Genomic DNA, 57,671 nt, shown 5'->3' with positions numbered 1-57,671 from the left:
GCGTGCTGCGCAAATCGGATGCGGGTGGACGCAGTACCAGCTACGAGCTGAACGATCTGCCGGAGTAGCTGCGTTCCCAGGAATAGGTTTGGCTCACGCGCATAACAGCGCCTTCATTGGACTCCTGCCAAGAAAAAGCCCCAACTGATAACAGTTGGGGCTTTAGTATTGGTGGAGCCGGCGGGAATTGAACCCGCGTCCGCAAGCCCTCCGCAGCTAGTTCTACATGTTTAGTCGGCCAATTTTAGGATTTAACCGCGGAGCGTGCCAGCCGACAGGCCCTTCCTTGGCGATTCACTTGGATTTAAGACCAGACTGAGTGACCCAGCCGGATCCGATTCTTTGTAAATGACGCTGCTGTAGGTTTCCCTACCTGACCCAAAGACAAATCAGTGCAGCGGCTCACCGCTTAAGCGGCCAGAGCGAAACGCTCGTCGTTGGCGTTTATAGTGTTCCAGTGGATTTACGAGCTTACTGGTGCTCGACATGCCCTATGCTGTTTTGTGACCCACGTCGAAGCCGGATCGGCCCCAGAGCATTGATTATAACTGAATATCCTACATACTGAAACAGTAGAACATCAGGTTCAAGCATGTGCCAGCAAGGGCAGCATGGCGTCTGCAACGCCCTTGGCTGACGCTGGATTTTGGCCTGTTATCAGCCGTTCGCTGACGACGATCCGGGGCTGGAAGTTCGCCGTGGGCAAATGACGGGCTCCGCGTGCTTGCAGGGCGTCAGCCAGCAGGAACGGTACGGTGTCATACAGCCCGACGGCGCGCTCTTCGTCGTTGGTGAAGGCCGATATATCCTTGCCCTCGACCAGATAATGTCCATCAGACAGCGTGATGTTTATCAAGCCTGCTGGGCCGTGGCACACTGCTGCCACCAGTCCGCCGTGCTCATAGATGCGCGCCGCAATAGCGGCCAACTCCTTGCTATCCGCCAAGTCCCACATTGTTGCGTGGCCTCCGGCATAGAAAATAGCTGCGTAATCGCTGGGGTTGATTTGCGCCGGCGCCAAAGTATTTTCCGTGGCGCTGCGTAGTGTTGGATTATTCCAGAATGAAGCATTGACGGGATCCTCCAGATCGAAGCCGTCCACATGCGTCTTCCCGCCTTTGGGACTGACAAAGTCGATGACATGGTTGGCCTCGGTCAGCACTTGGTGGGGGTGGCTGACTTCGGAAAGATAAAAGCCGCTGGGCGCTGCGTTGCTGCCCGGTGGACCCTTTCGGTCGTGGTTGGTCAGAACGAAAAGAATGCGTGACATGTTGTTGAGCTCCTTGATGGCCTGACGCGACAGGCTTCGTTGAATATAGGCATGCCATTTTCTCGTGCTTGATTTATCATTAAAAGCAGGTAAATAAACAAAGACTTTCCATAAAATAAACCAAATGTCGATACGCAATCTCGATGATCTGGCAGTTTTCGTGCACGTGGCCGAGCAGCGCAGCTTCTCCGCTGCCGCACGCGATCTGCATTTGGCACCCAAGCTGGTTAGCGCGCGCATCGCTCGGCTGGAGCGGGCGTTGGGCACGAGCCTGTTCGAGCGCAACACGCGACATCTGCGTATAACCGACGAAGGCCGGGCCATTGCGGATCGGGCGCGTATGGCGTTGTCGGCACTGGAGGAGATGCAGGCTTTGGCAAGCGGTGGCGGTGCGGAATTGCGCGGTACGCTTCGCATAACGGCGCCGGCGCCGTTCGGCCGCAAATACGTCACGCCCGCCATTGGCGACTTCTGCTGCCTACATCCGGGTGTGGCCTTTGATTTACGGCTTTCCGACCAGGTGCAGGATATTTACGCCGGAGATTTCGACCTTGCAATCCGCATAGGCGAACTGGCCGACTCCCGGCTGGTTGCACAGCGCATTGCCGAGAACCGCCGAATTCTTGTCGCGGCGCCGGCCTATCTGCGCGAACACGGCTCGCCACAGACGCCGGAGGATCTTGCCAGTCATCGTTGTCTGGTATTCGCCTATCCGGGCTTTCGGCACGATACATGGCCGCTGCGCAACGGACGGCGCGATCGGCCCACCGCTGTCACTGGGACGCTTTGCAGTGACAACGGCGACGTGTTGCGCACATGGTGCCTGGCAGGCCTTGGAATTTCACTGCGCGAGACCTGGGATATCCACGAGGAGCTGCGCGACGGCCGGCTGCTGCGTCTGCTGCCTCAATGGGAGGCTGTTCCTTCCAAGATCAGCCTGGTTCGCGCGCGCCGCGAGCCTGTGCCTCGCCGCCTGAGCGTCTTCATGGATTTTCTATTGGCGCGTTGGCGCGCAACACCTTGGGACGACGGCCTTTTGCCCTGAACGGGATTACTGGCGTTCCCCCTTACCGCATCGGTTCGGCGAGCCAGCCATGACCGCCGGCTCGCGTCGCGCGCTGGAAATCTACGTGTTGCCGCTGGCTCTGCGAGGACGGGCCCGTCGGCCCGTCCACCGGTAGTCAGCATGTCAGCCGTCAGAATCGCTTCGACACGCGTAGAACACCCCTGTGGCTGGAGTAGTCATCGCCAAAGGCACCGTCATATTCGAGTTTGACTTCCAGATCGTTGCTCTGATCGACGAAGGAGATGCCAGTCTGCAGCTTGGCAACTACATCGGCGATGGGCAGCGTCGTTCTGAAAGTACCGGTGCCGCTAGGGGCTTCGGTGAGCGTGGCCTTGGTCTCCCATGCATCCTTGCTTGAGAAGCTGACGCCGGCCGAAGCGAAGCCACCCATGTACCAGCCGTTTTCGAGTTGCCTGCTGCCGCCGATTTCGATCGCCGGGGTAGCCATAAAGGCCGTCTGATCCTGGGAGGAGACATGGAGGTTGTAGATCCCTGCGCCACTTTCCGTGTAGCCGGAGGCTCGGGTATGGACAACATCAAGATCCACCAATGGGCGCACATAGGCCCGCTCATTACCCACCGTATAGGCGGCGCGCAGACGCGCGCTCAGTGTAGTGACATCGGTATTTCCTTTCGCCGTACCTGAGAAATCCGGCAGGGCCAGGCTGCGCGTGGTGTCGAAAGAGCCATAGCTGGCTGCCACCGCCGACGACAGGGTGAGGTCGCCGAAACGCCGACCGAGAGCGACGGCAAGATAGCCGGTGCCTCCATCAGCGCTGGTGCGGCCGTCGGTGCCGTCGTACTGGCTGTCCTCGTAGCCGATGGCGCCGCCGGCGAACCAGTTGTCACTGAGCTTGACTTGCCCGCCGGTACCAAAGCCCCAGATAGTGCCGTCATAGCCGGGCAGGCCTTTCTGCTCGATGGAGGTGCCGCCGACATTGGCCCAAAGACAGCCTTCCTCGTTACTGCGTGTCGCGTCGCCGGAGAAAGTGGGGCAGCGCAGCGCACCATCAAGCCGGCCGGCCGCAAGCATCGCCTGGGCGGCGGCCGCGGCCTGCGAGCTGCCGGGCGACAGTGAGGAGAGCGCCGCCGCGTAGGAGGCGCCGCCATCGTTCTCTGAAGACAGCATGTTGATGCTACCCAGAAGCCTGGCATAGCGGCTTGAGTTCCTGTCGAAGAGCGCGTCGAGATGGCGGCCCGCCTCTCGCTGGTTATCCGACAACCTGTCGAAGGCGTTGGCAAAGCGCGAATCGATGGCCTTGACGCGGATCTCATTGTTGAGAGCCCGGGTAGAGAAATTCACCGCGGGACTGTCGATTGCGTCTATGCTGCCGGTGAGTGTTCCTTGCACATCCAGCACGCCCACCTCGATGTTTCTGACAAGTGTCTTTGTGTCGAGATGAATGCCGCCCGCGAGATCGGCGTTGCCTTCGACGATCAGCTTGCCGCTGCGGCCCGCATCGAAATCGGCGCCCACCTGGACGAAGCCTGCATCGGTCTGCGTGAAGTCGCGGGCAATACGGGTTTCATCGTCGGGTTCGCCGTCGCCCACAACCAGGCGCCCATTATTGTTCACATATGCCTGGTAGACTGAGGCGCCGCGAAGCGAATTGGTCGAGTTGTTGTATATGTGGACTTGGCTTGAATCGTTGCTCTCTACGTTGCCACTGATGGTGGCGCTGTCGTTGACGTAGATATCCAGGGTTCCGGGGGTCCAATAACGAATGGGAACGCCTTCGTTCTGGTAGGTGCCGACGGTGGCGTTGTTATTGATATTCAGGACGTTGCCAGTTCCCCCCATGATCATGATACCGGTGCCGTCATCTGCCCCTCCGGTGACGTCGGCGTTGACATTGATTTCGATTTTTCCACGGGTGCCGGGCGCATCGCTCTGCGCGAGGATACCGATAGCGTGGTGGCCGGTGGCGGAGATGAGGGCGTTCTGCGTAATAGTGACGTCGCCGCTGGAACCCGTACCACTGGTGCCCGCTCCCATCTGCGACAAGCCACTTAAGCCCAACAGACCACCGCCACCGCCGATGGATTGAGCGATAATGCCTACGGCGTTGCTGCCGTTGGCAATGATTTGTGCACCGGATTTGATCGACACATTGCCACCGTTGCCTGATCCGTTCGATGTGACAGACCGGCCAATTTGATAGAAGTCTTCCAAAGCGCCGGCAATACCGCCGCCACCGCCGATCGACTGCGCGATGATGCCGTGTCCGGCTCCGCCACTCGTTTGAATGGAGCCGCGGCCGAGCGTCACATCGACAGCGCTTCCATTTCCAGACGATCCATCCGTGCCACCGACACTCACGCTGGTCAGGTTGTCTGTTGATCCGGCGCCACCGATGCCACCCCCGCCGCCGATCGACTGGGCAACGATGCCAAAAGCGCGGGAGCCAGTGGTGTAGATACTGGGACTCAGGTTGAGCGTTACATTGCCGCCATCACCCGAACTGCCGCCAGTGCCTCCAACTGCAACCTGAATCGAATGCGTGTCCTCGCTGTCTGCGGATGTTGCGTTGCCCACGCCGCCGATACCGCCGCCACCGCCGATCGACTGGGCCAGCAATCCATAGGCATCGTCTCCGGTGGTCTGGATGCCGAGCGTGCTGCCCTCGGCGACAGTCACCGCGCCGCCGTTGCCGCTGGCTCCTCCGCCACCGCCCAAACCCCCGCCGACGAAACTATGGCCCGATGCACTGTCAGAACCGTCACCGCCTTGGCCGCCGCCCCCTCCGATGGATTGCAGAAGCACACCGTGTGCTGCAAATCCAGACGTGCTGATGGCAGAGAGTTCATAGGGATTGGTGAATGTGGCATTGACGGCGCCGCCATCGCCACTCGCTCCACCATGGCCGCCAATCGCAAGGGCGATGTTTGCCGTTGCGTCGCTTCCGGACGCAGTGGAGGTGCCCCCCGCGCCACCGCCGCCGCCGATCGACTGTGCGACGATACCGTCCGCCCAGTCTCCTGTCGTCGTCACAAATCCCTGATCGATCGTGATATCCACTTCGCCGCCATGGCCGCCAGTGCCTCCACTTCCGCCTATCGACGCGGTGAGGGTGTACTTCGTGTTCTCGTCGCCACCTGCGAAGCCGTCGCTATCGGAGCCGGCATCGTTGCCGACCGAGCCTGCGAGCCCTCCCGAGCCGCCAATGGACTGGGCGAGAATGCCATCCGCATCGCCGCCGGTCGTGGTGATCGAGCCGTCCGCGATAACGCTGACGGTGCCGCCTGTCATGCCGTCGCCGGTGTTGGAGCCGATGTTCACGGTCACGCTGCCGGAGATCGGATCACCATCTTCTCCCTCGGCCGTCTCACCGTCGCCGCCAATAGAGGCGCTGCCGGACAGGCCGATCGTGCCGCCTTGCGCCGTGCCGCCGCCGCCGCCGATGGACTGAGCCAGAACGCCGCGAGAGCCCGAGCCCGATGTGGTGATGTTCGTTCCCTTTTGAAGAACTACCGTGGCCGAGCCCGGCGTGCCGCCACTGCCGCCGGAACCGCCAAGACCGATGTTGGCACTCAGATTGAAGCCTCCGCCGATCTGGTCGTTGCTCGCACTGCCGACACCACCGTTGCCACCGCCGCCGCCGATGGACTGCACTACCAGCGCGTTGGAATGATCCCCCGCCGTGTAAATCGAAGCGGTGTTGTTGAGCGCCACGCTGGCGCCTCCCGTATTGCCGCCGGCGCCGCCGCTGTTGCCTACTGCAGTGGATATATCCGACGAGACGGTGTCGAGGTCGCCTATTGTGCCGGCAAATGACGAGGCGCTGCCGCCGTTGCCGCCACCCTGGGCGATGGATTGGGCGAGCACGCCGATCGATCCATCGCCACCCGTTTGGACATGCGCTGTGTCCGACAGCGTGACGCTCACCGTGCCGCCTGCGCCCGCTGCGCCGCCCTTACCGCCGACCGAGGTCGTGATGCTCGCGGCGAAGGGGGGCAGGTCGACCTCTGCGCCCGGAAACGCGACGGTCATCGCATCGGCGACGGAAGTGCCGCCGTTGCCCCCGCCGCCGCCGATGGACTGCGCCACCACGCCGTGGGAGTCGGTTATTCCGTCGATGACGTTTCCGTTCGCATCAATCCCCGTGGAAATGGTCGTGGACTCGATATCCACGCTGACCGTGTCGCCATCCCCGCCGGAGCCTCCCGAGGCGCCGACCGAGGTGTTGATGCCAAGGCCGATCGAGGTGCTGAAGCCGGAAGCCGAGCCGCCATTGCCGCCGCCGCCGCCGATGGACTGCGCCACGACAGCGGATGAATGCGTTCCGGTTGTTATGAGTGTGCCGCCAGTGAGATCGACGGTCGCAAGGTCGCCCCCTCCGCCGCCACCGCCAGTGCCCCCCACCTGTACCGGTAGAAGGTCTTCCACGTCGGCCGAGTTGGCGCTGCCGCCGTTGCCGCCACCGCCGCCGATCGACTGCGTGAGGAGGCCTGGGGCGTTGTTGCCTTTCGTTGTGAGCGTGAGACTGTGGAATGTCATCAGCGCCGGACGGCCGTCGAGGCCTGCACCCGCTGAGCCGCCGATCTGCAATGACGCGACATCAAGGGCGCCGGCACCGTTCGCGGTGCCGCCGTTGCCACCACCGCCGCCGATGGACTGGGCCATCGCGCCGACCGAGAAGTTGCCCGAGGTGATGATGGTCGATCCGGGCTGCGACGGCGGAGGCGCCTTGGAACCATCGTCGCTCGGGCTGCCGTTCACTTCACCCGTGGAGTCGGTATAGTCGCAGCCATCGTAGGTGTTGCTGACGCATGCCCAGCCGCCATAACCGCCGTCGGAGCCCGAGCCGCCGATACCGAGACCCGCGCCGACCGATACGTCGATAACATTGCCGCCTGAGCCGCCGCCGCCGCCGATCGCCTGCGCGACGAGGCCGTGCGAAAACTCGCCCGACGTCGACACGGTGCCACCGACGTGGAAGATTCGTGCGGTGCCGGCATCGCCGCCGGTACCGCCAGAGCCACCGACGGATGCGATGCCGGCAGCGCCCGCCCCGGTACCACCACCGCCACCAATCGATTGGGCGATGATACCGACAGCTGCATCGCCTGTCGTCGTGACGTCGTTGTTGTTCGTGACATAGGCGGTTGACGAATTATTGGCGCCTGCCCCGGCATTGCCGCCAACGCTGATCGCGCCGCCAGCGGCACCGGCAGCACCTCCTCCGCCCGATATCGTCTGCACCACGATGCCGTTCGCACCATAGCCGGTTGTCGTCACCGCGCCGGTGTTGTTGACGATCGCATTTTTGCCACCGCCGCCTTCGCCGCCCTGACCGCCGAGGGCGATAACGAGTCCTTCGCCTACACCACCCGCACCGCCGGACCCGCCAATCGACTGCACGAGCAGACCATGCGCGTACTGCCCATGCGTTGTCACATTCGAGCCGGAGGTGATCTCGACCTGGCCGGCATCGCCGCCATTGCCACCGTCGCCGCCTGAACCGGCGAGCACGTTGGTGAAGTCTCCCCCGACACCGCCTCCACCGCCGATTGAGTGCAGCGTTACGCCAGCGGCGTAGTCGCCCTGAGTCGTGATCGTCGTGCCCGATGATGTGTACGCGCCGACATCGCCGCCGTTGCCCCCCGCACCGGCCGTACTGGCATTGCCACCGCCGATCCCGCCGACAGACTGGCCGAGCACAGCGTAGGCCTCGTCGCCGTCCGTCGTGACGGTGGCGCCATCCTGGAGCGTGATTTGGATGAGGCCGCCATAGCCGCCGGCGCCGCCGCGGGTGCCGTCGCTTCCATCGCCACCGTCGCCGCCGAGGCTGCGGGCTGCGACGCCCATGATGCCTGCGCCTGCTGTTGAGATCGTGGCACCGTTTTGAACGGTTATCGTGCTGTAGGTCGCGCTCCCACTGCTGGCGTCGATGCTTGCACCGCCGCCGGCCCCGCCATCACTATTATTATCAGGGCCCGCCCCGCCATCGCCACCCTGCGAGATGGCGTACATGGCAGCGGACGGGCCGGAGGGCGTAGCACCGCTCGACTCAACCGTGATGTCGTCGTTGGTCGTCAGGGTGATTGGACGCCCGGACTCGCCTTTGCCACCCGGGTCGGAGTTGTCGCCCGAGATAATGCCGTAGCCTCCCTGGCTGCGGGCATAGATGCCATGCACGCCTTGGGGTGCGTTGTCCGAGCCGTTCCAGTAAAGCGAGATCGCAGCGTTGTTGGTGACGGAGATGGTGCCCCCGGCGCCGCCTTCGCCATTCTCCGAGCCGCCGTTGCTGCCGTCGCCATACGCGTAAATGGCGTGGCCTCCGCCGTCGCCAGTAAATGCGCTGCCTTCGGCGCCAATGTGGATCTCGCCGTTGTTGATCACCGTGACCGTCTTCGCGTCGCCACTGTTGCCGCCCTTCTGGTCGCCCGCGCCCGAATTCATGTCGCCGCCGGCGCCCGCACTTGCGCCAGCGAAGATGCCCGTTACCGTGGGCCTGGAGCTCCCCGCAGACGAATCGATGGTAATAGCGCCATTATTGGTGAGCATGATCGTGCCGCTGTCACCGCCGCGCCCACCATCGTCTCCATTGTGGTCGGGCCGCGCACCATTTCCGCCGTTGGCTTCTGTGTAGATCCCAGTGATGTGGCCCCAGTCGCCGCCACTTCCTTGCAGTGTGATATTGCCGTTGTTGGTGAGCGTCAGCGCGCCGCCATTGTAGGCGGTTGCGTCATCCGTGCCGCCGTCGTCACTCCCTGGGGCACCGTCGAGTTCCAGCTGCAGGATAATAGACTGATCGGCGGCGGACGCGGTGATGTCGGCATTGTTGGTCAGGGTGTACAGGTAGTCGCTTATGTAGATGTCCGTGTCTACGACGCTTGCTCCAGTCGTGGCCGCGCCCGACGGCACGGTGCACGAGCTGCCGCCGTCTTGAGGACCGGTGCAGCCATAAAAACTTTGCCCCACTGCGGGTACGAATGGCCACAGGCCAACGAAGAAGGCCACAGGCGCTAGAAGGCGCACCCGGCAAGCGGCGCGTTTGAAGTATGGCTGCTGGGTGGGCATGTGGCTTCCTTGCGGTAGGCAAACAGCGCGCTCGGCACATAGCCAAACAGGCAAGCGAACTGCCGATGCATGCCACACCTTTTAATTGCGGCAAAAACGGCGGGAGGGCGCATAACGGTCTTGCTGGTATTGCTTCGTCGTCGTTGATAGCTCAACGCTGTGCGCTAATCCCGATCCTGCTATTGATCCGCCAACCTTGCGCAGTAATGGAACGGTTATGTTGAATTTTTACGGTACGCCAATACGCGGTTATATTGCAGCCAGTTGTTGGCTGTCAACATTAGTTTCTTCCCGCCAGTGTCCGGCAGATCGTTTGGCTCGGGTACAAAAAAAAGCCCGCTATGAGCGGGGCGGTGTCTTGATTTCCTGCTCTGTTACCTGCAGGTTGTTGTCCCGCGCAAAGTCGCACACAAATTTCCAGGCCAGGGGCTCCAACTCGCGCAGCCGCGCATCGACGACCACGCAGCGTACGCCATCCACGACCACAGGCACGACATAGGGAGAGTAGGTGAGGGGACCACCGGTGGATCCGGCCGGCCGGAACTGCGACATGACGCCGGCTAGGCGCTCAGCCCAGTCGCTGGGGCGAAACCGTTGGCCTGTTTTGGTCAGGCCGTGGATAACCAACTGCTGTACACGCTGTGTCATAAATATCTGCGGGCAAAATATCGCCGTGGGGTGCTATGGCGAACCCGTCCCTGCGGCCCGAATTGTATCCGATACCCTGCGCGCCTGCTTGCCCAGACGTTTTGCCGTCTTTAGAGCGACGGGGTAAGATAGCTCTTTTACCCAAGGCTTATTATGTCCGACGCTTCGACGCAAACAGGTCCCTTGCGCCATTACCTGCAATTTCGGGACCTGTCGAAATCTGAAACCCAGTACGTGCTGGATCGGGCACGACTCATCAAGAACAAATTCAAGCGATACGAGCCTCATCATACGCTGCACGACCGCAATCTAGCTATGGTTTTTGAGAAGGCCAGCACCCGCACGCGCGTGTCCTTCGAAGCAGGCATGTACCAATTGGGCGGGTCGGTCATCCATCTGACAACGGGCGACTCGCAACTGGGCCGGGCCGAGCCAATTGAAGACACCGCCCGCGTTATTTCGCGCATGGTCGATCTGGTGATGATACGCACCTTCGAGCAGACCCGCATTGAGCGCTTTGCGGCGCACTCGCGCGTCCCTGTCATCAACGGCTTGACCAACGAGTTTCACCCCTGCCAGATACTGGCTGACATCTTCACCTTCATTGAACATCATGGTCCGATAGAGGGCAAGACGGTGGCCTGGGTGGGTGATGCCAACAATATGGCCTATACCTGGCTGCAGGCGGCGGAGCTGCTGGGGTTTCACCTGCATGTTTCCACGCCCAATGGCTACAGGCTTGAGGCAGATCGCGTCGGCAAGCCAGCGCCAGGCACGCTGCGCGAGTTCGCCGATCCCATGGAAGCCTGCCGCGGCGCCGATCTGGTGACGACGGATGTCTGGACCAGCATGGGCTACGAGGCCGAGAACGAAGAGCGGCGCAAGGCCTTTGCGGATTGGCGTGTCGATGCCGAAATGATGTCGGTGGCCAACCCGGATGCCATCTTCATGCATTGCCTTCCCGCCCACCGTGGTGAGGAAGTCACCGGCGATGTCATCGATGGGCCGCAAAGTGTTGTTTGGGATGAAGCCGAAAACCGCCTGCACGTGCAGAAGGCGCTCATGGAATTTCTTTTGCTCGGACAACTGGACTGACAGCGGCCAGCGCAAAGCGCGTCAAAAGATAAAATAAAGGGCACCAATGAACTGCCTTGGCCGGCTAATCCGTGACCGTCCAACCTCTGGAGTCAGTTCACAACCAGCGCCCTTTGCATGCTGCGATCTGAAAAAACGTCTCAGTCTTCGTGCTTATCCTTGATTTGCGGTAATGCCGAACCTGCCGGCTTGGACAGCAGCCCGGTCTGGCTGTAGGTGAATAGCTTCTCGCGGGTGTCGACGATGTCCAGATTGCGCATGGTGAGCTGGCCGATGCGGTCGCGCGGCGAGAAGGTGGACTCTCCTTTCTCCATGGTCAGGCGCTCGGGCTTGTATGTCAGGTTGGCCGACTCGGTATTGAGGATGGAATAGTCGTTGCCGCGGCGCAGCTCGAGGGTGACTTCGCCCGTGATTGCGCTGGCCACCCAGCGCTGGGCCGTTTCGCGCAGCATGAGCGATTGGGGGTCGAACCAGCGGCCTTGATACAGCAGCCGGCCCAACCGCAATCCGTTGACGCGATATTGCTCTATCGTGTCCTCGTTGTGGATGCCGGTAACGAGCCGCTCGTAGGCAATATGCAGCAGCGCCATGCCCGGCGCTTCATAGATGCCGCGGCTTTTTGCCTCGATGATGCGGTTTTCGATCTGGTCGCTCATGCCGAGCCCATGGCGCCCGCCTATGCGATTTGCCTCCAGCATCAGCTCGACCGGGTCGCTGTACTCCACACCGTTTAAGGCCACCGGTCGGCCTTCGTCGAAGCGGACACGCACCTCTTCGGATTTGACAGCCACATCATCGCGCCAGAATGCCACGCCCATGATGGGTTGAACGATCTTGATGCCCGAGTTGAGGTGCTCGAGATCCTTGGCCTCGTGGGTGGCGCCAAGCATATTGGAGTCGGTGGAATAGGCCTTTTCCGCCGACATCTTGTAGTCGAAGCCGTTTTCACGCATATAGGCCGACATTTCGGCCCTGCCGCCCAGTTCGTCGATGAAGGCCTGGTCCAGCCAGGGCTTGTAGATCTTGAGCGCTGGATTGGTGAGCAGACCATAGCGATAGAAACGCTCGATGTCATTGCCCTTGAACGTACTGCCGTCACCCCAGATATTGACGTCGTCTTCCTTCATGGCAGCCACAAGCATGGTGCCGGTGACCGCTCGGCCAATGGGTGTGGTGTTGAAGTACGTTATGCCCGCCGTGGATACATGGAAGGCGCCGCATTGCAGGGCCGCGATGCCTTCGGCCACCAGTTGGGCGCGGCAGTCGACCAGGCGCGCATCCTTGGCGCCGTATTCGCGCGCCTTGCGGGGAATACTATCGTAATCGGTTTCGTCGGGCTGGCCCAGGTTGGCGGTGTAGGCGTAGGGAATGGCACCCTTGTTGCGCATCCACAGCAGCGCCGCACTGGTGTCCAGGCCGCCGGAGAAGGCAATGCCGACCTTCTGGCCGACGGGTACGTCTTCAAGAATGGTGCTCATGAGGTAAAGGCCCTGACTAAGAATAATTAAATACACGTAACCCGGCATTATATCGCCCGCTGCAATACCTACTGAATTTTGCTAAAATTATCTTCCTCTTGGGGGAGTAGCTCAGCTGGGAGAGCGCTGCGTTCGCAATGCAGAGGTCGGGAGTTCGATCCTCCTCTTCTCCACCAGAATCTACGCCGGGCGGTTGATACCGCCCGGTGTTTTTCGTAGTGCGCCACCTACATCAGGAAGGGTCGCGAGGCGCAAATGGGCTCTCCGACACCCTGCAGTCATTTCTCTTTTATTCCCACGCTCCTGTTTTTCCGATGCATTGCCGTTCCGATTGCGGCGCCTGCTGTACCGCGCCTTCCATCAATAGCCCCATTCCCGGTATGCCTCACGGCAAGCCGGCGGGGGTACGGTGTGTCCAGCTTGATGACAGCAATCGTTGCAAAATATTTGGCCAGCCTGAGCGGCCCGCGTTCTGTGCCGGCTTGCAGCCTTCCGAGGAAATGTGCGGACACACCCGGGAGCAGGCCATGCTGTGGCTGGCCGATCTGGAGACGGCCACCGCACCGTGATAGCTGCCCGACGCGGCGCGGTGTTTGACTGGGTGGGCTATCGCAGGCCAAGGCCTGGATCGCCGCATTGCCAGGGCGTCCACAGATTTATTTGCCATGGCTGAATAGTCATAACGTATTTTCTGTATTTATTCGCATACGGCAGACGGCTAAAGTACTCGGTATCTTTCCTGGGCTTTGAGCGCACAGCAGCAAGCCACGCTGCTTGATGGCGGAATACCGCCTGTGTCCCGTGCTTCTTCGTCCCCATTTTTCTGCTTTCCAATTATTTGATGACGCGGCTTTGCCGCCTCCATCCGGAGTCTTTCGTGCTTCCAATTCTGCTGCTCTCTGCTGCCGGTTTTACTGTCCTGACGACAGAGTTTCTCATTGTGGGACTGTTGCCTGCGGTTGCGCGCGACCTGGGTGTCACGGTTTCCCAGGCGGGTCTGCTGGTCACGCTGTTTGCCTTCACCGTGGCCGTGGTTGGGCCCTGGCTGACGGCATTGATGGCCAATATGGACCGCAAGCGTTTGTTTGTGGGCGTATTGGTTCTTTTCGGTGCCGCCAATATATTGGCCGCCCTGGCACCCAATATCGGCGTCATGGCGCTTGCCCGTTTCCTGCCTGCCGTGGCGTTGCCGGTGTTTTGGTCTCTGGCCAGCGCCACGGCAATGGATCTCGTTGGCCCCGAGCGGGCGGGGCGCGCCATTTCCATGGTTGCGTTCGGCATAGTGGCGGCTACCGTCTTCGGCATCCCCATTGGCGTGCTGATCTCCGATGCATTCGGCTGGCGCAGCGCATTTGCTGTCCTGGCGGTGGTTGCCTTCGGCAAAGCCATCCTGCTCTGGCTTTGCTTTCCGCGCAGAGCCGTCCAGACCAAGGCGGTTCCGCTTCGCCAGCAACTGGGCATTCTGCGTAGCCCTGTGCTCATTGCTCACGTCATATTGTCACTACTGGTTTTCAGCGGCATGTTCACCGCATACACATACCTTGCCGATATGCTCGAGCGCTTGGCCGGTTTTGACGGGCAGTGGGTTGGATGGGCCATGATGGCATTTGGCGGTGTGGGCCTGATTGGCAACTGGGCCGGCGGACGGATCGTGGACCGTAGCCCGATCGGCAGTACGCTGCTGTTCTCCGTCCTGCTCGCCTCGGGTCTGCTTGCGCTCACGCCGGTGATGTCGTCGCCATCTCTGCTTGCCTTGGTGCTCGGCATATGGGGCATGGCGCAGGCCGGTCTGCTGCTGGTATGCCATGTGCGTGTGATGAAATCGGCGCCCCAAGCGCCCGCCTTTGCCGCATCGCTGAACATTTCCGGTGCGAACCTGGGCATAGGCATAGGAGCCTTTGTGGGCGGACACGCCATTCAGGCCTATGGGTTGGGCTCCCTGGGATGGGCCGGCACCGCTATCATGAGCGTGGCTGTGGCCCTTGCCTGCGTGTTGATACTGGTGGCGCGCCGGGCCAGGACCGCGCCGTCGGCTGCCTGAGGCGATCCGTCGCGGCGGCGAGCCACATCAGCCATCGGATCGAAAGCGCGGCACGTCCTGCGCCATATCCTCCAGCCAATCCAGTATCAGCCCCCGGTGTGCGTCGAGTTCGGGTGCATTCATGTCTTGGGCGGGTAGCCCCTGCGAAAAGCGTACAGGAAAGCCCAGTGCGGCGGCATCGTGTAAGGGTAGTGCGCAGACATCCGGGTGGCGCGCCTGAAAGTGCACATCCTGGGCAACCTCGTCGCAGTCGAGCAAAGGAGCCCAGGGAATATCGCTGCCTTCGAATCTCTGCGCCCACTGCCTGCGTGTTTTCTCCGCGAAGATGGCCTTCAGGAGCGCGTGCAGAGAATGCTTGTTGCGCATGCGGCCGTCTCTGTTGTGGAATCGCGGCGCGCAGAGGGCGGGATATTCCCCGCCCAGGCAACTGCGCAAGGCGTCCCAGAATTTCGGTTCGAGGATACCCAGCGCAATAAAAGCGCCATCTGCTGTTTCGAACAGATCATTGTCGGGCATGATATGCGGCATGTCGCAGGCTTCTCGCGATGGTGAACGCCGCATCATATCGATACCCGGCCATGTCCATGCAAGCATTGCGTCCTGCAGCGAGACATCCAGATGCTGACCCTTGCCTGTCTTTTCGGCTGTCATGATTGCCACCACCATGGACAGGGCCGCGTACATCGACCCGCAGTAATCGGAAAGACGCAGGCGCGGCCGGGCAACCTTTTCTTCGATCTGTGAAGGAACGGCCCAATAGCCCGCCAGGGCCAGATAATTGAGATCATGGCCGGGGCGGTGCGCATAGGGGCCGGTCTGTCCGAACCCGGAGATGGCGCATACAACCAGGGCAGGGTTGGCGCGCAGTAGCGTGTCGGGCCCGACGCCTAGCCTCTCGAGCGTGTCTGGCCGAAAGCCCTCGATGAGTCCATGCGCCCGCCGTGCCAGGCGCAGCAATATCGCCCGATCATGCCCGTCCTTCAGATCAAGCGCAATGGACAGCTTGCCCCTGTTGTACTTGGCAAAGGTGCCTGCACCCAGCGCACGCGCGGTGTCGCCTGTGTGCGGCCGCTCAACCTTGATGACTGTTGCGCCAAGCTGGCCCAGCAGCATGGCCGTGTGAGGGCCGGGATGTAATTGGCCCAGGTCCAGAATGATTTTATTTGTAAGGCAGGTCGCCGCCATGCTTGCTGTCCTTCTTATGAGAGAATGGCCTTGGCAATCGTATTGCGCTGGATTTCACTGGTGCCTGTGACAATGCGGTAAAGGCGCAGGCGGCGGAATATGAACTCCACAGGATGATTCTTGGTCACGCCCGCATTGCCGTGTATCTGCATGGCCTTGTCCGCAATGTCGAAGCACTTCTCCGATACAAACACCTTGCACATGGATGCCTGCATGCGGATGTCTTTGCCTTCATCGGCCAGCCTGGCTGTGGCCATGATCATGGCGGTGCAGGCATATAGCTGCGTCGCCATGTCGGCAAGCATGTGCTGAATTGCCTGGAAGCGGCTTATCGGGCCGCCGAATTGCTGCCGCGTGTGTGCATAGTCCAGGGCCATCCGGTAGGCCTGTCGGGCCAGCCCCGTCATGGTGGGGCAATGCAGCAGTCGGTTGACGCTGATGCGGCCCATGGCGCTCCTGAAGCCCTGATTTTCCTCTCCCAACAGGTTGTTGCGCGGCACCCGCACGTTGCGCAGCGTGATGTCGGCGTCCACGTGCTGTCCCGTCATGGGCAGGCAGTCGTAGGTCAGGCTTACGCCAGGCCTGTCCAGCTCCACGAAGATGGCCGAAATGCCATCCATACCCTTGCCGGGGTCCGTGACGCACATGACGATGGCGTAGTCCGCAAACGCGGAGGCGCTGATATAGTGCTTGACGCCGTTGATCACATAGTCGTCGCCGTCGCGCACCGCACGTGTCCGTATACTGGCCGCATCCGAGCCTGATTGCGGCTCGGTCATCGCGAAACAGCTGCCTTGCTCTCCGCGCACAACGGGAAGTATGAATCGCGCCACTTGATCGGGGGTGGCATGTTTTGCCAGGCTTCCTATGCGCGCCGGCCCGCCCCAATCCCCCAGCACATGGGGGAACAGGATGGCGCCGGAGGCGGCAACATCATCCTTGAGGATGCATAGATCCTGTGCACCCATGGCCTGTCCACCCAGCTCGACCGGAACCTGAAGCCCATACAGGCCCAATTCCCGCGAACGCTGCCAGACGCGCCGTACAGTCTCTTTGGAAAAACGGTCCTCGTAGGAAAACCCCTGGGCGCGTTCGTGCGGAATAAGCTCCTCATGCAGGTAGCGATGCAGTTTATGGCGTAGCGCATCAAGCGCAGGGCTGGTCGAGGCAATATCCATGTTGTGACTCCGTCGTAGAGAACGGTCATGTTGACAGAGGGCAGGGCGGTGATGGATTATTGTTTCGGCGTTTTCAATAACAGAAAGGAATATCGTGCGCCTGGAGGACCTTAACTATTTTCTCGCCGTGGCGGAAACCGGCCATATGGGTCGGGCATCCCGGCATCTGGGCCAGACGCAACCCGCGCTGACCAAAGGCATACAGCGGCTGGAAAAGGAGCTGGGGCTGCAATTATTCGAGCGGACCGCCAAGGGCATGGTACTGACTACGGTCGGACATGCTTTCTTTCAAAGAACGCGCGCGGTACAGATTGGCCTGGATGAGGCTGTGCGCGAAGCGCGCGACATGCATCTGGGTGCTGTCGGCTTGCTCAGGGTGGGCGTGCCGCCCAACTATGCCGACTATTTTTCGGCGATCTGTGAACTATTGCTGCGCCATCGCCCCGCCGCCCGTGTACAGGTCACGCTGGGGCTGAACGATCAGCTTTTTTCCGCCTTGCAGGCTGGAGACCTGGATTTGTGCATCAGCGGTCAGCACAACCCGGTGGGCGCGCTTTTTGACCAGCAGCCGCTGTTTGAAGACGATTTGCATATTGTCGCGCGCGAAGGCCATCCGCTCTTTTACAAGGCCTCGATCAAGTTCGGCGATCTGGCCCAGTGTTCCTGGATATTGCCCCGCACGCAGGTTGTGGCGCGGCGCTGGGTGGATGCGCGTTTCATTGAGCACGGGCTGCCGGCGCCGAATGTGGTGGTGGAGTCCAACGCGTCCAGTTCCGCATTGCTGCGCATGGTGCGCAGCACCGATCTCCTCACCATCGCCACGGCATCGTCGCTTCGTCATGCCGGTGGGGGCGGCCTTCGTCCGTTCCCAATGCGGGAGGCCAAATGGCCCCGGGTCGTGGGCGTTACGCTGCGTCGTGGCGCCTATGTGTCTCCATTGGTGCAGCGCTTCATTGAATTGTTGCAGCAGCACCGGCCTGGGGACCTCCCGGCGCCCGCTGAGCCGGACCAATCGTTCAAATAACCAGACGCTCCCGTCCTTCCCAGTAAGGGTCTTTCAACGCCTTGCGCGATATCTTGCCATTCGCGTTCTTGGGCATTTCGCCCAGCAGATCGATGGAGCGCGGCTTCTTGAAATCAGCCAGCAAGGCCTTGCAGTGCGCAACCAGTACCTCTTCGCTGATCTGAGCTCCGGGGCGCAGCACGACTGCGGCCTTGACCGATTCACCCCACACATCGTCGGGCACGCCGAACACGCAGGCCTCATAAACCTCGGGATGCTGGTACAACGCCTGCTCGACTTCGGTCGGATACACATTGAAGCCGCCGGAGATGATCATGTCTTTTTTTCTGTCCACAATATAGAGAAATCCTTCTTCGTCCATGCGCGCCAGATCTCCCGTATGGCACCAGCCGTCGCGCAGGGCATTGGCTGTCAGCGTGGGCTCCCGCCAATAGCCAGCGAAGATATCCGGCCCGCGTACCGTGATTTCGCCGATTTCCCCGGTAGCCACCGGCTCTCCCGCGTCATCGCGCAGACACAATTCGGTTTCACCGAATGCCCGCCCGCAGGACATCAGCAACTGCTGATCGCCGCGCATCGCGCGCGCATGATCCAGCTTGTCCAGCATGACCATCCCGCCGGTCGTCTCGCCGGCGCCATAGCCCTGGCTCAGAATGGGGCCCAATGCTTCCCACGCTTGTTGTATGCGCGCCGGCGCCATGGGCGCCCCGCCGTATGAAACCTGGCGCAGGGCGCTCAAATCGTAGTGGTGCAGGGCGGGGTGCGTGATCAGCATGTTGATCATGGTCGGAACCATGAATGTGAACGCGGCACGATGACGCTGGGCGGACTCGAGAAACGCCTCAGGGTCGAATTTCTCATGCAGCAGTATGGTGCCGCCCTGGAACAGGAACGGCTGCATGAACATGCCGCTGGCGTGCGTCACGGGGCCCGCCAGCGCCAGCACTTCACCAGGCTGAGCCCGCATGCGTCCCATGACGACCTTTCTCAGCGACGCCAACCGGTTTCCAACTGTCTGCATCGCCGCTTTCAGCTTGCCCGTGGAACCGGAGGTGAAGTGCAGCACGGCCAGATCGTCCGCCTGCATGTCGATGTCTGGATTATGGGATGCGGCAGCCGCAAGCAGTGTTTCATAATCGCTCGGTGCGCCATAGTCCGCAGCCAGATTCACCAGACGTTCAAGGCAATCCACATGCCTGCAGGCTTCATGGGCGGCATCGTGATGCGCCGCGTCGGCGATCAGGATGCGGGCTTGCGCATTGCCGACGGTTTCGGCCAGCTCACTTGGGGCAAGCCGTGCATTGAGCGCCACCTTGACCAGGCCCGCCTTATAGAGCGCGCATTCCAGCTCAATGATTTCAGGCCGGTTCCAGGCCTGAATGGCCACCCGGTCGCCCTTGCTCAATCCCAGGCCAAGCAGGGCATTGGCCAGGCGGTTGGACCGTGTATCCAGCTCATGATAGGTAATCGAGTGATGCTTGAAGCGTATGGCGGGCTGGTCGCGCCAGTAAACCGCATTGCGGCTGATGAAACGTCCCTGGTTCATGGTGTGGCCTCGAAAACGATTGAGGCCACATGGTGCATGGAGAAAGCGCGCGGCTGTATAACCACGCGCTTGATGTTGATGACGCGCCGTTATCGGTGCCGCATTATGCTTCTGGGTTATGGCGCTGCTGCATCATGGAATCGGGCGGCATGAGTCTGCGAAGTATAACTGGCAGACTTTGAACAGATATCCATTCGCAGCGGAATGAATAAGGAGGAGGCTTAGATGAAAAAATTGCTGATGTGTGCGGCGCTTGCTGTCTTGGCCACTGGCGCCTCGCTGCCGACCCTGGCGGCCAGCGCGGTGCAGGACGACTATCCTTCGCGGCCGATACAGCTGATTGTGCCTTTCAGCGCCGGTGGCCAGTTTGATTTTCTGGCGCGATTGGTCGCTGCATCCATGACTAAGAACCTTGGCAAGGAAATTATTGTCGAGAATGTAAGCGGCGCGGGCGGAAACGTGGGCGGCGCCAAGGCCGCCAACGCCAAGCCGGATGGCTACACCCTGCTGGAGTACGGTGGTAATTTCGCCATTGCCAAATACCTTACCAAGAACCTGAGCTACGACCCCGTGGGTGACTTCGAGCCCGTTGCGGCCATCAGCCTTGCCCCGCATGCGGTACTGGTCAACAATGCGTTGCCCGTGAAAGATTTCGCCGAGCTGGTGCAATATGCCAAGGCCAATCCCGACAAGATCAATTATGCAAGCCCCGGCGTGGGAACCTCCATGCAGCTGACATTCGAGGAAATTAAAGCGCATTTTGGCTTTCCCGCCACACACATTCCTTATCGAGGCGGGAGCAACGCCCTGAACGACCTGGCCAGCGGCCAGGTGGGCATAGGCATCGTGGCTGTGGCGCCCGCCATGCCTTTCATCGAATCAGGCCAGATTCGGGCCTTGGCGGTTACCGGCCCGCAGCGCGCGCAATCGCTGCCCGATGTGCCGACGATAGCTGAACTGGGCTATACCGGCTTCAGCAGTGGAAGCTGGGCGGGCATCGTGGTGCCCAAAGGAACGCCAGCCCCCATCGTGGACCGCCTGCATGAAGCAGTGGAGGCGGCCCTGGCCGACCCCGAGGTCAAGGAGCGGCTGGCCTCGCTGTCCTTCACGACCCTGCCTGGGTCGCAGGCCGACTTCAAGGCCCGGATACAGCAGGAAGCCGAGCGCTACGGGCCCATCATCGAGGCACTGAACCTGCACCGCTGAGGCAGCGGCGGGCTGGCGGGCTGGCGGGCTCCGCACAGGGGCCCCGGCAGTCTGCTTCGGAGCCTGATGCTTCTAAAATATCGTCCTTATGGACGACCTCTGTATTGAATCGCTCGATGACAGGGCGCGCGGCGTGGCGCACCGGGAAGGAAAGCGTATTTACGTTGAAGGTGCGCTGCCTGGCGAGCACGTGCAGACCTGCGCCGCGCGCAGCAAACCCGCCTATGAAATTGCAGTCCTCGATCGGATTGTGCGAGCATCCTCCCAGCGCGTTGCGCCGCGCTGCCCGCATTTCGGAATCTGTGGCGGCTGCCGCATGCAACATCTTGATCCTGGCGCGCAGGTTGCCGTCAAGCAGCGTTTGCTCGAGGACGCCTTCAAGAGAGCAGGCGGCATCGAGCCCGAGTGCATGCTACCGCCTGTCCACGGCCCCGCCTGGGGCTATCGCTACCGCGCCCGGTTGGCCGTGCGCGATCTCAGGGCCTCTGGGGGCGACATCCTGATCGGGTTCCGTGAAAGGGACAGCAGTTACATCGCAGACATACATCAATGCCCTGTGCTGCCTGCGTCCGTCTCCAGCTTGTTTGCGCCATTGCGGGCGTTGGTGGCAGCGCTCTCCACACCTAACCGCCTGCCCCAGATCGAAGTCGCTGTGGGCGCTGGCACGCTTGCCCTGGTTCTGCGCCACCTTGTGCCGCTGACTGACAGCGACGTGGCCATGCTGCGCGCGTTTGCCAGCCGCCACGCGGTCAGCTGGTGGCTTCAACCTGGCGGCCCCCATACGGCGGCGCCGCTGGATCCGGAGGACTTCGACACACTTGCCTATGCGCTGCCTGAATTTGGCCTGCATATGCGTTTTCGCCCCACGGACTTCATCCAGATCAATCCGTTCATCAACCGCATTCTGGTTTCCCGTGTGCTCAACCTGTTGCAGGCCGAACCTGGAGAGCGCGTGGCGGACCTGTTCTGCGGCCTGGGCAACTTCACTCTGCCGCTTGCCGCACAGGGCTGCAACGTGCTGGGTGTGGAAGCCAGTGACGCATTGGTGGCGCGTGCCCGAGAATCCTCGGTCCAACATGGCCTCTCTGCCAGGTTTCTGGTTGGCGACCTTTTTGCCGCACATACGGAATCGTGGCTGGACTTGGGGCAGTTCGACCGCATACTGATAGATCCTCCCCGGGAAGGCGCGCAGGCTGTTTCCCTGGCGCTCGCAAGGCTGCCGGCCGGGCGGCGGCCCCGATGTATCGCATATATATCCTGCAACCCGGCGACGCTGGCGCGCGACGCGGCCATCCTCTACCACAAGGGGGGCTATCGTCTCCGCAGTGCCGGCGTGGTCAACATGTTTCCTCACACGGCACACGTTGAATCCATTGCTCTCTTTGCGTAGCGCCGACTTGCAATGACGACGAGATGCGCTTCGGCAGACTATGAAAAATTTCATTTTCTTGCCGCTGCGCGAATGAAAATTACTTCCATCACGAACGTGTTTTTTATATTCTCCGCAATACCGTAATCGATGCCTGCGCCACGGCCGCGCGCGGCGCTTTTCAAGAGATGGTATTGAATGTGGAACCCTCAGCTGCTATTTCAGACCCACGCCAGGGAAATCAACCGCTATCTGCGCAAGTGCGGCCACAACCATGAAGAGGCAGCCGACCTCACCCAAGACGTCTTTACCCGCGTGCTGAGCGCCGATCGCCCAGGATGCGACAGCAATCTCAGAGCATATCTTTATACCGTTGCCCGCAACCTGTCCACCGACGTCTATCGCCGGCAACGCATCGTGCGCATCGACTACGTCCCGGCAGAGGACTACCTCGATATACCCGATCCCACGCCATCTCCCGAGCGGGTCATTTCCGGGCGTCAACAACTGGAAGCCATGGCAAGGGCATTAGCCGAACTTCCGCCCAAAACGCGCCAGGCTTTCGAGCTGCACCGTTTACGCGACCTCACCATAAGCCAGGTCGCCAAGGAACTCGATCTGTCCATATCGCGTGCCTGGACGCTTGTTCAGCGCGCTGGCGCACATATCAGGGCCAGGCTGCACGACAGTGCATCCGAGTCCGTTCATGCGCAGGCTGATCCGGCATCAGGAAAATCCTGAGGAACGCCGTGGCCCAGGTTGGCTGTCCAGGCATGGAGAAAATAGTCATACCTCGCACGTTTTATTTCTAGCTCCTGGCAGGCAATGGTTTGTCATCCCGCCTTGCCGGGCATGTGAAACACGACGGGGGTTACATGAAATCCAGGTATCGGCTCAGCGCATTGCCGCGCACGTCTGGCCAAATCAGTATTACGGCGTTTTTGGGCACCACTTTTGTGGCTTCGGCCATGCTGTCGCCCGCACACGGCCAGCCATCGCAAGCCGGGTCCCTCAGCGAAGGCACGCCCAGCCAATCGTCCGCAACCACAGCACCGCTTGTGCTCGACACCATTACGGTTAAAGGCAAGGCCGAGCCGGATCCCGCCGATGCGCCATACCAAACGCCCGGCTCCAGCGCGTATATTTCCGGCGAGCAGGTCGAACGCTTTCGCGGCACCTCCGTCGGCGACTTTCTTTCCGGTATCCCCGGCGTCCTGAATGCAGACAGCCGCAACTCGGGCGCCGTCGACGTCAACATCCGAGGCATGCAGGGACAGGGCAGGGTGCCTGTCAGTGTTGATGGCGCTACTCAGGAAACTACGATTTGGCAAGGATACAACGGCGCAACACCGCGCACGTACATAGATCCCGACTTTATCAGTGATATTTCAATCGAAAAGGGTTTGAGTTCAGCGGCTGACGCGACCGGTGCGACGGGAGGAGTCGTCCGGGTTTCGACCATCGGGGTTAAAGACATTCTGCTGCCCGGTAAGCGTTATGGCATCCGGCTGAAAGGCGGTTTCAATACCAATAGTTCGCCAGTGCCCTCCGCAGGCACATATGGAGGATGGGATCATATAGCGTCCACTTTGCCGTACACAAAAGAGCTGCCTCCCGCCCATACCCGCTTCTCTGCTGACGGCATGAGCCGTCCTCCGCTGCTGACCCCGACCGGTGGCTCAGGAAGCATAGCCATTGCGAATACAACCGAGATGGTCGACATCGTAGTGGCTTATGCTCAACGCAAGAACGGCAATTATCATGCAGGCGTACGCGGTGGTGATGGCGCACACCTGATTGTCGATTATGACGATTATGAAAGGCCTGTGGTCGGAAATGGAGGGCTAAGCAGTTATCGAGCCGGAGAGGAGATACTTAACACATCCATAGACAATAAATCGTGGATGCTTAAGACGACCTTGAATTTTGATCCTACCCATCATCTTGAGCTTGGCTATAGAAAATATCTCAGTGACTATGGCCATGTTCTGAGCTCGCGACTTTGGGGAATGGCATATCAAAGCTGGCTAAGTACGATTGCTTTGGACACATACACTGCTCGCTATCGCTGGAACCCGGAGGATAGTAACTTCCTGAATTTGAAAGTGGATGCATTTCTCTCCGCTGTGGAGAATCGGGTGAACGTAATGGAGATATCTCCTGAGACGGACTATAGCGATCCCACGCATCCACAGATTGACCGGTACTACCCTTATTTCCAATGGGTTAGCTCAAAGCGCATGGGTATTACCGCGTCGAATACGTCTGGCTTCATCTCGCCCGTCGGCGGCGTTAGTGTTCGTTACGGCGGAGCATTTGTCTATGAGGAGACTGGTCAGCCTAGAGGGCTGGACTTGCAATACTACATGTGGGAATTGGGGGGCGAGCCAACAAGCAATGGTTCGCGCCAGGAAGGAAGCGGTTTCGTGGGCGTTGACTGGCAACCATTGCAGTGGTTAAAAGCCGGTGCGACGACACGTTTTTCGCATTTTGTGACCAAGGACAATTTTCATACAAGAACGTCGACATATAAACGCCACGATAGCGGGTGGTCGTCATTGTTCAGCTTGACGATTGAGCCCGAAGAAGGTCTGCAACTGTATACAAAGTACGGCAGAATGGTGAGGGCTCCTAGTATCTTTGAATCCCTGACCAGCCCTTCTTTTTACTACCCCATTGAGAAGAATCCACTCAAGCTTGAACGTGCTCACAACTTTGAACTTGGCGTTAATCTCAGCCGAGATAATGTCTGGTTGAGTGACGACCGGGTGCGTATTCATGCGGCATATTTTGACAACCATATTGACGATTACCTCACGCGTGCTGGCGTGCGCAGAGAGTCACAGAATAGTGCAAGTGGATATGTGGAAGTCTTGGGCAGAATCAATCTAGACTATGCGAAGATGCGAGGATTTGAGGCTTCTGTTGCATACGACACAGGTCGGTATTTCGGTTCCTTGGCCTGGAATCACTACACTCACATCATGTTCTGCGCCAGAAAGGGCGTGCTGCTGGACGAAGAGCCAATATGCAGAGCTGGCGGCTTGCCTCACAGCTATTCCTTGCAGCAGGTTCCTCCCCGGAATACGTTCACTTTGAATATGGGGGCACGTCTCCTGCAGAAAAAGCTCGAGCTTGGCTCGCGGGTCAACTACGTTGGAAGCCGAATGGCGTCTGGTATTTCCAAGAATATTGGTGTGGGCGGCATGCAGGCATCAAACTGGAGGCCTTACACGCTGGTGGATATTTATTCAAAATATAAGCTCAACAAGCATGTTTCCTTTGCTCTCTCCATCGACAATCTTACTGACCGCTATTACATGGACGCGCTCAACGCGGCGTTAATGCCTGCGCCCGGACGCACTGTTCGCGGAAATGTCACGGTGCAGTTCTAGTCCGTACCTGGCGACAGCGGGGTGTACTCAATGCGTGCTTGAGGCTTTCATCCTAGCCGATCTCCAAGCCGTTCCTCGACTTTCCGTACGGCGTTGTCGCCTGTGTGTGCTGAATTCTCAGTGGGATAAAAAGATCAAATTGAAAATGACGATCTCTGTCCATAGAATTTTCCATATCACTGAAGACTGGTGGTCATCGGCGTAACAATGGCACCGCTGATGACCATTGGACAGTCTTTCCTACTTACTGTGCTGGAAGCTGAGGGACTTATGACACGTTCGAGCTGTTCAACAACCTTATTGATTGCAGAGGTATCGTCATGCATCAAGTAGCAAGGAAGATAGTTTTGGGTTTGGCCATCGCTGGCACGGCAGGCATTGCTCACGCTGAAGTACTGAGCGGACAGAGCTTCACTGATCCAGGCGGCATACGTGTTGGTTCTTCGACATTTCCAGTTAGAAGTAAGCCGGGAGCGGGCGTAGATGGTCAATTGAGAAATGCGATCGCAGCGACTTCGCATTTCGCAAATGCCCGATACAAGGCTGACACGGGTGTGTACCATTTCAGCGGACGCAAGCTCGTTGAAGACGGGGCGCCAGGTAGCGGTGTGCGAGATCACAGCAAGCTGGGCGTATGGTCCTTCGCTCAAGCGGGTAACCTGGACGTGTGGTTCGGCGAATGGAGCGCGGAGGTGCCTACCGGCGCAACGGGCAGCAAGACGCCTGGCACGCATACCGTTTGGTATGTTGGTGAAAACAACGACGTTGCCGCCACATTGCCGTTGGCGGAGCCAGTCCGCTATACCATACGATCCATCAATAACTACACCGGCGGCGCGCTGCCGGTCAGCACGCTAACGGCCAACTTCTCCACGGGCGTTGCGAGCGCCAGCGGCGATATCGGTTTCCGGGAGGGCGCCATCCGCACCGTTGGCAAAGATGTACGCCTGGCTGCCTCGGGCGTGAGCGTGGCCAGCAGCGGTGGAAGCGGCGGCAACCTGGACGGTAGATTCTTCGGCACAGGAGCGGCCGGCGTTGCCGGTATCGTCAAATTCGCTGATCGCAACCGCGATACGGCCTTCGGCGGCATCAAAGCTCATTAACCTTTGACATAGGGAGGTACTGCATACTCAGGCAGCATGCGCCCAAGCCCGGGTAGCGCTGCCTGAGATGCATTTTTTGAACATAATCTTGTACCAGTGCTTCTTTACCTATACCAAATTTGGCACTGAAGAGGCTCACAGTTGGTGTGGCCAGCTTACATGCCTGTCCTAGGGTTGCGATGTATGAAACGAATCAGCGTGTCTTTTTTTTGGGCCTTCAGTATGGTCGCTGCATTGCACGCCGGGGCTCAAGGACGCGACGACAATCTCGATCTCTCAGCTGGACGGGCTGGTGGCCATGCATATCATGGCGAACGCAGCGCATCCGCGCTTGGCCAGGCGCTTTATATGGCGGTTCAGGCCCGCTATTGGTCTGCCGTTCGCGCTCTCCTTGTCGAATACCGCTTGCTGCCCGACCGGGATCCGCTGCTGCTTCACTATGCACAGGGATTGCTGGCGCGTGGCCAAGGGCAACTGGGTACGGCAGAGGCCGAGTTGCGAACGCTGTTATCTATACAGCAGGGTTTCCTGCCCGCTCGGCTTGAGTTGGCCCGCGTGTTGTTCGAAAGCGGCCAGGACCTCGAAGCTGTCCGGATGTTTTCCGACATATACGCTCGCCTGGATTTGTCCGAGACCACTGCAGGCGTAAGGAAAACAGTTGCCCAGTACCTGGAGACGCTGGCGCGCCGCCAGGCATGGTCAGCAAGCGTGACGTTTGGTGTTCGGTGGGCTGACAACATCAATCGCAGCTCAGCAAGCCGTGCTTGCCTTTTACAAGGAGAGGCGGGCATATGCCTTGTTGAGCGCACTTTGCCCAGTCGCATCGGTGCTGGAGGCGCCGATCTGGAAGCAAGCGTGCGGCGCCGCTTTCCTTTGGGCGGGCAGCACGGAATCAACCTGCGCATGCATGCTTATGGTATTGGCTATTTCGGCCATGGCCAGTACGACGAAACCACATTGGTGGCGCAGTTGGGGTATGGCCACCATGCAGGCAGTCGTCAGCTCAGTGTCGCGCCGCGCTACACGCACAACACCGTTGGTGGAAAGGCATTTTATGAAACATGGGGGCTGCATGCCGCTTGGCGCTATCTGCATGGTGTGAATTCGTTGATCAGGCTGGAGGGTGAAACCAAGCATTCATCCTACCGCCCGCGCATCTATGCACGCTATCTTGATGGCTTCACGCATGCCATATACGCTTCCTACATCAGGGATATCGGGGCAGGCAGAACGCTTTTTGGCGGCGTCGATGTCGAGCGCAGTCTGGCCAAAGAGGACACGCAAGGCTATTTCCAGCACGGTGCGCGCCTGGGTGCTTCGGTGCACTGGCATGGCTTTACGGGCACATTGCAAGCATCGTATCGACACCGCCGTTACGGTGCGTACAATGCCTTGCTTGAAGCGAGGCGCCGCGACATAGAGCAAGCCTATGCGTTTGAGCTTACTGCGGATCGCTGGAGGATCATGGGCTTTACGCCCAGCCTGACGTTGCGGCACAGTAAGATCGGAAGCAATGTAAGCTGGCTGTATGCCCACGACAGGCGCGAGGTGGGTGTATCGATGGCATACAAGATATAACACGGGCCCAGATGTCTTGACAGGGCAGCCTGGATACAAAACAGTTAGCCGCGCGCATTGCGCAAGCGGTTCGGCAGCAACTCGTCATGGCGTGCCAGAACGGGGTAGGCTGCCGCACTGACCAGATGCCCATTGATAGCCTTGATACAGCGCACAATCTCCAGGTATAAATGATTCGATCGCGGCTGGCCCTGTGAGGCCGCGCAGTCGCTGGACAGGTATTCGCCGCGTATGCAGTCTATCTGTCGCAACTCGATTTCGCTCTCCATTGCACGGAAACGCTCTTTCTCGCGCGCCAGCCGACGGGCGGATTCCAGATCGCCATTCATGAGCAAGAGCGCCGCCTGCCGCTGATTGTCCATCAAGCGGTCCATGAATGCCGACAAGTCGTGCTGCGTATCCGCCTCACAAGCTGGCTGCTGCTCGGATAACGCGGTTGCCCATCGGAACAAATGATCTGCGGTAATACGAGCGGCGCTGGCCATGTGGCTTACGTACGTGAGGATGCCGTCTCTGCGCAGGCGCTGGTCCTCGTCAAGAATGCTTGTATCCATGCGCGCGAGAAAGGCCGTGAGCTCCACAGCCAAGTGGTCGATGGCTGCGCCCATCTCGCGTATCTGGCTAAGATTCCGGCGCTGTCCGGCACGGGCCGTCGAAAGCATGTTTTGGAGCATATCGGAGAGGCGCAATGCTTCGCGCGCGGCCGAGCCCATTACATTTGCCAGTGGCGTAGTCGTGGACGAGCCAATATATACGGGCGCACCGGCTGTTGGCGCCACCGGTGCGCCTGGGAATAGGCGGTGCAACAGGCGAGCATAAAGAGGCAGCAAGGGCAGGAATACAAGCGCCGAAACCACATTGAACAAGGTATGGAAGTTGGCGACTGCCTGATCAGGCTGGGTGCTCAGATGCGCAGCAAGGTCGGGGATCCAGTACAGCAACGCCAAGCCTGCGGCGCAGGCCGGGATGCGCAGCATCAGATTGCCTATCGGCAAGCGGCGCGCTGCAGGGCCATGCCGTAGGGCCTCGACCGCAGGGGTTACGGATGCGCCCAGGTTGGCGCCCAACACCAGAACACATGCGGACTGGACATCCAGCAGGCCATGCCCCGTTAAAGACATGACAACGATAACGACGGCGGCGCTGGAGCGACATGCCCACGTCATGGTCGCTGCTGCCGTCAGGGCGGAGATCGGGTAGCTCACCGTCAGAGCGAGCAGGGTACTAGCCAGCGTCGAGTTTTGAAGCGGTGCCAATACGAACACCAGTTGATGCAGCGCGAGCAGAATCAAGCCCAGGCCGATGAGTACCCGGCCCATGTCGCGTTGGCGGCTGGGTGGGTAATGGCGAAACAGCCATACACCCGCCAGAATCAGTCCCGGCGCCAGCGCAGTCAGACCGGAGGATAGCCATTGAACGACCAGCGACGTGCCGACGTTGGCGCCCAGCATGCCCGCCAGCGCCACGGACAGGGCCATGGTTCCGCGCTCCACCAGGCTGCCGACCATACGTGCCGTGGCGGTACTGCTTTGCACGGCCGTGGTTATTCCGAGCCCGGTTGCGAAGGTGCGCATTGGCGCATGCGCCGCTCGGCTTAGGCAGATGGCCAGCGTGGTGCCGAAAGTACGCTGCACACCGCTCTGTACCATGTGCAGGCCCCAAAGCAGCAGAGCAATGTAGCCGCTAAGTGCCAGTAATACCGCTAGCGTGGCCATGGTGGGAAATCAAATCGGAGTGCGGGCAAGCTTAGGCCATGGCCCTTGCCACGCGCTTGCGTACCCAGGCAGACAGCACTTCCGATATGATGACAACGATGATAATGGAAAGCAGAATTGCCGCTACATCGTGCAAGGCTGTCAACTGCATGCTTTCGCGCAAATACCAGCCCATGCCGCCCGCGCCAAAGAAGCCAACCACCGTGGCGGCGCGGAAGACGACGTCCCACGTATAGACGGAAATGCCCGCCCAGGCAACGCGCACTTGGGGCAGCACGGCATAGACGAATACAGACAGCTCACCGGCGCCAGTCGCGCGGACAGCCTCCACTGGGCCTCGCTTGATCTTTTCTATGGCCTCTGAAAACAGTTTGCCGGTAAAGCCTATGCAGAACAGTGTCAATGCGAGCACGCCGGGCAGAAAACCATACCCCAGTATGGCCACTAGCAGTATTGTCCAGATCATTTCATGAACGGACCGGCACCCCATGATGAACAGGCGCGCCAACGGATAGCCCACGCGCTTCCAGGGCGACATATTGTAGGATGCCAGCCACGAAACAGGCACGGATATCACGATGCCCAGGACGGCGGCCAGGTAGGACATCTGCAGCGTTTCGATGACGGAATGCAGATACTTGGGCCGCATGATGTAATCCAGATCAGGCGGATAGTATCGCTGGCTGAACAATTCACCAAGACGGCCGAAGAAACCAGACAGCCGCGCAAGATCAATATTCAGCGCCTGGATGGCATAGGCAAGGAAAGCCAGGACGAGCAGCAGCGCACAGTATCTGTAGAGGCTTTGCGGGTACTTGAAGCGGCGCCATGTTGCATCTGGCTGCGTCGGCGCTGCTGTACGTTTGTTGTACGCATTCTCTTGCACGTCCATTCCTTTTGGCCCGCGTTCGGGGGCGTATTCAAATAATGGCTTTACGGGCATAGCGCGAGACGATTTCGCCGAAGAGGATGAGAACCAGGACGGCAAGCACAACAGTTGTAATGCCGCCATAATTGAATTGCGCCATCTGGCGAAACAAGGAGAAGCCAAGCCCGCCGGCGCCGACCAGGCCCATGATGGTGGATCGGCGGATGTTGATATCCCATTCGAAAATGGCATTGCCCAGGAACACAGGTATCACCTGGGGAACAACCGCATACAGCAGAATCTGGAACCGGTTGGCGCCCGCCGCCATTAATGCCTCGACGGGGCCGTAGTCGATATCCTCTATGGCCTCGGATACGGTCTTGGATACGAAACCTATCGATCTGATGGCCATGGCCAGTATCCCTGCCATGGCGCCCAGCCCCACGGCGGAAACGAATATCAGCGCCCAGACGATTTCGTGCACGGAACGCGACAACGTCATCAAGACTCTGCCTATGCTGTATGAAAAGCGACCAAGAGGCGTGATGTTGTAGGCGCCCAGCCATGCCACCGGTATGGCCAGGACAAGTCCGAGCAGTGTTGCGAGGGTGGCCATCAGTAGCGTTTCCCAAGCGGGCCAGAGCAGATCCGGCACAATGCTGAAGTCCACATTCAGGAACTGCATGACGGTGCGGCCGACGGTGCCGTTGCCCAGCCGCGCCCAGTCCGTATCCTTGATGATCAATACGTCCACGCTCCAGGCCACGACCAGGAAGATGGCAAGATAGATGCCGTATCGGGTGGCACGATTGCGCCGGCTGCAGGAGGCGATATGGGCGGTTTTTGCATCCAGTATGGTTGCGCTTGTCATAGCACCTCCATGGCGTAGATTTCGTCCAGCGCGCTTTTATCCAAGGAGGCCGGCGTGCCTTCGAATTTTTTGACACCATCCTGCAGGCCGATGATGCGGCTGCAGAACTCCGTGGCCAGCTGGACGTCGTGGATATTGCACAGCACGGGAATACCCAGCTCATGGGAGATCTCGGTAATCAGCCGCATGACTTCACGCGCAATTTTCGGATCCAGACTGGAAGTGGGCTCGTCCACAAGCATCAGCTTGGGGTTCTGAATCAGCGCGCGGGCAATGCCGACGCGCTGCCGCTGGCCTCCGCTGAGCTGATCGGCCCGTTTGTCCACATGCTCGGTCAAGCCAACGCGCTCCAGCAACGTGAGGGCATGCCGCACGTTCTCATGCTTGAACGCCCTGAACAGGCTGCGTAGGGTGCCGGTATAGCCCAGCCTGCCGGTGAGGACGTTGTCGATCACTGACATGCGCTCGATCAGGTTGAACTCCTGGAAAATCATGCCGATATGACGCCGGGTTTCGCGCAGTTCGGACTGGCTCAGGCCCACCACATCCCGGCCCATGAAGCGGATTGTTCCCGCGGAGGGCTCCACCAGGCGATTGATGCAGCGGATCAGCGTAGACTTGCCAGCACCACTGGGCCCGATAATCGCAACAAAGTCTTCGGGCCCGACTTTGAAGTCGACATTCTTGAGAATAGAGCGGCCTGCGTATCCCGCGCACAGGCCTTGGACTTCCAGTACAGATTCCACCTTGTTTCTCCTGCGGGTGTTGGGCGTGCCGGGCGCGGAAAGTGGCCCGGCGCGCGGAGCGCCTACTTCACGCCGGCTTCGCGGATAATGTCGTAATCCGAGTCGGACATGGAAACGAATTTCTCCGAGTCGACGTTATCCAGATACTTGCGGCCCTCGGGTGTCTTGTCCAGGTCCAGAAAGGCTTTCTTGATCTTTGCCTTGAGGTCGGGGCAGAGTTGAGAGCGGTATACGAACGGGTCCTGCGGAATGCGCGGCGAAGTCCATAGATAATTGAAATCATCGACTTTCGCCTTGCCCGCGTCCACCGTGTTCATGAAGCGGTGGGTTGCGACGAATGCGGCATCGGCCTTGCCGTTTTCGATGGCAATCGTAGACAGATCATGGCCACCCGAGAATGCGACGCGCGAAAAATACTGGTCCAACGGCTCCTTGATTTCCTTGGTGAACAGCGATTTCGGAATCAGGGCTCCCGACGTGCTTGCCGGATCCACAAGCAGCAGCACCGAACCCTTCAGCGATTCTATGGAGTCGAACTTTGAGCCTTTCTTGGTGATGAGCGTGGATTTATACCCCGGACCGGCGGGCTGTACGCCGTGGGCTTTTTTGTAGTACGTCGCGAAGACCTCGATGGAAGGATCCTTGCCATGGGCAATGACGTAGGATTCAGGCCCGAGCGTAGCAATGTCCACCCATTTTCCCAGAAGCGCCTCCACCACGGAGGAGTAGGACGTGGGCATATAGAACTCGATCTTCTTGCCGGTCTCCTCTTCCAGCAGCTTGAGGACAGGCTTGTACAGAGCGAGCTCGCGCACGGTGTCCTGCGTTGGAATGATGGAGTACTTCAAGGCCTTTGGATTTTCACAATCTTCGGCGTGAGCAACGCTGGCCAGGCCCGTAAGGCCTGCCAGCATGGCAACGGACAACAGACGCCGCAGGCCAGGCCGTCGACTACAGGCGTGTTGCGTTGGAAATTGAACAGACATGGGGTCTCCTTGCCGCTCCGATTATTTTGTGGATCGCCAGGCAGGCCGGAGCGATGGCACACCTGCAGCGTGGTGGATACGGCGCCTTCATGTCGCCAACGCGCCGATAAAATTTTTTCCCCGCACGCCATCGAGCGCGTGGGCGATCATGGCCTGGGCCTCGGCGTCGTCGACGCCGTAGCTGTCAAACCGGGTACTGACCTGCAGCTGTTCCAGAAAGCGTCTCAAGTGATCGGGCGCCTCGGCGAGCCGGCAGGGAAAGATGGCCTGCAGTACTTCGTCCCTGTCGCTGCGTTGGCCCGTTGCGCGTTCCAGCACCATGGGCAGCGTAAAGGAACAGGCGATACCGTGAGGCAGGCCATGACGCAGCGTCATGTCGTAGGAGATGGAATGCGCAAGGGCGGTCTTGGTATTGGAGAAGGCCAGGCCGGCCTTCAATGCTGCCTGCGATGCTGCCGAGCGTAGGGTCAGATCGTCCTGGGCCTGCATCAGCCGAGGCAGGGTATCGAGCATTTGTCGGGCAGCCGAGACGGCCAGCGTGTCGGAGATCGGGTTGGCGTTGATATTCCAGATGGATTCAAGCGCATGTGACAGCGCATCCAGCCCGCTTTGCAAGGTAACCGAGGCCGGCAGGCTGAGCATGAGTTCCGGATCGATCACCGCCGACTCAGCCCAGGTCTCACGCAAGTGCAGCGAGTACTTCTTCATGTCGGCGCCGCGGTCCCAGATCGTGGCCCACGGTGTGACCTCGCTGCCTGTGCCCGCCGTGGTGGGTACGGCGATCAGCTTCTTTACGCGAGGCGGCGTGAACGAGGCGCCTGATTTCAGCTGATCCAGCAACGTGTCGAAGGTGTCGTTTTCCGTGCCTACCATCAGTGCCTTGGCGGTATCCAGGGTGCTTCCGCCGCCAGCCGCGACGATAACCTCGCAGGCGGTGTGATCGGACCAGAAGCGTCGATACATAGCGCCGAGGCCAACCACGTCAGGGTTGGGCTCGGTGCCATCTTCCACTGCCAGGAGACGTTTTCCCAGCAGCCCGCGAATGCGCGCAACCAGGCCCAGCGATTCGGCTTCCGGAAATGTGACCAGAACGGTTCTGCGCGAACCGACGAGCGCGTCCAGCATGCCCAATGCGCCAGCGCCAAATCGTATGTCCACCGGATTATGGAATGCGTGGGCTGTCATGGTGACGTGACCTGTTTTTCGCCAACGGGGAAATGCATATCGATCTCCTTGCGCCGGCTTGGCCGGCAATGGGCGTGTCTCGTTTATTGTTTATTGCATATTGGATTTTGTTGACAATTTACATAGCTTACGGTCTAATGTCAATCATCAAAATCGCTGGCATATAAAAATGACACGAAATACTTCCGACGCCATCACGCTTCTGCGCAGTCAGTCACTGGCTACTGTGGTCCAGCAGGAAATCGAACGCCTTATCCTTGCGGGAGAGTTCGCGCCCAATGAAAAGCTCGGCGAGGAAGAAATGGCCGAGCGCCTCAATGTCAGCCGCGGCCCGGTGCGGGAAGCATTTCGTGCGCTCAGTCAGGCAGGCCTGGTGCGCATAGAGAAAAACCGTGGCGTGTCGGTGCGCCAGATTTCTGTGCAGGAGGCGGATGAAATTTATGAACTGCGCGCGGGCCTGGATGAAATGATAGGCCGCCTTGCCGCAAAGCGTATAACAGAGGAACAGCTCGAGCAGCTGCGCGGCCTGATTGTCTCCATGGAAGAGTCGGCCAGGGCGCGCAATGTCGATGCCTATTATCCGCTCAATTTCGAGTTTCACGATCTGCTCGCCTCGTTCACCAATAATCGCACGCTACTCAGCACCTACCGGCGCATCGTAAAAGAGCTGCATCTTTTCCGGCGCGAGACGCTGGCGCTTGCGGAAGACAGCTTTCCCATTTCGGTTCGAGAGCATACCGAGATTGTCGATGCCTTGAGCCAGCGTGACGGGCGCACGGCGGGCCGCCTGTTGTACGAACATGCCATAGAAAGCCAGGAACGCCTGCATCGCATTGTCGACACGCGCATGGCGTCCGCGGGCCAGCAATTCCCCAAGGAGAATGTATGACTACAAGCGACAGCGCGAGTGCGCGGGGCGCACAGGACGGCGCCGCAGGCCGGGCCAGCCGCCAGGGTGTGCAGGCCAACAGCCGGCAGTATCGTCAGAGTTCCGCGCCCGTCGTGGCAATCTGCGTCGACGGCTGCGAGTACGATTATCTCGAAGAGGCCGCGGCCAGCGGGCAGGCGCCCTATATCGCACGCTTGCTGAAGGCAGACTGGGCCTTGCGGGCCGCGTGCATCGTGCCTGCCTTCACCAATCCCAACAATATCTCCATCGCCACAGGCGCACCGCCGTCAGTGCACGGCATCTGCGGCAACTTTTTCTACGATCGCGACGCCGACGCGGAAGTCATGATGAATGATCCCAAGTACATGCGTGCGGGCACCGTATTTGCGGCATTTGCCGATGCAGGGGCAAAGGTTGCCGTGGTCACCGCCAAGGACAAGCTGCGCAGGCTGCTGGGCAAAGATCTGAATGGCATCTGTTTTTCCGCCGAGAAAGCCGACGAAGCAACCAGGCAGACACATGGCATAGACAATGTGCTCGAACTGGTGGGGATGCCTGTACCGTCGGTTTACAGCGCCGAGTTATCGGAGTTCGTCTTCGCTGCCGGCGTCAGGCTGCTTGAAACGGTCAGGCCCGATCTCATGTACCTGTCCACCACCGACTACGTGCAGCACAAGGCGGCGCCGGGCTCGCCCCAGGCCAATGCGTTCTACAGCATGATGGATGGCTATTTGCGCCGTCTCGACGAGTTGGGCGCTGTGGTCGCGCTGACCGCCGATCATGGCATGAATGCCAAGCACGATGAGGCAGGGCAGCCCAATGTGGTGTATCTGCAAACGCTCATGGACGAATGCCTGGGGCCAGGCGCGGCGCGCGTCATCCTGCCCATCACAGACCCTTATGTCGTGCACCATGGCGCTCTGGGGTCCTTTGCCACCATCTATCTGCCTTCACCGGAGGCTGCCCGCGATGCGATCGCGGCACTGGTCAAGGTCAATGGAATAGAGTTGGCTGTTGGCCGCGATGACGCCTGCGCCTGGTTCGAGCTGCCGCCCGATCGCATCGGGGATGTCGTGGTTATTTCGCAGAAGGCCTACGTACTGGGCACCAGCCCAGAGCGGCACGACCTGTCTGGTCTGGATGCGCCTTTGCGCTCTCATGGCGGGATATCCGAGCAGACCGTTCCCATGCTGTTCAATCGGCCTGTGCAGAATATTCCGGCGCGTCGGCGCCTGCGCAATTTCGACGTGCTGGATCTCGCATTCAATCACGTTCAAGCATGAAAGGGGTGGACATGAATGTTGCTGTTGAGCAGGCCGATGGGTTGCGCAGAGAGGCCTTGCGCATTGCCGGCGAAAAGATATATCGCGATCGCGTTATCGAGGTGTTCAACCCCTACAACGGCGATCTGGTGGGCACAGTACCCAAGGCTACTCTGGAGGATGTGCGTCGCGCGTTTGCCATCGCACGCGCCTACAAGGCCACGCTAACGCGTTACGAGCGCTCCGAGATTCTCAAACGCGCTGCCGAAATAATACGCTCGCGCACGGAGGCCTATTCGGATCTCATTACCGCCGAGAGCGGCCTGTGCAAGCAGGATTCTCTCTATGAGGTCGGGCGAGTGTGCGACGTGTTGGTGTTTGGCGCTAGCCAGGCATTGGTGGACGATGGCGAAATATTCTCATGCGACCTGACACCGCACGGAAAAAAACGGCGTGTTTATACACAGCGCGACCCTCTGCTGGACGTCATCAGTGCGATTACGCCATTCAACCATCCCATGAATCAGGTGGCGCACAAGATTGTGCCGGCCATTGCCACCAACAACCGCATGGTGCTCAAGCCGTCCGAGAAAGTACCGCTGTCCGCGCTGGCCCTGGCGGACGTGCTCTACGAGGCGGGCCTACCGCCGGAAATGTTTTCGGTCATCACCGGCGACCCGCGTGAGATTGCCGACGAGTTGATCGTCAACGAGCATGTTGGCCTGGTCAGCTTTACTGGCGGCGTGGCCATAGGGAAATACATTGCGTCCAAGATAGGCTATCGCCGCATGGTGTTGGAGCTGGGCGGGAATGCGCCGCTTATCGTGATGGAGGATGCGGACCTGGACGAGGCCAGCTCATTGGCTGTGGCGGGATCGTACAAGAATTCAGGGCAGCGCTGCACCGCGGTGAAGCGCATCCTGGTGCAGGATTCGGTGGCCGATCGTTTCGTGGACATGTTGGTGGACAAGACGCGGGCCTGGCGGCATGGCGACCCCGCAGATCGCAGCGTGCAGATGGGAACCGTCATTGATGAGCATGCGGCCCGCACTTTCGAGGAGAGAGTGGCACGTGCGGTAAAGCAGGGCGCAAGGCTCTTGCATGGCAACGAACGTGATGGCGCGCTGTACTCGCCAACTGTGCTGGATCATGTGCGTCCGGATCTGGATGTTGTCACTGAGGAGTTGTTTGGCCCGGTTTCGCCTGTGATACGTTTCGGGACAGTGGAGGATGCCATCCGCATTGCCAACTCCACACCCTATGGTCTGTCTTCAGGCGTCTGCACAAACCGGCTCGACTACATTACGCGGTTTGTGGAAGGCCTGCACACGGGCACGGTCAATATACGCGAGGTGCCGGGTTACCGGCTTGAGCTTACGCCATTTGGCGGCATCAAGGATTCGGGGCTGGGTTACAAGGAAGGCGTTCAGGAAGCGATGAAGAGCTTCACCAACATCAAAACCTATTCCCTCCCCTGGACCTGAGATCTCAGCCAGCGCCATCTGCGCGAGCAACATGCCGTGCTGGACGCCAGCATGAACAAAAAAGGCAAGCCGAGGGCTTGCCTGCATCCTGACCGTGCTGCCGGTGGCCCAGGCCAGGGTGTATCTTGGCCTGGGACGCGCAGTCCGCGTGATTGGACTAGTTTTTATGCGTAAGGAAATACTCGTTCGTTAGCTTCACGACGAGCGGGCTTAGCAGCAGCAACGATATCAGATTGGGTATGGCCATGAGTCCATTGAGCGTGTCGGCCATCAGCCATGCGAAATCCAGTTGGGTAATGGCGCCAAACGGCACAGCGAGCACCCAGATGATGCGGTAAGGCACAGTGGTGCGGGTACCGAGCAGGAACTCCCAGCATTTTTCACCATAGTAGCTCCAGCCCAATATGGTGGTGAAGGCAAAAATCACCAGGGCTATGGTCAGGATGGCGCCGCCGATGCCGGGCATGGATGTTTCGAACGCGCTCGCGGAAAGCGCCGCGCCGCTTTCACCGCTGCTCCATACACCCGAGCACACGATGGACAGACCCGTGATGCTGCAGATGATGATGGTATCGATGAAGGTACCCATCATGCCGATCAAGCCCGAGCGTACGGCGTTGGTTGTTGTGCCCGCCGCCTGCGCGATGCCTGCGGTGCCAAGGCCAGCTTCGTTAGAGAAAATGCCGCGTGCCACGCCAAAGCGAATTGCAGCCATGACTGCCGCACCCGCGAAGCCGCCGGTGGCTGCTATCGGGGAGAATGCGTGCGTGAAGATGAGATCCAGCGCGTCCGGGATGCGGTCGGCATTGATGACGAGAACGGCAAGGCCGGCCAGCACGTATGCCACGCACATGAATGGAACCAGGGAGGCGGCCACGACGCCAATGCGCTTGATGCCGCCAAGAATGACCAGGCCGATCAAGACCATGGTCACGACGCCGGTTACCCACAATGGCACGGAGAACGTCGTCTGCAGGGCATGCGCCATGCTGTTTACCTGCACCATGTTGCCTATGCCAAAGCCCGCCAGACCACCGAAGATCGCAAAGGCGGCGCCCAGCCAAACCCAGCGCTTGCCCAGGCCGTTCTTGATCGCGTACATGGGTCCGCCCACATGCTCGTTGCGGTCATCCTTCTCGCGGAAATGAACGGCCAGGACCACTTCGCAGTACTTCGTGGCCATACCGACCAGTGCCGTGCACCACATCCAGAACAAAGCCCCGGGGCCGCCGAGTGCAATGGCCGTTGCCACGCCGGCGATATTGCCCGTGCCGACGGTGGCCGCAAGGCAGGTCATAAGCGCCTGGAAGGGGCTGATTTCCCCCGTATCCTCGCTGCCTTTGGCGCGCCCGCCCCAGATGAGCGCGAAACCCGTGACTATGCGCCGCAGCGGCATCAGCCTGAGCATGACCATCAGGAAAAAGCCTGTGCCCAGAATGAGCACCAGCATGGGAGGACCCCAGACTAGGCCATTGATGCTATTGACCAGATTGTTAAGAAACTCCATTAGTACCTCTTCCTTGTTGTTTTTGAAAAACGCGCTACTGTAACACCCCAACGAGACTGATGTGGCTGTTTGAAACACTCGCTAACGTGATCTGGCCCGATATACAGGACGGGAAAAAAACAAGGGCCGTATCCACCCGCTGGATGGGGCGGTGTGTTGGAAGGAGGGTCGGCATGCCGGGAGATGGCAGCATGCTGAAAGGAGAGCTGGGTCGGCCCCGGGGCTCAGGCTGGCGGGCTCCAATGGCGTATGAGCGGCCAGATCTCCTTGGGCGCATTGGCAATGGCGTCGGCATCCCAGTTGTGGACTGCTGTCTCGGTGCCGCAATAGCCGTAGGCAGCCACGACGGTGCCCATGCCGGCGGCCTTGCCGGCAATGATGTCGCGCTGATCGTCGCCTATATATATACAGTCTTGCGGCGCATGTCCCGTCTTGCGGGCCGCATGTAGCAGGGGTTCGGGATGTGGCTTGGCGTGGGGCGTGGTGTCGCCGCCCACCGTGACGGCGCATTCGTCTTCCAGGCCCAGATGCGCGACCAAGGGCAGGGCAAGGCTTTCGGCCTTGTTGGTGACGATGCCCCACGCATAGCCATGGCTGCGCAGTGTGGCAAGCAGCTCGGATACACCCGGAAACAGCGTGGTGTGGCGCGTCATGTCGGCTCGGTAGTCGTCCAGGAACTGCTGGCGGCAGGCTTCATAGCCGTCGTCATCCGGCGTCAGGCCCAAACCCGCCCTGAGCAGGCCGCGAGCCCCATGAGATGCATACGGTCTCAAGGCTTCATAGGGCAGGGGAGGCAATCCGCGCCGGTCACGCTGTTTGTTGGCCGCGGCGGCAAGGTCGGGGGCGGTATCGGCCAATGTGCCGTCAAAATCGAACAGAACCAGCTTATTCATGGGTGTCTTCAAGGCGGGTTGCCACCAGATAATTGACGGAAGTGTCCTGGGTAATGCGATAGTGCTGCGTGAGCGGGTTGTATTCCAGGCCCGCCAGGCTCGTGGGTGTCAGGCCTGCCTGGCGCGCGGCTGCCGCCAGCTCGCTGGGCCGAATAAAGTTTTCGTAGCTGTGGGTGCCTTTGGGCAGCATCTTGAGGAGATACTCGGCGCCCACGATGGCAAATAGAAAGGATTTCGGGTTGCGGTTAAGCGTTGAGAAGAACACCCACCCTCCAGGCCGGACAAGTGTGGCGCATGCCTGTACGATGGACGCGGGATTGGGCACGTGCTCCAGCATTTCCATGCACGTGACGATATCGAAGCTGCCTGGCTGGCGTGCGGCCAGGCCTTCAGCGCTGATGGCCTCGTAGGTGACCGGCACGCCGGATTCCAGCCCGTGCAGCTTGGCCACCTGCAGCGACTTGGCTGCCAGATCGATGCCAGTGACCTTGCCGCCTGACTTTGACAGGCTCTCGGCCAGGATGCCTCCTCCGCAGCCAACGTCAAGCACTGTACGTCCGGCCAGCGGGCCGGTCTGATCCAGTATCCATTTCAGGCGCAGTGGATTGATGGCGTGCAGCGGCTTGAATTCGCTTTCGGGGTCCCACCAGCGCGAGGCCAGTGCGCTGAACTTCTCGAGTTCGGCCTGATCGACATTCACATCCGCCTGGCTGGCGTCGGAGGCTGTTGCATTCATGGCAAATCCCAAAAAACAAGGGCTCCCGGATGGGAGCCCTTATTGTAGCGTTTAACGTCGAGCAGACGTTTGCGCTTACTGCTTGCGTGTACCCACGATTTCGATTTCCACGCGGCGGTTTTGCGCACGGCCTTCGCGGGTCTTGTTCGTGGCGACAGGTTGCAATTCGCCCTTGCCTTCCGCATAGATGCGGTCTGCGGGAACGCCTTGGCCAATCAGGTATTGCTTGACGGAATTGGCACGACGCTCGGACAGGCCCTGGTTGTACTTTTCGGTGCCGATGGAGTCGGTGTGACCGGTAGCAATCAGGGTTTCGAGGTTGATGCTGCGAACCTGGGAAGCAACCTGATCCAGGATCTGGCGGCCTTCGGGCTTGATGGTGGACTTGTCAAAATCGAAGAAGGTGTCGGCATTCAGGACGACCTTCGTTGCCGTCGGGGCGACCACAGGAGCTTGAGCTTGAGCAACGGGTACGCCATCGCAGCCGGGGATGCCGGTGGCGGGCGTCCAGAAGTTGTCGCGCCAGCACAGTTCACGGGTGCCGTTTTTCCAAACGTCGCCAAACGGATTGCGCCAGTTGTCGACAGTTTGTGCGGATACTGCACCAGCGGCCGTAACGGCAGCAATGGCGAGTGCTAGTGCGATTTTGGAGGGTTTATTCATGTTTCTCCTCGTTGAGCTTAATGCTGGTAAGTGACCGCAGCGAACCCCCGCCGCATATCAAAAAACGGAGCCAGTATAGCAACGCTATGAGTAACTCAAAGAATTGCGCTGGGTTTCATGCGTGTTAGGAGGAATCTTACGGCATTTCCGGGCGCGAAGTTAAGACTAGGCGATACATATTGGCGAGATTGATGGATTTCCCCTTTATCCCTGCAAATATTGTTGGTTTTAAGCCACACACACTCGGGGGCTTAAAGTGGTTTATGAACTGCGGGTGGGAAAACCCGGCGGATGGCTGACCTTGCCGGGCGCTGGCGCGGCAAGGCGCAGGCCAGCCGGCCGCCAGTGGGGAAGTGCTAGAATTTCCTATTCGCCCGTATCCGCCTCTGCCCGGTATCGGCCTTAGTCATGACCCTTACTGTTTAAATAACTATGGATTCCTTTGCAAAGGAAACGCTTCCGATATCGTTGGAAGAGGAAATGCGCCGCAGTTATCTCGATTACGCCATGAGCGTGATCGTGGGCCGGGCATTGCCGGACGTGCGGGACGGCCTCAAGCCCGTACACCGGCGCGTGTTGTTTGCCATGCATGAGCTGAACAATGACTGGAATCGCGCCTACAAGAAATCGGCGCGTATTGTCGGCGACGTCATCGGTAAATATCACCCGCACGGCGACTCGGCGGTCTACGATACCATCGTGCGCATGGCGCAGGACTTCTCCCTGCGCTACATGCTTGTGGATGGGCAGGGCAATTTTGGTTCGGTGGACGGCGATAATGCCGCCGCCATGCGTTACACCGAAATCCGCCTGTCTCGGATTGCGCACGAACTGCTGGCCGACATCGATCAGGAAACGGTCGATTTCGGCCCCAACTACGATGGCAGCGAGCAGGAGCCTGTCCTCCTGCCTTCCAGGCTGCCTAATCTCCTGGTCAACGGCAGCTCGGGCATTGCCGTGGGCATGGCTACCAATATTCCGCCGCATAATCTCGCGGAAGTGGTCGAAGGCTGCCTGTACTGCCTGCGCAACCCCGGTTGTTCCATTGACGAGCTTATTGAATTGATTCCCGCGCCAGATTTTCCCACTGGCGGCATCATTTATGGCTTGTCGGGCGTGCGCGAGGGCTACCGTACGGGGCGCGGGCGCGTCATCATGCGCGCCAAGACCCACTTCGAGGACATGGACAAGGGCAACCGCCAGGCGATTGTGGTGGATGCGCTCCCATATCAGGTCAACAAGAAAACGCTGCAGGAAAAAATCGCCGAACTTGTCAACGATAAGCGCATGGAGGGCATCTCCGATATTCGCGACGAGTCCGATAAAGACGGCATGCGGTTGGTAATCGAGCTCAAGCGCGGCGAAGTACCCGAGGTCGTTCTCAACAATCTGTATAAAAACACCCAGCTTCAGGATACCTTCGGCATCAATATGGTGGCACTGGTCGATGGCCAGCCCCGTCTGCTGAACCTCAAGCAGATGGTCGAGTACTTCCTGTCGCATCGACGCGAAGTCGTTACGCGCCGCACCGTATTCCAGCTGCGCAAGGCCCGCGACCGTGGCCACGTACTGGAAGGCCTCGCCGTGGCGCTTGCCAACATCGACGACTTCATCGCCATTATCAAGGCGGCGCCAACGCCTCCGGTGGCGCGCCAGGAACTCATGGCAAGGGCGTGGGACTCTGATCTCGTGCGCGAGATGCTGGCCCGCGCTGACGAAAACGCCGCGGCGGGCGGGCGTGCCGCCTACCGGCCCGACGCGCTCCCCGCCGAATACGGCCTGCAGTCAAACGGTCTGTATCGCCTGAGCGACGTGCAGGCTCAGGAAATCCTGAACATGCGCCTGCAGCGCCTTACTGGCCTGGAGCAGGACAAGGTCGTGGGCGAGTACAAGGACGTCATGGCGAACATCGCCGATCTGCTTGATATCCTGGCGCGGCCCGAGCGCATTACCAGCATCATTGCCGATGAACTCATGGCCATCAAGACCGAGTTCTCGACCAATGCCAAGGATGTGCGTCGCGCCGAGATCGAGCGCAATGCCACCGAACTCGATACCGAGGATCTGATCACCCCCATGGACATGGTGGTGACGCTTTCGCAGTCGGGCTACATCAAGAGCCAACCGCTATCCGAATACCGCGCCCAGAAGCGCGGCGGCCGGGGCAAGCAGGCAACCGCGATGAAGGAAAACGACTTTGTCGACCAGTTGTTCATCGCGAACACGCACGATTATCTGCTGTGCTTCTCGGACCGCGGCCGGGTCTATTGGTTGAAAGTATGGGAGGTGCCGCAGGGTTCGCGCAACGCGCGAGGCCGGCCCATCGTCAATATGTTCCCCTTGCAGGACGGTGAAAAAATCACCGTGGTGCTGTCGGTGCGCGAGTTCAGCGAAGATCACTATGTATTCATGGCGACGTCGCGCGGCACGGTCAAGAAAACGCCGTTGTCCGATTTCTCCAATCCGCGCAAGGCCGGCATCATCGCCGTGGCGCTGGACGAGGGCGACTATCTCATCGGCGCCGACGTCACCGATGGCGAGCACGACATCATGCTGTTCTCCGATGCGGGCAAGGCTGTGCGCTTCGACGAGAACGACGTGCGGCCCATGGGGCGCACCGCGCGCGGCGTGCGGGGCATGATGCTCGAGGAAGGGCAAGCGGTCATTGCGCTGCTGGTGGCCGACGGCGAAGATCAAAGCGTGCTTACCGCCACCGAGAACGGCTATGGCAAACGCACATCCATTGTCGAGTACACGCGCCATGGCCGAGGCACCAAGGGCATGATTGCCATCCAGACTTCGGCGCGCAATGGGCGCGTGGTGGGTGCGGTGCTGGTGCGGCCATCCGATGAAATCATGCTGATAACCACCTCGGGTGTACTGGTGCGTACACGGGTGTCCGAAATTCGCGAAATGGGGCGTGCCACCCAGGGCGTCACGCTCATCAATGTGGATGAGGACAGCATGCTGTCGGGCGTGCGCCGAGTCGTCGAAAGCGATGCCGACGACGATGTTGTGGTGCTCGAAGGCGGGGCCGACGAGGCGGGCCTGGACAACGCGCAAGCGAACCCGGACGGCGCGGACAATGGCAAGGACAAGGACGAAGCGTAATGCGACCGTGGAATTTTTCGGCGGGGCCGTCGGCGCTGCCTCTGGAAGTGCTGCAGCAGGCAGCGGCCGAGCTCACCGACTGGCACGGCTGCGGCATGTCGGTCATGGAGATGAGCCACCGGGGCGTCCAGTTCACGCAGATCCGCGATGAAGCCGTGGCGGATCTACGCTCGCTGCTGTCCATACCCGACGAGTTCGAGGTGCTCTTCATGCAGGGGGGCGCCACTGCCGAAAACGCCATCGTGCCGCTCAATCTGATTGGCCGTCGCAGCGCGGGCAAGGCCGACTACGTCCTGACTGGAATCTGGTCCAACAAGTCGTATGCCGAGGCTCAGCGATATGGCGACATTGCCGTGGCCGCCACCAGCGGCCAGGAGAAAGTCATCGATGGCGTGGCGCAGGCGCCATGGACATGGTATCCCGATGCGGGCGAATGGAAGCCGCGCCGCGATGCCGCCTATCTGCACATTTGCGGCAATGAAACCATAGGCGGCCTCGAATGCGCTGCCTGGCCTTCCATGGCTTCCCTGGGTGCGCCTGACGTGCCGCTGGTCGTGGATGTTTCGTCGCACTTTCTGTCGCGCCCCATCGACTTCAGCAAGGTCGGCATGGTGTACGCCGGCGCCCAGAAAAACGCCGGGCCGGCGGGCGTCACGGTGGTCATCGTGCGCAAGGACCTTATCGGCCATGCGCTGCCCGCATGTCCTTCCGCATTCAATTACAGCAATGTGGCGGCCGCGGGCTCCATGTTCAACACGCCGCCCACCTTTGCCATCTATATTGCAGGCCTGGTGTTCAAGTGGCTCAGGCGGCAGGGGGGCATCGAAGCCATCGAGCAGGCCAATATCGCGAAGGCGAAGGCGTTGTATTCCTTTCTGGATCAATCGGGCTTTTACGTCAGCCGCGTCCAGCGCAGCGCCCGTTCGCGCATGAACGTACCTTTCTTCCTGCGCGACGAATCGCTCAATGCACGTTTTCTCGAAGAAGCGCAGGCCGCCGGTCTGCTGCAACTCAGGGGTCACAAAAGCGTAGGCGGGATGCGGGCCTCCATCTACAACGCGGTGCCTATGGAAGCGGTACAGGCGCTCATCAACTATCTGCAAGACTTCGAACGCCGACATGGATGACACTTTGCAGGCCCGGTTGGGGCCATTGCGCGATCGTATCGACGCGCTGGATGAACAGATACTCGACTTGCTCAACCAGCGCGCCAACACCGCGCTTGAGGTCGGCAAGGTCAAGCAGGACCATGATGTCGACGGCCCGGTTCTCAAGCCCGAGCGCGAGGCCATGGTTATCCGGCGCCTTCAGGCGCTAAACAAGGGGCCCTTCACCGATCAGGCCGTCGATGCGGTCTGGACGCAAATCATCTCCACCTGTCGCGGACTCGAAAGCGCGCTTGCCGTCGCCTATCTGGGCCCTCAGGGTTCCTTCTCCGAACAGGCTGCGCTCGAGCATTTCGGCCATGCCGTCACGCGCGTTCGCTGTGATTCCTTCGACGAAGTATTCCGAGCCGTCGAGGCCGGGCAGGCCGATGTGGGCATGGTGCCGGTGGAAAACTCCACCGAAGGCGCGGTCAACCGCACGCTTGATCTATTGCTGAACTCTCCGCTCAAGGTCCTGGGTGAACGTTCCATCAAGATTCACCACAATCTCCTCACGCAGTCCGGCACGCTGGACGGCGTAACGCGGGTCATGGCCCATCCGCAGGCGCTGGCGCAATGCCAGGCATGGTTGACGCAGCATGTGCCCGGCCTGGTACGCGATGCCGCACCCAGCAATGGCGAAGCGGCGCGTATTGCCTCCACTGACCCTACCGTGGCGGCTATCGCGGGCGATGTTGCGGCCGTGGCCTGGGGCCTGCGGCCGGTGGCATCCGGCATTCAGGACGACCCCCAGAACCGTACGCGCTTTCTGGCCGTGGGCGCCATCGAAACCCTGCCCACCGGCAAGGACAAGACCAGCATCATTCTGGCCGTGCCCAACCGGGCCGGTGCGGTCTATGAAATGCTGGCGCCGCTATCCACCAATGGCGTCTCCATGACGCGGTTCGAATCGCGTCCGGCACGCACGGGCGCCTGGGAATATTATTTCTATGTCGATCTGCTGGGTCATCGCAACGAGCCGTCGGTGGCCCGCGCGCTGGCCGATCTGAAACAGCAGGTTGCCTTCTTCAAGGTGTTGGGCTCGTATCCCCAGCAATAGGACTGCATCCGCATGACGACCGTATTGAACGACGCATCACGGGCCGCGCTGGTTCCCGATTATGTCCTTGGCATCGCGCCATATCAGGCGGGCAAGCCCATTGAGGAACTGGCGCGGGAGTTCGGCCTGGATCCGGCCGGCATCGTCAAGCTGGCCTCCAACGAGAATCCGCTGGGCATGCCGCCTTCGGCCAAGCAGGCCATGATGGATGCTGCGGCCAATCTGGCGCGCTATCCCGATCCCAATGGCTTCGATCTCAAATCGGTGCTCGCGAAGCGGTATGACGTGCCGCAGAACTGGATCACCCTGGGCAACGGATCGAACGACTTGCTTGAATTGGCCTCGCTGGCACTGCTGTCGCCGGGCACGGACTCTGTGTACGCCCAGTACGCCTTTGCCGTCTACCGCTTGGCCACACAGGCGCGAGGCGCCCGCCACATTGTGGTGCCGGCCAGCGGCTACGGCCATGACCTGGATGCCATGTTCGCGGCCATCACGCCGCAGACGCGTCTGCTGTTCGTGGCCAACCCCAACAACCCCACCGGCACCTTCCAGCCGGCGGAGGAAATCGCGGCTTTCCTTGAGCGCGTATACAAGACACACGGCGACCGCGTCACCGTGGTCCTGGACGAAGCCTATACCGAGTACCTGGACCCTGAGCTGCGATTCGACAGCACGCAATGGGTGCGGCAATATTCCAACCTGATTGTTACCCGGACGTTGTCCAAGGCTTATGGCCTGGCCGGTCTGCGTGTCGGTTATGCGTTGAGCCAGCCGCGCCTGACCGATCTGCTCAATCGGGTGCGCCAGCCCTTCAATGTGAATACGCTGGCCCAGGCAGCCGCCATCGCGGCATTGAGCGATGCGGATTTTCTGCGGCAGGCCTACGAGATGAACAAGGCTGGCAAGCAGACGCTGGCTGATGCCTTCGCATCGCTCAATCTCGAGTTCGTCCCTAGCTACGGCAATTTCGTTCTTGTCCGCGTTGGCGACGCGTCGGCGGTCAACCTGGCGCTGCTCAAGCGGGGAATCATCGTGCGCCCCGTTGCGGGCGATGGATTGCCGGAATGGCTGCGCGTCACCATCGGGCTGCCCAAGGAGAACGACCTTTTCATCCAGGCGCTGACCCAGGTGCTGGCCGCGCCATGAGCCATGCCGCGGACCAGCCCGCCGGTCGCGGCGCCAGCCGGGCGCGGGCGAATCCGGCCGATGAAGGGCGCAGCCCCCTGATCGGCACATTGGCCGTGATCGGCGTGGGATTGATTGGCGGCTCCTTTGCGGCCGCGCTGCGCCAGGCCTCGGCGGTGGGCAGGGTGCTCGGCGTGGGACGCAATGCCGATTCGCTTGCCCAGGCTGAAAGCCTGGGCCTCATCGACAGCATTGCCACACCCGAAGAAGCGGCCGCACAGGCGGATTTCATCTTGATTGCCACGCCTATCAGCGCCGTGGCGCCGATGCTGTCGCGCATGAAACCGGTGCTGCGCGCCGAGGCGGTGATAACCGACGCATGCAGCACCAAAGCCGACGTGGCCAGTGCCGCGCGCGACACACTGGGCGAGCGTGCCGTGCAGTTTGTACCGGGCCATCCCATAGCGGGCGCCGAGCTTACGGGCCCTGGCGCGGCCGATGCGAATCTTTATCGCGGGCGCAATGTGATCCTGACACCGTTGGCGCAGAGTGGTGGCGCGGCCTGCGGCTTGGTCAGGCGTGCATGGGGCCTGTGTGGTGCGCGCGTCATAACCATGGACGCGGATGCACACGATCGGGTGCTGGCCTCCGTAAGCCATGTGCCGCATTTTCTGTCTTCGGTCTACATGGGACAGGTGGCGGCCGCGGCGGACGCGGACACGCGGCTGGCGCTCGCCGGCAGCGGTTTTCGTGATTTCACCCGCATTGCGGCTGGTTCGGCTGAAGTTTGGCGGGATATATTTCTTAGTAACCGCAAGGCTGTCCTGGCCGAACTGCGGTCGGTGCGCGCCACACTGGACTACGCCGAGCAGGTGCTCCAGGCCTCGGACGAGGCGGCGCTCGAGGCCTTTCTGGAGCGTGCCGCGCTGGCACGCCGGCTCTGGGCCAGCCGCAGCGGCCAGTCTTGATTCACACCCAGACGCGCAGGGCGTCCACTCGACATGTCGGCAGGAGACGACGATGAGCCATACCAGGAAACCTTCACGCAGCCTGAACCTGGCGCCGGCAACGCGGGCGTCGGGGCGCATCCGCCTCCCGGGCTCCAAGAGCATTTCAAATCGCGCATTGCTGCTGGCGGCGATGTGCAGCGGCGCTACCACGCTGGAGGGCCTGCTTGATTCGGATGACACCCGCGTCATGATTGCCGCGCTGCGGCAATTGGGCGTACAGGTGGATGAGGCCGGCGAAGGCCGGGTTCGCGTTCAAGGGCAGTATCCGTTTCCGATAAAGGAAGGCACACTGTTCCTGGGCAATGCCGGGACCGCGTTTCGGCCCCTGACCGCCGCTCTGTCCCTGATGGGCGGACGTTATGAGCTCTCCGGCGTGCCGCGCATGCATGAGCGGCCCATAGGCGATCTTGTGGATGCCTTGCGTACGCTCGGCGCGGACATCGTTTACCTTGGCCGCGAAGGATATCCGCCCCTGCGTATCGGTGCACTGCGGGCGATGGAAGAGAACAAGAATGGCGGGGCCCCGTCCGACCGCGTTCGAGTCCGCGGAACGGTTTCCAGCCAGTTCCTGACCGCCTTGCTGATGGCTGCGCCGCTGCATGTTGCCCGTACCGGACGGCCGCTTGTCATCGAGGTGGAAGGAGATCTGATCTCCCGTCCTTATATCTTGATTACACTGCGTCTCATGGCCCGGTTTGGCGTGAATGTGGCGTGCGACGGCGACTCGCGTTTCGTGGTGCCGGCGGATGCCGCATACCGCGCGCCAGGACGGATTGCAGTCGAAGGCGATGCGTCCACGGCATCCTATTTCATGGCGCTGGGCGCGCTGGGCGGCGGCCCTGTGGTCATTGATGGCGTCGGCCAGGACAGCATACAAGGCGACGTAGCCTTTGCCGATGTCGTCCAAGCCATGGGTGCAACCGTGGTGCGCCGCGCCGAATCCATCGAGGTCAGCGGCCCGGTCGTGGCGCGCGGCGAGCGGCTGCGCGCCTTCGACCGCGATTTCAACCTGATTCCGGATGCGGCCATGACGGCCGCCGCCATGGCCATGTATGCCGATGGCCCATGCACGCTGCGCAATATCGGTAGCTGGCGTGTCAAGGAAACCGACCGCATCCATGCCATGCACACCGAGCTCGAGAAGCTGGGCGCGCGCGTGGAGTCGGGCCCAGACTGGCTGCGCGTGCATCCCGTGACGGCGGACCAGTGGCGCGCCGCGTCCATTGCCACGTACGACGACCATCGCATGGCCATGTGTTTTTCCCTGGCCGCATTCGGCCCCAAAGGCGTCACCATCGAGGATCCGGATTGCGTGGGCAAGACATTTCCTGGCTATTTCCCGGCCTTTGGCGACATGCTGGACGGTAACGCCGGCGCCCGCGCCGCGCCGCCCGTGATTACCATCGACGGGCCGACCGCGTCCGGCAAGGGCACGATAGCCCACCGTGTGGCGCAGGCGCTGGGCTGGTCAGTCCTGGACAGCGGCGCGCTTTATCGCCTGACGGCGCTGGCCGTGCAGCAAAATGGAACGAACCCGGACGACGAGATGGCCGTGGCCCGCGTGGCGCAGGAACTGGATGTGGCCTTTCAGGGCGAACAGGTCCTGCTGGAAGGCAGGGATGTGGCTGCGCTGATACGTCAGGAGCAGGTGGGCAATCTGGCGTCGCGCGTGGCCGCCTATGGCCCCGTCCGCCAGGCCCTGCTGGAGCGGCAGAGGGCCTTCCGGATGGCGCCGGGCCTGGTGGCGGACGGCCGTGATATGGGCACGGTGGTGTTCCCGGATGCACCCTTGAAAATCTTCCTGGTGGCCGATGTTCGGGCGCGCGCCGAAAGGCGTTCTAAGCAGTTGAAGGAAAAGGGATTTTCTGCTAATCTTGCGGACTTGTTGGAAAGTATGCGCGCGCGCGATGAGCGCGATCGCACAAGGGCGAACGCCCCGCTGGTTGCGGCGGCCGATGCCCGAACGGTCGATTCGTCCTCGCTTACCATAGACGAAACGGTCCGTGTCGTACTCGACCTCTGGTCGAGTCTGGGGTTCCAGCCACAGGAGTAGCAGTGATACCGCGCTGGCGCGGTAATTTCCTGGGCCGGAATTTTTTTCACTCCGCTGGGGCGGCCTGCCCACCCTGGTGTGTTTTTATCAATGGCCACTGCGGCCTACGGATACAGTAATGTCCACAATAGCAACCTCCAACCCCACTGGCGGCGAAAGCTTCGCCGACCTTTTCGCAGAAAGCATCAAGAGCCAGGACATGAAGTCCGGCGAAGTCATTTCTGCCGAAGTGGTTCGTATCGATCACAACTTCGTCGTGGTCAACGCCGGCCTCAAGTCCGAGGCCCTCATTCCCCTGGAAGAATTCCTGAACGACCAGGGCGAACTTGAAGTCGAAGCTGGCGATTTCGTTTCGGTCGCCATCGACTCGCTCGAAAACGGCTACGGCGATACCATCCTGTCGCGCGATCGCGCCAAGCGCCTCTCGGCATGGCTGCAGCTCGAACAGGCACTCGAATCCGGTGATCTGGTCAATGGCACCATCACCGGCAAGGTCAAGGGCGGCCTCACGGTCATGACCAACGGCATCCGCGCCTTCCTGCCCGGCTCGCTGGTCGACCTGCGTCCCGTCAAGGACACCACCCCGTACGAGGGCAAGACGCTCGAGTTCAAGGTCATCAAGCTCGACCGCAAGCGCAACAACGTCGTGCTGTCGCGCCGCGCTGTGCTCGAAGCCAGCATGGGCGAAGAGCGCCAGAAGCTGCTCGAGACGCTGCACGAAGGTGCGGTGGTCAAGGGCATCGTCAAGAACATCACCGACTACGGCGCGTTTATCGACCTGGGCGGCATCGACGGCCTGCTGCACATCACCGACATGGCCTGGCGCCGCGTCCGCCATCCTTCCGAAGTACTGCAGGTTGGCCAGGAAGTCGAAGCCAAGGTCCTCAAGTTCGACCAGGAAAAGAGCCGTGTCTCGCTGGGCGTCAAGCAGCTGGGCGAAGATCCCTGGATCGGCCTGGCCCGCCGCTATCCGCAAGGCACCCGCCTGTTCGGCAAGGTCACCAACCTTACCGACTACGGTGCGTTCGTCGAGGTCGAGGCCGGCATCGAAGGCCTGGTGCACGTCTCCGAAATGGACTGGACCAACAAGAACGTCGATCCGCGCAAGGTGGTTACGCTGGGCGAAGAGGTCGAAGTCATGGTCCTGGAAATCGACGAAGACCGTCGCCGCATCTCGCTGGGCATGAAACAGTGCCGTCCCAATCCTTGGGAAGAGTTCGCCACGAACTTCAAGCGCGGTGACAAGGTTCACGGTGCGATCAAGTCCATTACCGACTTTGGCGTGTTTGTCGGCCTGCCTGGCGGCATCGACGGCCTGGTTCACCTTTCCGACCTCTCGTGGGCGGAAACCGGCGAAGAGGCTGTCCGCAACTTCAAGAAGGGCGACGAGATCGACGCCGTGGTGCTTGGCATCGATACCGACAAGGAACGCATCTCGTTGGGCATCAAGCAGCTTGAAGGCGACCCGTTCAACAACTACGTGGCCACCTACGACAAGGGCGCCGTGGTGCAGGGCACGATCAAGTCTGTCGAAGCCAAGGGCGCGGTTGTCACGCTGTCTGTCGACGTGGAAGGCTATCTGCGCGCCTCGGAAATCTCCGCCGGCCGCGTCGAGGACGCCTCCACCGTGTTGAACGTCGGCGATTCCGTCGATGCCATGATCATCAACATCGACCGCAAGGCGCGTTCGATCCAGTTGTCGATCAAGGCGCGCGACAATGCAGAGACCGCCGATACCATTCAACGCATGTCCGAAGCCAGCGCTTCGTCGGGCACGACCAACCTGGGCGCTCTGCTCAAGGCCAAGCTCGACCAGCAGCGCGACAACTGATTGTGACCAAGTCGGAACTCATCGCGAGTCTGGCCAGCCGCTATCCGCAGCTGGCCGCCCGCGACATCGATTATGCCGTCAAGACGGTGCTCGATGCCATGGCCCAGGCGCTTGCCAACGGCCAACGTATCGAGATCCGCGGTTTTGGCAGCTTTTCCTTGTCCGAGCGGCTGCCGCGTGTCGGTCGCAATCCCAAGTCAGGCGAAAAGGTGATGGTGCCAGGAAAACAGGTGCCGCACTTCAAGCCGGGCAAGGAATTGCGCGAGCGTGTGGATTCGGCCTACGATGCGCAGGTTCGGAAGGGGTCGGATGAAACCGCCTTCCGCTCCCAGCTCGACGCCGACATCATGCACGGCTAGCTGTTTCGCGTTGCCCCCGCATTGGTACACAAGTCGATACAGGCCCTCGTTCTCGAGGGCCTGTCTTTTTGCTGATTCCCCTTACAATTAGCAGATTCCCGATTTATTGGAGTGCTTCGTCATGCGTTATCTCGTCTGGCTCTTGCGGCTGGTGGTATTTATCATCGTGCTGTTGTTTGCCCTGAAGAACACAGGCCCGGTCGACATCAATTTCTTCGCCGGACACGTGGTAACCGATGTGCCTCTCATCGTGGTCATGCTGGTGGTATTTGTGCTGGGCATCGCCTTGGGCCTGCTTATCGCGGCGCCGGCAGTGCTGCGCGCTCGGCGCGAGAAGGCGCGTCTGCGCCGCGATATTGCCCGGCTTGAGGAAAAGAACCGGCAACTGCCGGCTGCGCCGGCCGAGGCCATGGCGCCCGAGACCGTCGCGCCCATGGCGCCTCTCTGAACGGGGCGGGAGCAGGATCTGTGGATTTCGAAACCTGGTGGCTGATATTCGTACCGCTGGTCTTCGCGCTGGGGTGGATAGCCTCGCGCGTGGACATCAGGCAGATGCTGTCTGAGACACGGACTCTGCCCAACTCATATTTCAAGGGTCTGAATTTCCTTCTCAACGAGGAGCCCGACCGCGCCATTGACGCTTTTGTCGAAGTGGCCAAGCTCGATCCTGAAACAACCGAGCTGCACTTTGCCCTGGGTAGCCTGTTTCGCCGACGCGGCGAAATGGAGCGTGCCATACGCGTGCACCAAAGCCTGCTTTCGCGCGCCGACCTGCCGCACGCCGACCGCGAAAGCGCGCAGCACGAGCTGGCGCAAGATTATCTGAAGGCGGGGATGCTGGATCGGGCCGAGCAGGCCTACGAACAGGTGCTGGACACCCGCTTTGCCGTCCCGGCGGTACGCGCCTTGATCCGCATCTACGAATCCGAGCATGACTGGCCGCGCGCGATCGAGGCCGTCAAGAAGCTGCGCGCCTTGGTCGACGAGCCGGTGCCGCAGTTGGCTCACTACCAGTGCGAGCAGGCGGTGGCGGCCCTGTCCGCGAACCCGCCCAGGCTTGATGCGGCCGGCGCCGCTTTGGATGCGGCCGATCATGCGGCGGCTCCGCTGCGAGGCCAGAAGGCGGGACAGGCTTCCGAGGCCCGCATTGCCATGCTGCGCGCCCAGTTGGCGCGCATGGATGGCAAACCCGAGGCCGAGCGTGCCTATCTCGCCAGTGTCCTGGATATCGCGCCCGAGTATGCCAGTCTGGTGGCCCCGTCGCTGCTGGAGAGTTACCGGCGCCTAGGGCAGCAACAGGAGGGGCTTTCGCTGTTGATGACGCATTATCAGCGCTATCCTTCACTGGATACTTTCAACGTGGTTTTTCGTGAGCTGCGGACCCAGCAGGGTCTCGGACCCGCCTGGGCTTTTGCCAGGGAGTCGCTGCGCGCGCATCCTACCTTGCTCGGCCTGGACCGGCTGCTCGAAGCAGAGCTGGCAACGCGCGATGGCCAGGCCGAAGGACAGGGGGGCGACGCGAAATCAGCCACGCCTGCCTCGCTGCCCGGCGGCGTACCGTTTGGCGAACAGGCCAGCGGCGCCGACCTGGGTTTGCTGCGGTCGCTCATTCATCGCCATACACAGCGGCTTGACCGCTATGCTTGCAATGTGTGCGGCTTCGAGGCTCGGCATTTCTATTGGCAATGTCCGGGCTGCAATGCCTGGGAAACCTATCAACCCAGGCGTCTCGAGGAGCTCAAATGATGCCTTTTCCGACATCGGCTGTCCGCGCCGCACGCATTCTGGTGGCAGGCGACATCATGGTCGATCGCTACTGGTTTGGCGAGGTGGAGCGCATTTCCCCCGAGGCGCCCGTGCCTGTCGTACGGGTCATGCGCCGGGAAGACCGGCTTGGCGGCGCAGCCAACGTGGCGCGGAATATCGTGGCGTTGGGCGCCCAGGCTAGCCTGCTTGGCGTGGTGGGCGCCGACGAGGCCGGCGCGGAAGTCGAGCGCATGGCGAACGAGGCGGGCATCATTGCCTGCTTGGTCCAGGATCCAGCCACACCCACCACGCTCAAGATGCGTGTGCTTGGGCGCCAGCAGCAGTTGCTGCGCGTGGACTTCGAAGAGGGGCCCGATGCCTCCTGCCTGTCCCGGATCGAGGCGCGTGCACGCGAACTGCTGGCTCAGCACGATCTTCTTGTGCTGTCCGACTATGCAAAAGGCGCCCTGGGCGGCGTGCAGGCGCTGATCGCCGCCGCGCGTGACGCCGGCGTACCCATACTGGTGGATCCGAAAGGCCACCTTTACCAGCGCTACCACGGTGCGACCCTCATTACGCCCAATCGCGCGGAAATGCAGGAGGCTGTGGGCCGTTGGCAGGACGAAAACGAACTCATGCAGCGCGCGCAGGCGCTGCGTGAGCATCTTGAACTCGAAGCGCTGCTTGTGACCCGTTCCGAGCAGGGCATGACATTGTTTACCGCGGCAGGTCGCGAGCATGTGGATGCGTATGCCCATGAGGTTTTTGATGTATCCGGCGCGGGCGACACCGTACTGGCTACGCTGGCCGTCATGCGCGCCGCGGGGCTCGGCTGGACGGATGCAATGCGCTGGGCCAACCGTGCTGGCGGTATCGTGGTCGGCAAGTTGGGCACATCCATCGTTACGGCAGGAGAACTTTCATGATCATCGTTACCGGCGGCGCCGGTTTTATCGGCAGCAATATCGTGCGCGGGCTGAATGCGCGCGGCCATACCGACATCCTGGTTGTTGACGATCTCACCGAGGGCGATAAGTTCGTTAATCTTGTGGACAGCCAGATCGCGGATTATCAAGACAAGGATGCGTTCCGCAAGCACCTGGACGAAGGCCGGTTGGCGGGTATCGAGGCCATTTTTCACGAAGGTGCGTGTTCGGATACCACAGAGCGCAATGGCCAATACATGCTCGACAACAATTACCGCTACACACTGGAAGTGTTCCGATACTGCCAGGCTGCGCGGGTGCCCCTCGTTTATGCCTCTTCGGCGGCTGTGTACGGAGCGGGGCCAAACTATATCGAGTCGCCGGAGCACGAGGCGCCGCTGAACGTCTACGGCTACTCCAAGTTCCTGTTCGATCAGGTGTTGCGCCGTCATCTCGACAATCTGGCCGCGCCCGTGGTGGGCCTGCGTTACTTCAATGTGTACGGACCTCGGGAGCAGCACAAGGGGCGCATGGCTTCTGTGGCGTTCCACAACATGAACCAGTTTCGCGCGGAAGGACATGTACGCCTCTTTGGCGGCTGGGATGGCTATTCGGACGGTGGCCAGATGCGTGATTTCGTGTATATCGACGACGTGGTCGACGTCAATCTGCATTTTCTCGATCATCCCCAGGTATCGGGCATATTCAACTGCGGCACTGGCGTGGCCCAGCCCTTCAACGATGTCGCCCAGACCGTCGTCAACACGCTGCGCGAACACGAGGGGAAGGAGCCACTGTCTCTTCAGGAGCAGATCGAGCAGGAGTTCATCCACTACATTCCCTTCCCTGAAGACCTGAAGGGGCGCTATCAAAGCCATACCCAGGCCGACCTGGCCAGTCTGCGCGCGGCGGGCTACGACAAGCCCTTCCGCAACGTGCAGAGTGGCGTGGCTGAGTATGCGCGTGCGCTGCTTGCACGCGGCCAGATCTAGGTGGGTCGCGTAGAAATACCCATGGGCGCTCCCGTTCCAGACAGCTGTCCCGCCTGATGCCTGGCGGGCATGATCAAGGCTTCGTTTCATCCAGCTTTTGGGAGCCTCGTCATGAATCCATTTCTCCACGCCACGGTCGCACAGCCTCTTGAGCCAGCCGCGCTGGCATCGCACGCGCCAGCGGCCCACGCGCAAGCCGACACCGCAAGTCCCGTGCGCAGGCGCCTGCTCGGCGCCGCCCTGGGCCTGCTTGCCGCCGCCGCGACCCGCGTGCAGGCGGAAGGCGTGGATGCCAATAT

45 protein-coding genes, 1 tRNA gene and 1 other RNA gene (2 of these 47 running past the window's edge) are annotated in these 57,671 nt (G+C 60.6%); 29 read left to right on the top strand and 18 right to left on the bottom strand.

The window, feature by feature from the left end; translation table 11 throughout:
* Nucleotides 1-68, top strand: the end of a protein-coding gene (locus ERD78_RS00495) for a Fic family protein (protein ID WP_129967222.1). 1,057 nt of this gene lie to the left of the window's left edge; the window shows 68 of its 1,125 coding nt (coding positions 1,058-1,125); its start codon lies off the left edge, out of view; the stop codon is at nt 66-68.
* Between the two features lie 101 nt (nt 69-169).
* Here the strand turns inward: ERD78_RS00495 and ssrA are convergent.
* Both ssrA and ERD78_RS00485 read right to left on the bottom strand, forming a co-directional pair.
* Nucleotides 170-532: a transfer-messenger RNA gene (ssrA, locus tag ERD78_RS00490) on the bottom strand.
* Nucleotides 533-586: 54 nt separating this feature from the next.
* Nucleotides 587-1,270 carry a type 1 glutamine amidotransferase domain-containing protein gene (locus ERD78_RS00485; protein WP_129967221.1) on the bottom strand — a complete coding sequence of 228 codons (684 nt, stop codon included), beginning with the start codon at nt 1,268-1,270 and terminating at the stop codon, nt 587-589.
* Between the two features lie 124 nt (nt 1,271-1,394).
* Between ERD78_RS00485 and ERD78_RS00480 the strand changes: the two genes are divergently transcribed.
* Nucleotides 1,395-2,315, top strand: coding sequence for a LysR family transcriptional regulator (locus tag ERD78_RS00480; RefSeq protein WP_129967220.1), 921 nt, complete (start codon nt 1,395-1,397; stop codon nt 2,313-2,315).
* Between the two features lie 151 nt (nt 2,316-2,466).
* On the opposite strand, the gene ERD78_RS00475 is transcribed toward ERD78_RS00480, so the two are convergent.
* Both ERD78_RS00475 and ERD78_RS00470 read right to left on the bottom strand, forming a co-directional pair.
* On the bottom strand, nt 2,467-9,360 hold the full coding sequence (locus ERD78_RS00475) for an autotransporter outer membrane beta-barrel domain-containing protein (RefSeq protein ID WP_129967219.1): 6,894 nt from the start codon (nt 9,358-9,360) through the stop codon (nt 2,467-2,469).
* A 339-nt stretch (nt 9,361-9,699) separates the two neighbouring features.
* Nucleotides 9,700-10,008 (bottom strand): DUF3579 domain-containing protein, encoded by a 309-nt coding sequence (locus tag ERD78_RS00470; protein WP_129967218.1) that lies wholly within the window; start codon nt 10,006-10,008, stop codon nt 9,700-9,702.
* Between the two features lie 153 nt (nt 10,009-10,161).
* Here ERD78_RS00470 and argF point away from each other — a divergent pair, with 153 nt between their 5' ends.
* Nucleotides 10,162-11,103: an ornithine carbamoyltransferase gene (argF, locus tag ERD78_RS00465; protein ID WP_129967217.1), complete on the top strand. Its 942-nt coding sequence runs from the start codon at nt 10,162-10,164 to the stop codon at nt 11,101-11,103.
* A gap of 140 nt (nt 11,104-11,243) precedes the next feature.
* Here argF and argG read toward each other — a convergent pair whose 3' ends face one another.
* Nucleotides 11,244-12,581 (bottom strand): argininosuccinate synthase, encoded by a 1,338-nt coding sequence (gene argG, locus ERD78_RS00460; protein ID WP_129967216.1) that lies wholly within the window; start codon nt 12,579-12,581, stop codon nt 11,244-11,246.
* A gap of 100 nt (nt 12,582-12,681) precedes the next feature.
* Here argG and ERD78_RS00455 point away from each other — a divergent pair.
* From ERD78_RS00455 to ERD78_RS00445, 3 genes are all read left to right on the top strand, one after another.
* A tRNA-Ala gene (locus ERD78_RS00455) sits at nt 12,682-12,757 on the top strand.
* 138 nt (nt 12,758-12,895) lie between these two features.
* Nucleotides 12,896-13,150, top strand: a complete 255-nt coding sequence (locus tag ERD78_RS00450) for a YkgJ family cysteine cluster protein (RefSeq protein WP_129967215.1) — start codon at nt 12,896-12,898, stop codon at nt 13,148-13,150.
* Nucleotides 13,151-13,422: 272 nt separating this feature from the next.
* Nucleotides 13,423-14,622 (top strand): MFS transporter, encoded by a 1,200-nt coding sequence (locus ERD78_RS00445; RefSeq protein ID WP_129967214.1) that lies wholly within the window; start codon nt 13,423-13,425, stop codon nt 14,620-14,622.
* Between the two features lie 27 nt (nt 14,623-14,649).
* Here the strand turns inward: ERD78_RS00445 and ERD78_RS00440 are convergent, their stop codons facing one another.
* Complete coding sequence (locus ERD78_RS00440; RefSeq protein ID WP_129967213.1) at nt 14,650-15,807, bottom strand: CaiB/BaiF CoA transferase family protein; 1,158 nt, start codon at nt 15,805-15,807, stop codon at nt 14,650-14,652.
* Between the two features lie 14 nt (nt 15,808-15,821).
* Nucleotides 15,822-16,985: an acyl-CoA dehydrogenase family protein gene (locus tag ERD78_RS00435; protein WP_129967212.1), complete on the bottom strand. Its 1,164-nt coding sequence runs from the start codon at nt 16,983-16,985 to the stop codon at nt 15,822-15,824.
* A 94-nt stretch (nt 16,986-17,079) separates the two neighbouring features.
* On the opposite strand from ERD78_RS00435, the gene ERD78_RS00430 reads away from it, so the two are divergent.
* The gene (locus ERD78_RS00430; protein WP_129967211.1) at nt 17,080-18,009 is read left to right on the top strand and encodes a LysR family transcriptional regulator; all 930 of its coding nucleotides are present in this window, start codon (nt 17,080-17,082) and stop codon (nt 18,007-18,009) included.
* Here ERD78_RS00430 and ERD78_RS00425 read toward each other — a convergent pair.
* The gene (locus ERD78_RS00425) at nt 18,002-19,555 is read right to left on the bottom strand and encodes an AMP-binding protein (RefSeq protein WP_129967210.1); all 1,554 of its coding nucleotides are present in this window, start codon (nt 19,553-19,555) and stop codon (nt 18,002-18,004) included. The two genes, ERD78_RS00430 and ERD78_RS00425, sit on opposite strands and share 8 nt — an antisense overlap.
* Before the next feature lie 225 nt (nt 19,556-19,780).
* Between ERD78_RS00425 and ERD78_RS00420 the strand changes: the two genes are divergently transcribed.
* The 6 genes from ERD78_RS00420 to ERD78_RS00395 all read left to right on the top strand — a co-directional run bounded on the left by ERD78_RS00420 (nt 19,781) and on the right by ERD78_RS00395 (nt 28,206).
* The gene (locus ERD78_RS00420) at nt 19,781-20,761 is read left to right on the top strand and encodes a Bug family tripartite tricarboxylate transporter substrate binding protein (protein WP_129967209.1); all 981 of its coding nucleotides are present in this window, start codon (nt 19,781-19,783) and stop codon (nt 20,759-20,761) included.
* Nucleotides 20,762-20,849: 88 nt separating this feature from the next.
* On the top strand, nt 20,850-22,151 hold the full coding sequence (gene rlmD, locus ERD78_RS00415) for a 23S rRNA (uracil(1939)-C(5))-methyltransferase RlmD (protein WP_129967208.1): 1,302 nt from the start codon (nt 20,850-20,852) through the stop codon (nt 22,149-22,151).
* Nucleotides 22,152-22,328: 177 nt separating this feature from the next.
* The gene (locus ERD78_RS00410; RefSeq protein ID WP_129967207.1) at nt 22,329-22,871 is read left to right on the top strand and encodes an RNA polymerase sigma factor; all 543 of its coding nucleotides are present in this window, start codon (nt 22,329-22,331) and stop codon (nt 22,869-22,871) included.
* A gap of 134 nt (nt 22,872-23,005) precedes the next feature.
* The gene (locus ERD78_RS00405; protein WP_129967206.1) at nt 23,006-25,525 is read left to right on the top strand and encodes a TonB-dependent receptor domain-containing protein; all 2,520 of its coding nucleotides are present in this window, start codon (nt 23,006-23,008) and stop codon (nt 25,523-25,525) included.
* 320 nt (nt 25,526-25,845) lie between these two features.
* The gene (locus tag ERD78_RS00400) at nt 25,846-26,628 is read left to right on the top strand and encodes a Slam-dependent surface lipoprotein (protein WP_129967205.1); all 783 of its coding nucleotides are present in this window, start codon (nt 25,846-25,848) and stop codon (nt 26,626-26,628) included.
* 183 nt (nt 26,629-26,811) lie between these two features.
* On the top strand, nt 26,812-28,206 hold the full coding sequence (locus ERD78_RS00395) for a surface lipoprotein assembly modifier (RefSeq protein ID WP_167668798.1): 1,395 nt from the start codon (nt 26,812-26,814) through the stop codon (nt 28,204-28,206).
* A gap of 44 nt (nt 28,207-28,250) precedes the next feature.
* Here ERD78_RS00395 and ERD78_RS00390 read toward each other — a convergent pair whose 3' ends face one another.
* The 6 genes from ERD78_RS00390 to psrA form a co-directional block, all read right to left on the bottom strand.
* Nucleotides 28,251-29,921 carry a Na/Pi cotransporter family protein gene (locus ERD78_RS00390; RefSeq protein ID WP_129967203.1) on the bottom strand — a complete coding sequence of 557 codons (1,671 nt, stop codon included), beginning with the start codon at nt 29,919-29,921 and terminating at the stop codon, nt 28,251-28,253.
* 31 nt (nt 29,922-29,952) lie between these two features.
* The gene (phnE, locus tag ERD78_RS00385; RefSeq protein WP_209019926.1) at nt 29,953-30,807 is read right to left on the bottom strand and encodes a phosphonate ABC transporter, permease protein PhnE; all 855 of its coding nucleotides are present in this window, start codon (nt 30,805-30,807) and stop codon (nt 29,953-29,955) included.
* Nucleotides 30,808-30,841: 34 nt separating this feature from the next.
* Nucleotides 30,842-31,660 carry a phosphonate ABC transporter, permease protein PhnE gene (gene phnE / locus ERD78_RS00380; RefSeq protein WP_129967201.1) on the bottom strand — a complete coding sequence of 273 codons (819 nt, stop codon included), beginning with the start codon at nt 31,658-31,660 and terminating at the stop codon, nt 30,842-30,844.
* Nucleotides 31,657-32,406: a phosphonate ABC transporter ATP-binding protein gene (phnC, locus tag ERD78_RS00375; RefSeq protein ID WP_209019925.1), complete on the bottom strand. Its 750-nt coding sequence runs from the start codon at nt 32,404-32,406 to the stop codon at nt 31,657-31,659. The genes phnE (ERD78_RS00380) and phnC overlap by 4 nt, the downstream gene beginning before the upstream one ends.
* A gap of 62 nt (nt 32,407-32,468) precedes the next feature.
* Nucleotides 32,469-33,392, bottom strand: coding sequence for a phosphate/phosphite/phosphonate ABC transporter substrate-binding protein (locus ERD78_RS00370; protein WP_129967200.1), 924 nt, complete (start codon nt 33,390-33,392; stop codon nt 32,469-32,471).
* A gap of 87 nt (nt 33,393-33,479) precedes the next feature.
* Complete coding sequence (psrA, locus tag ERD78_RS00365; RefSeq protein WP_129967199.1) at nt 33,480-34,577, bottom strand: iron-containing alcohol dehydrogenase PsrA; 1,098 nt, start codon at nt 34,575-34,577, stop codon at nt 33,480-33,482.
* Between the two features lie 169 nt (nt 34,578-34,746).
* Between psrA and ERD78_RS00360 the strand changes: the two genes are divergently transcribed.
* The 3 genes from ERD78_RS00360 to phnY all read left to right on the top strand — a co-directional run bounded on the left by ERD78_RS00360 (nt 34,747) and on the right by phnY (nt 38,212).
* Nucleotides 34,747-35,466, top strand: coding sequence for a phosphonate utilization associated transcriptional regulator (locus ERD78_RS00360; protein WP_129967198.1), 720 nt, complete (start codon nt 34,747-34,749; stop codon nt 35,464-35,466).
* Between the two features lie 68 nt (nt 35,467-35,534).
* A complete protein-coding gene (phnA, locus tag ERD78_RS00355; protein ID WP_371734558.1) occupies nt 35,535-36,749 on the top strand; it encodes a phosphonoacetate hydrolase in 1,215 nt (404 codons plus the stop codon).
* 11 nt (nt 36,750-36,760) lie between these two features.
* Nucleotides 36,761-38,212, top strand: coding sequence for a phosphonoacetaldehyde dehydrogenase (gene phnY, locus ERD78_RS00350; RefSeq protein WP_245152283.1), 1,452 nt, complete (start codon nt 36,761-36,763; stop codon nt 38,210-38,212).
* Between the two features lie 157 nt (nt 38,213-38,369).
* Here phnY and ERD78_RS00345 read toward each other — a convergent pair whose 3' ends face one another.
* The 4 genes from ERD78_RS00345 to ompA form a co-directional block, all read right to left on the bottom strand.
* Nucleotides 38,370-39,719: an alanine/glycine:cation symporter family protein gene (locus ERD78_RS00345; protein WP_129967195.1), complete on the bottom strand. Its 1,350-nt coding sequence runs from the start codon at nt 39,717-39,719 to the stop codon at nt 38,370-38,372.
* A gap of 224 nt (nt 39,720-39,943) precedes the next feature.
* On the bottom strand, nt 39,944-40,612 hold the full coding sequence (gph, locus tag ERD78_RS00340) for a phosphoglycolate phosphatase (protein ID WP_129967194.1): 669 nt from the start codon (nt 40,610-40,612) through the stop codon (nt 39,944-39,946).
* The gene (ubiG, locus tag ERD78_RS00335; RefSeq protein WP_129967193.1) at nt 40,605-41,348 is read right to left on the bottom strand and encodes a bifunctional 2-polyprenyl-6-hydroxyphenol methylase/3-demethylubiquinol 3-O-methyltransferase UbiG; all 744 of its coding nucleotides are present in this window, start codon (nt 41,346-41,348) and stop codon (nt 40,605-40,607) included. Before ubiG ends, gph begins: the two co-directional genes overlap by 8 nt.
* 75 nt (nt 41,349-41,423) lie before the next feature.
* Entirely contained in the window at nt 41,424-42,011 is a 588-nt protein-coding gene (gene ompA / locus ERD78_RS00330; RefSeq protein ID WP_129967192.1) for an outer membrane protein OmpA, read from the bottom strand.
* A gap of 432 nt (nt 42,012-42,443) precedes the next feature.
* On the opposite strand from ompA, the gene gyrA reads away from it, so the two are divergent.
* The 13 genes from gyrA to ERD78_RS00265 all read left to right on the top strand — a co-directional run.
* Nucleotides 42,444-45,122: a DNA gyrase subunit A gene (gene gyrA / locus ERD78_RS00325; RefSeq protein ID WP_245152282.1), complete on the top strand. Its 2,679-nt coding sequence runs from the start codon at nt 42,444-42,446 to the stop codon at nt 45,120-45,122.
* Entirely contained in the window at nt 45,122-46,249 is a 1,128-nt protein-coding gene (serC, locus tag ERD78_RS00320; protein WP_129967191.1) for a 3-phosphoserine/phosphohydroxythreonine transaminase, read from the top strand. The genes gyrA and serC overlap by 1 nt, the downstream gene beginning before the upstream one ends.
* Entirely contained in the window at nt 46,242-47,327 is a 1,086-nt protein-coding gene (pheA, locus tag ERD78_RS00315) for a prephenate dehydratase (protein ID WP_129967190.1), read from the top strand. The genes serC and pheA overlap by 8 nt, the downstream gene beginning before the upstream one ends.
* A gap of 12 nt (nt 47,328-47,339) precedes the next feature.
* Nucleotides 47,340-48,476: a histidinol-phosphate transaminase gene (gene hisC / locus ERD78_RS00310; RefSeq protein WP_129967189.1), complete on the top strand. Its 1,137-nt coding sequence runs from the start codon at nt 47,340-47,342 to the stop codon at nt 48,474-48,476.
* On the top strand, nt 48,473-49,423 hold the full coding sequence (locus ERD78_RS19860; protein ID WP_129967188.1) for a prephenate dehydrogenase: 951 nt from the start codon (nt 48,473-48,475) through the stop codon (nt 49,421-49,423). Before hisC ends, ERD78_RS19860 begins: the two co-directional genes overlap by 4 nt.
* Before the next feature lie 52 nt (nt 49,424-49,475).
* Nucleotides 49,476-51,518 carry a bifunctional 3-phosphoshikimate 1-carboxyvinyltransferase/cytidylate kinase gene (locus ERD78_RS00300; protein WP_129967187.1) on the top strand — a complete coding sequence of 681 codons (2,043 nt, stop codon included), beginning with the start codon at nt 49,476-49,478 and terminating at the stop codon, nt 51,516-51,518.
* 118 nt (nt 51,519-51,636) lie between these two features.
* Nucleotides 51,637-53,349 carry a 30S ribosomal protein S1 gene (gene rpsA / locus ERD78_RS00295; protein WP_129967186.1) on the top strand — a complete coding sequence of 571 codons (1,713 nt, stop codon included), beginning with the start codon at nt 51,637-51,639 and terminating at the stop codon, nt 53,347-53,349.
* A 2-nt stretch (nt 53,350-53,351) separates the two neighbouring features.
* Nucleotides 53,352-53,708, top strand: coding sequence for an integration host factor subunit beta (locus tag ERD78_RS00290; RefSeq protein WP_129967185.1), 357 nt, complete (start codon nt 53,352-53,354; stop codon nt 53,706-53,708).
* A gap of 121 nt (nt 53,709-53,829) precedes the next feature.
* Nucleotides 53,830-54,156 carry a LapA family protein gene (locus tag ERD78_RS00285; RefSeq protein ID WP_129967184.1) on the top strand — a complete coding sequence of 109 codons (327 nt, stop codon included), beginning with the start codon at nt 53,830-53,832 and terminating at the stop codon, nt 54,154-54,156.
* Between the two features lie 20 nt (nt 54,157-54,176).
* Nucleotides 54,177-55,454 carry a lipopolysaccharide assembly protein LapB gene (gene lapB, locus ERD78_RS00280; RefSeq protein ID WP_129967183.1) on the top strand — a complete coding sequence of 426 codons (1,278 nt, stop codon included), beginning with the start codon at nt 54,177-54,179 and terminating at the stop codon, nt 55,452-55,454.
* Nucleotides 55,451-56,380: a D-glycero-beta-D-manno-heptose-7-phosphate kinase gene (rfaE1, locus tag ERD78_RS00275; protein ID WP_129967182.1), complete on the top strand. Its 930-nt coding sequence runs from the start codon at nt 55,451-55,453 to the stop codon at nt 56,378-56,380. Before lapB ends, rfaE1 begins: the two co-directional genes overlap by 4 nt.
* On the top strand, nt 56,377-57,372 hold the full coding sequence (gene rfaD, locus ERD78_RS00270) for an ADP-glyceromanno-heptose 6-epimerase (protein WP_129967181.1): 996 nt from the start codon (nt 56,377-56,379) through the stop codon (nt 57,370-57,372). Before rfaE1 ends, rfaD begins: the two co-directional genes overlap by 4 nt.
* A gap of 111 nt (nt 57,373-57,483) precedes the next feature.
* Nucleotides 57,484-57,671: the start of a ComEA family DNA-binding protein gene (locus tag ERD78_RS00265; protein ID WP_129967180.1), read on the top strand. The gene runs 235 nt beyond the window's last position; 188 of the gene's 423 nt are visible here — the first part of the coding sequence; its start codon is at nt 57,484-57,486; the stop codon falls past the right edge of the window.

The organism is Allopusillimonas soli (genome assembly GCF_004153445.1).
In the GTDB taxonomy this organism is placed as follows: Bacteria; Pseudomonadota; Gammaproteobacteria; order Burkholderiales; family Burkholderiaceae_B; genus Allopusillimonas; species Allopusillimonas soli.
This window is presented reverse-complemented; position numbering and strand designations above follow the sequence as displayed.

Bases quoted from the DNA above. Each gene is read 5' to 3' on its own strand.
- ERD78_RS00485 (WP_129967221.1), bottom strand. From the start codon at position 1,270: ATGTCACGCATTCTTTTCGTTCTGACCAACCACGACCGAAAGGGTCCA.
- ERD78_RS00480 (WP_129967220.1), top strand. From the start codon at position 1,395: ATGTCGATACGCAATCTCGATGATCTGGCAGTTTTCGTGCACGTGGCC.
- ERD78_RS00475 (WP_129967219.1), bottom strand. From the start codon at position 9,360: ATGCCCACCCAGCAGCCATACTTCAAACGCGCCGCTTGCCGGGTGCGC.
- ERD78_RS00470 (WP_129967218.1), bottom strand. From the start codon at position 10,008: ATGACACAGCGTGTACAGCAGTTGGTTATCCACGGCCTGACCAAAACA.
- argF (WP_129967217.1), top strand. From the start codon at position 10,162: ATGTCCGACGCTTCGACGCAAACAGGTCCCTTGCGCCATTACCTGCAA.
- argG (WP_129967216.1), bottom strand. From the start codon at position 12,581: ATGAGCACCATTCTTGAAGACGTACCCGTCGGCCAGAAGGTCGGCATT.
- ERD78_RS00450 (WP_129967215.1), top strand. From the start codon at position 12,896: ATGCATTGCCGTTCCGATTGCGGCGCCTGCTGTACCGCGCCTTCCATC.
- ERD78_RS00445 (WP_129967214.1), top strand. From the start codon at position 13,423: ATGACGCGGCTTTGCCGCCTCCATCCGGAGTCTTTCGTGCTTCCAATT.
- ERD78_RS00440 (WP_129967213.1), bottom strand. From the start codon at position 15,807: ATGGCGGCGACCTGCCTTACAAATAAAATCATTCTGGACCTGGGCCAA.
- ERD78_RS00435 (WP_129967212.1), bottom strand. From the start codon at position 16,985: ATGGATATTGCCTCGACCAGCCCTGCGCTTGATGCGCTACGCCATAAA.
- ERD78_RS00425 (WP_129967210.1), bottom strand. From the start codon at position 19,555: ATGAACCAGGGACGTTTCATCAGCCGCAATGCGGTTTACTGGCGCGAC.
- ERD78_RS00420 (WP_129967209.1), top strand. From the start codon at position 19,781: ATGAAAAAATTGCTGATGTGTGCGGCGCTTGCTGTCTTGGCCACTGGC.
- rlmD (WP_129967208.1), top strand. From the start codon at position 20,850: ATGGACGACCTCTGTATTGAATCGCTCGATGACAGGGCGCGCGGCGTG.
- ERD78_RS00410 (WP_129967207.1), top strand. From the start codon at position 22,329: ATGTGGAACCCTCAGCTGCTATTTCAGACCCACGCCAGGGAAATCAAC.
- ERD78_RS00405 (WP_129967206.1), top strand. From the start codon at position 23,006: ATGAAATCCAGGTATCGGCTCAGCGCATTGCCGCGCACGTCTGGCCAA.
- ERD78_RS00400 (WP_129967205.1), top strand. From the start codon at position 25,846: ATGCATCAAGTAGCAAGGAAGATAGTTTTGGGTTTGGCCATCGCTGGC.
- ERD78_RS00395 (WP_167668798.1), top strand. From the start codon at position 26,812: ATGAAACGAATCAGCGTGTCTTTTTTTTGGGCCTTCAGTATGGTCGCT.
- ERD78_RS00390 (WP_129967203.1), bottom strand. From the start codon at position 29,921: ATGGCCACGCTAGCGGTATTACTGGCACTTAGCGGCTACATTGCTCTG.
- phnE (WP_129967201.1), bottom strand. From the start codon at position 31,660: ATGACAAGCGCAACCATACTGGATGCAAAAACCGCCCATATCGCCTCC.
- ERD78_RS00370 (WP_129967200.1), bottom strand. From the start codon at position 33,392: ATGTCTGTTCAATTTCCAACGCAACACGCCTGTAGTCGACGGCCTGGC.
- psrA (WP_129967199.1), bottom strand. From the start codon at position 34,577: ATGACAGCCCACGCATTCCATAATCCGGTGGACATACGATTTGGCGCT.
- ERD78_RS00360 (WP_129967198.1), top strand. From the start codon at position 34,747: ATGACACGAAATACTTCCGACGCCATCACGCTTCTGCGCAGTCAGTCA.
- phnY (WP_245152283.1), top strand. From the start codon at position 36,761: ATGAATGTTGCTGTTGAGCAGGCCGATGGGTTGCGCAGAGAGGCCTTG.
- ERD78_RS00345 (WP_129967195.1), bottom strand. From the start codon at position 39,719: ATGGAGTTTCTTAACAATCTGGTCAATAGCATCAATGGCCTAGTCTGG.
- gph (WP_129967194.1), bottom strand. From the start codon at position 40,612: ATGAATAAGCTGGTTCTGTTCGATTTTGACGGCACATTGGCCGATACC.
- ubiG (WP_129967193.1), bottom strand. From the start codon at position 41,348: ATGAATGCAACAGCCTCCGACGCCAGCCAGGCGGATGTGAATGTCGAT.
- ompA (WP_129967192.1), bottom strand. From the start codon at position 42,011: ATGAATAAACCCTCCAAAATCGCACTAGCACTCGCCATTGCTGCCGTT.
- gyrA (WP_245152282.1), top strand. From the start codon at position 42,444: ATGGATTCCTTTGCAAAGGAAACGCTTCCGATATCGTTGGAAGAGGAA.
- serC (WP_129967191.1), top strand. From the start codon at position 45,122: ATGCGACCGTGGAATTTTTCGGCGGGGCCGTCGGCGCTGCCTCTGGAA.
- pheA (WP_129967190.1), top strand. From the start codon at position 46,242: ATGGATGACACTTTGCAGGCCCGGTTGGGGCCATTGCGCGATCGTATC.
- hisC (WP_129967189.1), top strand. From the start codon at position 47,340: ATGACGACCGTATTGAACGACGCATCACGGGCCGCGCTGGTTCCCGAT.
- ERD78_RS19860 (WP_129967188.1), top strand. From the start codon at position 48,473: ATGAGCCATGCCGCGGACCAGCCCGCCGGTCGCGGCGCCAGCCGGGCG.
- ERD78_RS00300 (WP_129967187.1), top strand. From the start codon at position 49,476: ATGAGCCATACCAGGAAACCTTCACGCAGCCTGAACCTGGCGCCGGCA.
- rpsA (WP_129967186.1), top strand. From the start codon at position 51,637: ATGTCCACAATAGCAACCTCCAACCCCACTGGCGGCGAAAGCTTCGCC.
- ERD78_RS00285 (WP_129967184.1), top strand. From the start codon at position 53,830: ATGCGTTATCTCGTCTGGCTCTTGCGGCTGGTGGTATTTATCATCGTG.
- rfaE1 (WP_129967182.1), top strand. From the start codon at position 55,451: ATGATGCCTTTTCCGACATCGGCTGTCCGCGCCGCACGCATTCTGGTG.
- rfaD (WP_129967181.1), top strand. From the start codon at position 56,377: ATGATCATCGTTACCGGCGGCGCCGGTTTTATCGGCAGCAATATCGTG.